This is a genomic window from Adlercreutzia wanghongyangiae (assembly GCF_035989245.1).
Taxonomy (GTDB): Bacteria; Actinomycetota; Coriobacteriia; order Coriobacteriales; family Eggerthellaceae; genus Adlercreutzia; species Adlercreutzia wanghongyangiae.
In genome coordinates this window covers 1-57,091 of record NZ_JAYMFF010000020.1, presented here as the reverse complement: position 1 = coordinate 57,091, position 57,091 = coordinate 1, and the positions used below count along the sequence as shown (strand labels likewise).

Below are 57,091 nucleotides of genomic sequence, written 5' to 3'. Positions count from 1 at the left end.
GGGCGAGGATCCGGCGTGCGTCGCCTCCTGCCTTGGCCGCTGCATCAAGTTCGGCGACATCGACGAGCTGCGGGCCCAGTACGGCGACAACGCCGATATCAAGCCGCTGGCCTCGTCGTCCGAGACCGGGCCTTGCATGGTGATCAACCGGCACCGTTTGAACCCCGATGATGTCGAAGGCACCATCGTGAGCCCCGTCGAGGAACTGTAACTAGACGATTATCCCGCTTATCGGCCCCGCTCTCCGTTCCCTCCCAGGAAAGCGGGGCCTTGTGTATGGAGGAGACCTTATGTTCGATCAGGAATACGAGATGAGAGAGGCGGCGCGGACCTATCTGTACCTGCTGTTCCAGCGTCTTTTCCGGCGCGAGCCCGATCAGAGGCTCATCGCCGTGCTGTGCGGGCCGGTGACCGAAGACTCCCTGGCGCTGTGCCTGGGCGGCGACTCCGAGGCGCTGCGCGATTTCCAGCCGGTGCTGGAGAGTCTGCGCGCACGCATGGAGAGCGAGCCCGACGAGGTGGTTGACGCTCTGCGCGACGAGTACACCCGCCTGCTGCTAGGCCCCCATGCGCTGCCGGCCCCGCCGTGGGAGTCGGTGTATGTCATGAAGGACCGGACGCTGTTCCAGGCGTGCACCCTCGAGGTCAGGAAAGTGTATGCCAGCTACGGGCTGCTCTCGTCGGGGCATCCTCATGTGGCAGACGATCATCTGGCGCTCGAGCTCGACTTCATGCATATGCTCTGCGAGCGCATGACGGAGGCTGGCCAGAAGGGCAATCGGGAGGGGTTTGCTGCTTACTGCGACGAGCAGCGTCGATTCCTGGACGGCCACCTTCTGCGCTGGACGGGCTCCTTCGCACGAGACATCGGCAAGGTGGGAGGCGCTCTGCTCTATCCCCAGGCTGCGCAGGTGCTGGGCGCCTTCCTTCAAAGCGATCGCGCCCTTCTCGACGATGAGTCCTTCGCTGCCGAGCAGGTGTCGGCGTGACGGCTGAAGGGCCCCGTGCCGCAGAGGGCGTGTGGCTGATCACCGGTGCGGCAAAGGGCATAGGGAGGGCCCTGACCGAGGAGGCGCTTGCTCGCGGTGCGAGGGTCGCCGCTATCACCCGGCGAGATGGGGACCTCGATTTGTCCGAACGATATAGGGGCCGTTTCCTTCACCTGAAGCATGATGTGGCTGCGGCTGACGAGCGCGCCTGCGACAGGATGGCGACGACGGTGGCCGAGCATTTCGGTCGCATAGACGTGCTGGTGAACAACGCCGGGCACGGCAGGATAACCAATTTCGAGGAAACGAGCGAGGCGGGCATACGCGAGCTGTTCGAGTTGAACTTCTTCGGCCTCATGCGAGTGACACGGGCGGTCTTGCCCTTCATGAGACATCAGCGCGAGGGGCACATCGTCAACATCGCTTCGGCTGCAGGGTACGGCGCGGGGCCGGCCATCTACCACTCCTCGAAATTCGCCGTGACGGGATTCTCCACATGTCTCGCCTTCGAGCTCGAGCCCTTCGGCATTTCGGTCACCAATGTCGCCCCGGGGCTGTTCCGCACGAACTTCTACGACGCCGGCGCCCTGTGCATCGAGCCGGATACTCCCATTGCCGACTACGATGCTTTCCGCTGGCAAGAGGACTTCATGCGCGAGAGCGGCACCGGTCAGCCGGGAGATCCGCAGCAGCTGGCCCGGCTGGTCTGCGATGTGGTCGAATCGGACGCGCCGCCCCTGCATCTTCCCGTGGGTTTAGATGCCGTCGAAACCGTTGAAGCGCAGATCGCCAAGATGCAGGCCGATGTGGACGCATGGCGGTATCGCACGACGCGTACCGACTTCCGGGATTAAGCCGCCGGGGGCACGTTCGCCTTCAACTTGGCCTGGGCCTTGGGGCTCAGGCCGCGCTTGCGGTAGCCGTAGCGGCCCGCAAGCGCGATCATGAACGTGGCGGCCTTATCGCCCTTCCCTCCAAACATAGGCCGTTGCGCGGCCCGTGCCGATCTTCTCGATCTTTTCGGCCTTGAGCAGCGCTGCCAACGTGCGTTCGATCGTTGTCTCACTGATATCGGGGAGGGCCTGGGCGATTTCGGATTTGCGCACCTTCCCAAGGTGGTCGCGCAGGTACGCCTCGATACGGTCCGGCTTCGACGCCTTGGCCCGAGACGCCAGTGCTAGCCGGCTCTCGAAGTCGCGGTAGGACGCAAGGATGACGCCCAGCATGTAGCGCACAAAGGGGCCCGGATCGTTTGCGTTCTCGCCCCAGCCTTCCGAGCTCTTTGCGAGAGCATCGTAGTAAGCGTCCTTCGTTCGCTCGATTTCCTTTTCGATCGAAATGTACTTGCCGACGTAATAGCCTGCTTTGTACATGAGCAGCAGCGTGAGCAGCCGGCTCATGCGGCCGTTGCCGTCGTTGAAGGGGTGCACGCACGTAAAATCGAAAACGAAGAGAAGGGATGCCAGAAGCGCATCCATGGTTTCGGTTTCAATGGCGCAGGCGAAAGCGTTGCAAAGCTCCTCGACTGTCTGAGGCGTGGAGACGGCAGGAGTGGGCCTGAACCGAACGTACTCCGTGCCGTCTTCCGTTATGCCGCGAATCTCGTTGTCTCCGATTTTGAAGTGTCCTCCGAGAGAGGAGGGGGTGTGCCGGTAGAGGTCGCGATGCAGTTGGAGCAGGATGCCCGGTGTCACCTCAATGGAATCGTAGCCTTCGTGGATAAGCTCGAGAACATCGCGGTAGCCGGCGATTTCCTCTTCGTCGCGCGATTTCGGATGGGTCTCAGCTGCCACGATTTCCCGCATGCGCTTGCCGCTTGTGCGTATGCCCTCGATACGGTTGGACGACTCGGTCGATTGCACCTTTGCGACGGCGGCAAGCGCGTCGACTACATCGGCCTTAACGGACAGGTTCAGCTCTTGGCGTCCTTTGGACTCGTGGACGGCCGCGAGAAGGTTCATAGTCTCGTTGGTGAGAAGCCCGTCGGGGATCGTGCGGTAGCTGAATGATCGCATAGTGCTCCGTATCTGCCTCATAGATTGGTTATCTGCATCAAAGTATACCAAAATGATGCAGATATTTTAGTCGCGAGCCAAAAGCACCTCTCGGCACCCCTGCTCTTCGCGACCTTATGCCGCGGCGGCTTCGGTCACCTCTCGGCTTACGCCTTCGCCTCCAACTTGGCCTGGGCCTTGGGGCTCAGACCGCGCTTGCGGTAGCCGTAGCGGCCCGACAGCGCGATCATGAACGTGGCGGCCACCAGGCACGTGAGGGCGTCGCCCACGGTCACCGACAGCCAGATGCCGTCGATGCCGAAGATCATCGGCAGTACGATGACGGCCGCCACCTGGAATACTAGCGTGCGCAGGAACGAGATGAGCGCCGAGACGAGGCCGTTATTCAGCGCTGTGAAGAACGCCGAAGCGTAAATGGCGAATCCCATGAACAGGAAGCACAGCGCGTACAGGCGGTAGGCCTTGGTGGTCAGCTCCAGCAGGTCGGCGTCGTAGCTGACGAAGATAGCCGACAGGGGGCCGGCCAGTTCCTGTCCCAAAAGGAACATCACCACGCTGGCAATGGCGATCATCCCCAGGCTCTTCCACAAAAGCGAGCGCATCTCGGTGTGGTTGCCCGCGCCGTACTGGAAGCTCAGCAGCGGCGACGAACCGATGGAGTAGCCCATGAACACCGCTGCGAACACCATGGCCGTGTACATGATGACGCCGTAGGCCGCCACGCCGTCCTCGCCGATGAAGCGCAGCAGCTGCCAGTTGTACAGGATGCCCACCAGGCTCATGGCGATGTTGGTGACCATCTCCGATGAGCCGTTCGCGCAGGCCTTCCCGATGACGGGCCACCGCAGGTGCGGCCGCACGAAGTACAGGGGCGTGGAACGCTTGCGCGCGAAGTACACGAGCGGGATGCCGCCGCCGATGAGCTCGCCGATATTGGTGGCGAGCGCCGCACCCGGCAGCCCCCAGCCGAACAGGCCCACGAACAGGAAGTCCAGCAGGATGTTCGTCACGCCCGCCACCACGATGACCATGAAGCCGTACTTCGGCCTGCCCGCGGTGACGAAGAAGCTCTGGAAAGCGTACTGCAAAATGAAGAACGGCATGGAGATCATCATCATACGGCCGTAGAGCGTGGCGTCCTTCGCCATCTGTCCGGTGGCGCCAAGCACGGCCGCGGTGGGTTCCATGAAGAACCAGCCGCCGATGGCCAACACGCTGCCCAGTACGAAGGCGAAGATAACGAGCAACGAGAAGTGGCGCCGGGCGCGGGCCTCGTTACCCTCGCCGAGGGTCTTGGCCACCAGCGCGCTGCCGCCGGTGCCGATCATCATGCCGAAGGAGGCGAGCATCATCACGGGCGGCAGGATGAGGTTCACGGCAGCGAGTGCTGTTTTGCCGGCGTAGTTCGACACGAAGAAGCCGTCCACGATGGTGTAGCACGACGTGAAGATCATCATGGCGATGGTGGGCAGGGTAAAGCGCAGAAGAGCGCTCGTGGAGAAATGCTTGGACATATCGACTGGCATGGGAAAACCTTTCGGGTGGTGCTGGGGGTGCTGGGGGGGGGTTGGGCGATGCGGCTGTGCGGGCGCGTCGGGGTTGGCTGACGCGGGTCGCACCCTCTGCGGCCTGAGCAGCCGGGTGCTCTGAGCGCGGGCGATGCGCCCGGTTCCGTGCGGCGCCCTCGGTTCCTTTCGGGCCGGCGGGTACGCGGGGTGCGGGCGATGCGGCCTTATGCCGCGCGGTGCCGCTAACGGAAGGTGAGGGCCGACAGGCGCGCGTCCAGGGCGTCGATGTAGCGCGCCATGGCCTCGGTGAGCTGGCGCTGCTCCTCGTCGGTGAAGATGTCCACGGCCTGCACCTCGGCGTCCAGCACGGCGCGGATGTGCCCCTCGTATTCGTCGCGCCCGCGATCGGTGAGGTAGGCGCGCATGGTGCGGGGGCTGTCGCCGCGCAGGGCGATGAGGCCCTTGGCCTGCAGGCGCTTCACCGAGGAGTGCACCGTCTGCTTCGAGGAGAACCCGCGCTCGCAGAGCTGCTTCTGGGTGAGACCGTCCTCGTCGACGAGTGCGTACAGGATGTCGAAGGCGCAGTCGGCGAGCCCCATGCGCCAGGCGGTCTGGCGGTACAGCTCGTCGGTGCGCCGGTAGAAGTCGTCGATGGCCCGGATGGTTTCCAGGGTGCAGTTGCGTTTGGCGGTGCCGTTGGCGACGGCGGGTGCGGTGGCGCCCGCGGGTGCGTCGCTGCAATGGGTGACTGCGGAGGCGCGGACAACATCCGGGGCAGTGCGGATGACGTTTGGTGCGGTGCTCATAGGTTTCCTCGAATAAATGGTCTGATTTCGGACTAACGAGTACGCTAGTATAGTCCGAAATCAGACTAAGGCAAGAGATTCACAAGGTTTCCAGGGCCTCGTCTCTGTCTAGAGCTTTGTGGTGTTGGTGGATGGCGGTCTTTTGTGCAGGATTTTGCGTTTAGAAGAGTCGCGAGAGCCGATGCTTGCCGTTGAGACTCTTCATAACGAAATATTCTGCACAAAATGGGAAAGCAAACTCTACTAAACGGAAAATCCTGCACATTTGGCGTCAAATTGGGAGCTGCGCGCAAAAATATGTTGTGCGCAGCTCAACGAGGCTGAGCAATCCAGCAAATTGAAAAGGGAGGGGCTAGAACTCGCGCTTCTCGTAGAGCTTGGTGGCGATGAGGGCGCTTGCCCCGTAGACGAGGGCGACGACGGCCACCAGGGCAGCGGCGAGGAAGAGGTAGTTATTACCGGTGTCGAGCCACAGCATAAGATTGGAGAAGAAGCCGCCGGAGGTGAAGCTGATGTTGGCATCGAAGAAGCCGATGCCCGCGGCGAGGGCGATCACCACAATGACGGGCACGAAACGGGTGGCGCGCGTCATGCCGAAGCGGAAGACGAGCGGCAGCGCGATGGCCATGCCAAGGGTGATGACGCCTACGGCCCCCACGACGCTTCCGACAAGAGCAGCCGGCGGGTTCTCGGCCGGCGTCAGCCCTTCGGGCAGTATGCCGCTCGGCACAAAGGAGATGATGCCCAGTAGCAGAAACGACAGCGCCAAGGCGAAGACGATGGTGCCGATGGCGATGAGGCCCAAACTCGCGTAGCGGCCGAACACCACTTGGCGGCGAGTGAGGGGCAACGTGAGTCGGAAGCGCTCCCAGCTGTTCTGCTCGTCCGTGGCGGCCAGCGAGAACAGCAGCATGAACGGCGGCATGGCGGCAATGGCCGCCGCCATGCCGATGAGCGTGCCCATGGCGTACCCCATGAACAGGGCGATGACCACGCAAATGGCCATCAGTTGCAAAAGCGCGTTGCGCAGGGTGCAGAAGTCGGCGACGATCATGGTCTTCATCGGGATTCCCCTTTCAGGGTGAGGGTCATGTAGTCTTCAATGGTGGCCGCGTCCACGGGGATATCGGGGAAGGCGCGGGCGAAGGCGAAGCGGTCGGGCACGAGCAGGTTGCAGCCGAAGCCGTGGCGCTCGATACGAACAGCGTCGGCGCTCAGGAAGTCCGAGGCCAGCACCGCTTCCAATTCGGCGGCGCGGCAGCGCGCCACGCCGGCCTCGTCGGTGATGGCGTCCTTCGGCAGCGAGAACACCACGCGGCCCGCATCCAGGCATACTACCTCGTCGGCGATTTTCTCCAGATCGGAGGTGATATGGGTGGACATGAAAATGCCGCGGTCGCCCTCGGCCATGAAGTCGCGCAGAAGATCGAGCACGTCCTCGCGGGCGAGCGGGTCCAGCCCCGCCGTGGCCTCGTCCAAGATCAGCAGTTCGGGGTGGTGGGCCAAGGCGAAGGCCAGCGTGAGCTTCATGCCCATGCCGCGCGACAGCTCGGACACCTTCTTCCTGGGGGCGAGCTCGAAGCGCTCGGTCAGCGCGGCGAAACGGGCACTGTCCCAGCTGGCGTAGGCGGCGCGCCCGATGGAGCCCACCGACTTCACCGTGCAGGTGCCGGGGAAGGCGCAGGTGTCCAGCACCACGCCGATGCGCGCCTTCAATGCGTCCAGCGCGGACGCGCCCGGGCGAACTTCCTCGCCGAACAGGCGCACCGTGCCCGTATCGGCGCCGATGAGGCCGAGAGCCGCCTTCAGGGTGGTGGTCTTGCCGGCACCGTTCGAGCCGATGAACCCGACGACGCTGCCTGGCTCCACGGCCAGGCTCACGTCGGCGAGCGTGAACCCGTCGTAGCGCTTGCCCAGGTTGTCTATTTCTATCAAGTTGGTCATATTCGTTCCTCACTTGCTCTCTTGCCGGGCCTCCCGTAGGAGCGGGCTTCAGCCCGCCCGTTCGCCCCGGCGTCGTCCCGCTCGCCCGGCGTCGTCCCGTAGGGGCGGGCTTCAGCCCGCCCGCTCGGCTCCCGATTCGCGAACAGGTCAAAACCCGTTCCGCGAAAGCTCGCGTACCGGCTATTTCTCTTCCAGCAGCACATCCAGCATGGCGTGCAGGTCGGCGGCCCCAATGCTGGCGCCGGCCGCCTCGGCCACGGCGCGGGCGAGATGCCCCTCCACCTGGCGCAGGCGCTCCTCGCGCAGAAGCTCCAGGTTGCCGCCGGCCACGAACGACCCCTTGCCCTGCACCGTGTCGATAAACCCGGCCTCCTCCAGCTCGGCGTAGGCGCGCTTGGTGGTGATGACGCTGATGCGCAGGTCGTTCGCCAGGGCGCGGATGGAGGGAAGGGGATCGCCCTCGGCCAGCTCGCCGGCCATGATGGCCGCCTTCACCTGCCGCGCGATCTGCTCGTAGATGGGCTCGCTGCTTCCGTTTGCGATGATGATGTCCAAGGTGCCTCTTTCTTAAGGGCGCGTTTCCCCGCCTGCTGCCCCGGACGGTTGCCCGAGACGGCTGGCGCGGCGCGCGCTCTGGTCAGCCTTCGCGGCTCGGGCGTCCCCGCTTCGCGAAAGCTCGAATAGTGTATATACCCTACATGCACAGTATATACACACCTATACACACGCGTCAAGGGCGAAATGCGGTGCGTGGGATTAATGGGCGGAAGGGTTCCTTACCGTAGTGTTCGGCGCGCTATTCCGCGATGATGACGCCGAGGTGTCGGGCCAGGGCGGCGGCCTGGTAGAGATTCATTTTCGTACCGTAGATCTCGGCCATGGTGTCGGACAGCGCCACGCCCTCCAGCTGGCATGTGCTGAAATCGATACCGAGCAGCGGCGTGCGGAAGAAGCTGGTGCCGATGAAGCGGTCGTCGTCCAGGATGATGTAGTGCAGGTCCATCTCGGCCATATCGGCACCGGAGAAATCGCAGCGGCGCGCCTCGAAGGCCCACCAACGGCAGCGGTTGAAGGCGCCGTAGGCCAGCGTGCAGTCTTCCAGCGACACCGACTCCATCGAGGCCTCCATGAACGAGGCGCCCGTCAGCTTGCAGTTCTTGAAGGTGCAGCGGGTGAAGCCCGCGCCGTCGAAGTAGGTGTTGGCGAAGTCGCAGCTCTCGAACACCGTGTCGGTGAACAGGGCACCGGAGAAATCGCAGCATGACAGGAAGCAGTTGGTAAAGCGTGCGCCCGTTGCCTCAAGTTCCGTGAAGTTCTCGTCGGCGATGCACAGGTCGTGGGCGTCGATGGCCTCCAGGGTGCGCTCGGCGGCTTCCAGCAGATCGTCGGCCTCCAGGGCGCGCAGTTCCTCGGGAATGGCGGGCAGCGCCAGGGCGCGCACGCCGGCGGCCCGGTCGTAGGCGGTCTGCGCGGTATCGGGGATGCTGGCCATGGCGGCTCCTTTCGCGGTGGTGACGGGGCGCGCATGCGGTCGTGCGGAGGCATGTTAGGAGGTACAATACCAGAAAGCTGTGGATGGGAGGTGCGTGATGGACGAGAGGGAACCGACGAAGCCGCGCGATACGGCCGCGGAGCCGAAGGAGCGTTCTGCGAAGCGGCTGTGGGATGGGCTGCTCATCGAGCATCCGGCGATAAGCGTGATCGGCGTGCTGCTGCTGACGGCGCTCACCTGCGGAGCCGCCGTTCTGTCGTAGGGGTGCTTAGATTGCGGGGGCTTGGTGTTGTTGCGCGTGTCGCGGTTTGCCCACTGGGGGAACTTGTGGCACAATACCGAGGCACGCGGCTTGTCCGCGGGCATAACGGTCGCGTGGCGCAGCGGGAGCGCAGGTGCCTTACAAGCACAAGGTCGGGGGTTCAAATCCCTCCGCGACCACCATGATCATAATAAGAAAAACCCCAGTTCAAAAGGGGTTTTTCTTTTTGATAAGCCGCTATATTCCGCTGTATTTCTGACAGACGAATTGCCAGTGAAGCGCGTCTGCGCGAAATGTCAAATTATTTCTATGGCAGATTTTGGCAGAGCGTTTCTCGGCCGCATGCCACCACCTTCCCATAAGCCATAGTCTTCAACTCCGCCCCCCCTTTTCCGGAAATCGTGCCTTTTCCGGCTGTTGGTCCGGCGGCGCCGCGCGGGACGAGGGGACGCGAAGGCGGTTGGCGGGCGGTATTCCGGGGGCGTCCGGGTAGGCGCACGGGCGGATGGCGGGCGGTATCTTCGCGAAAGTTCTACGAAAGCGCGCCGAACTTTTCGCGGTGGTTCCCGAGACGGTTTGACGGTTGTGATCGGCAACAATAGTCGCGTTTCCAAGGAAAGGGAGATGCGATGAAGATCAACAGGCGGATGCTCGTCTCGGCGCTCTGCGGCGTGTGCTGCGCCGCGTGCGTCGGGCTTTATCTCGTGGACGTGAGAAACGAGGCCGATCAGGCGCGAGCCGAGGCTCTGGCGCGCTATGGGGGCGATCAGATCGAGGTGTGCGTTGCCAATCGCGATATAGCGGCGGGCGAGGTGGTGGAAAACGGGGCGGTGTCCACCAAGATGTGGGTGGCCGACCTGCTGCCCGACGGCGCTGTGACCGATCCTGCGCAGGTGGTGGGGCAGCGTCTGGGATCGGCGGTCTATCGAGGCGAGGTGATGAGCGACCGGCGCTTGGAGGCGGCCGAATCGGAGCTGAGCGTACCCGAGGGCATGGCGGCTGTCAGCGTGCCGGCGCGGGCCGTGCAGGCGGTGGGCGGCTCGGTGGAGGCCGGCATGGTTGTGGATGTGTACGCTACCGGTCCGGTGTCGACGGTGAAGCTGGTGGCCGGCGCGCTGGTGCTCGCGTCCAGTGCGAGCGCCGAGGGCGCGACTGCATCCAATGCGGCCTGGGTTACGTTGGCCGTCGAACCCGAGCGCGTGCAAGAGGTGGTGGCAGCGGCCCAGAACCTCGAGTTGTACTTCGCACTGCCCTCGGCGGCAGGCGGCGCCGAGGATGCGGCTGACGCCTCGCTGCCTGCCGATGCGGCTGAGCAGGACGCTGCGGGGGATACGGAGACTGCAGCGCAAGCGACGCCTGCGGCCGTCGATGCCGGTGCCGGCGCGGCGGCGAACGAGGGGGCGGTGCTATGAGCAAGCGTCGGGAAATCGCCCTGTGCATCGGGGCTGGTCCTGCGGCCGACGAGCTTGTCTCCCGATGGGGCGAGGAGGGCCGCCAGATTGCATCGCGGGTGCATGTGATGCCCTCGGATGAACGGGCGCGGGCGGCCCTGGCGGCCTTGGACGAAGTGCGGGAGGTGTGGGTGGCGGCGGGCGAGGGGCTGGGTGCCATTAACCTGGCGGCCGCCGTGAAGGCCGACCATCCGGGCAGGAAGGTATACCTCGTCGACTGCGAGGAGACGGGCTCGGTGCGCTCTCGCATGCACGCGGCGGCGCTCGATGGCACACGGTCGCTGAGCGAGCTTACGGCGGTGGTGCGGGCGCAGATGGCGCGCGGCGACGCGGCAGCGCCGGGCGCTGATTCCGCGGACGGGCTGCCCTCGGGCGCGGAGGAGCCGCCGTCGGTGCCTCCGCTGTCGGCAACGCAGGAGACGGTGCCGGAGGCTGCGGCGCAGGCGCTTCTTGCGGAGAGGAGCACGGAGGCGTCGACGGGGCTCGCCCGTGCTGGCTTCCTGCTCACAGTTGTGAGCGGTAGCGGAGGAGCGGGCAAGAGCACTGTTTCCACGCTGGCGGCCCATCTAGCTGCGCGGCGCGGGCTGCGCACGGCCCTGCTCGATGCCGATCTGCAATTCGGTGATTTGCGCGATTTGGCAGGATCGTGTCTCCGTGTGCCCCTCGAGGAAGTGGCGGCCGATGGGAGCGCCTTGGCGGCGGCGGACGATGCTCCGCTGACGCTCATCGAGGCGCCGCGACGTTTGGAGACGGCCGAGGTGCTGGGAGCTGCGCTGCCCGCGGTGGTGGACGAGCTGCTGGCACGGTTCGACTTCGTGGCAGTGAATACGGGGGCGGGATGGGACGAGCAACGGCTGGCGCTGCTGGAACGCAGCGTGTCCACGCTCTTCCTGGTCGATCAGCGGACGTCGTCGGTGCGCGCGTGCCGCCACGCGCTCGATCTGTGCCTGCGCTGCGGGGTGGCCACCAGTTCGTTTCTGCTCGCCGTCAATCGCTGCACGCGCCACGCCCCCTTCACTTCCATCGACGTGTCCAGCGCCTTGCACGGTGCCCATGTGGTGGAACTGGCCGACGGGGGCCGCGAAGTGGAGGAGCTGCTGGGCGCCGGCATGGTGGAGGCGCTGGTGGAGTCGCGCAACCCGCTCTGCACGAGCATCGATCGCTTGCTGGACGAGATTTTGCCCGGTGCGGGCGGTATGGCGTCGTGTGGCGGGGAGCCCCTTTCGCCGGGACGCCGCGGACTGCGGGGAACGCCCCGGCGTGAGAGCGGCCGTCGCCGCGGCCGACGCGAAGAGAAGGAGCGCCGGAGATCGCGTAAAGAGGCGCGGGCTGCCAGCGGTGTGCTGAGTTAGGGAGGGGGTGCATCATGACGCTTCTAGATCGCGTGCAGGCGGTGGAACGGGCGCGAGGAGAAGACGGAGGCACAGCGGAGCCTGGTGGGCTGGAGGCCTTGCGGGCGGCAGTCGGGGCCATTGTGCCGCTGGATCGGGTGGCGCTCATCATGGACAAGAACCCCGAGCGGGCGCGCAACGAGATTCGGGCCGCCTGCCGTTTCCTCGGTACCCAAGATCCCTGGCGCGCCCTGGATCCGGCCCTGTTCAAAGAACAGGTGGAGGGTCTGCTCGCCACGGTATTCGGGTGGGGGCCCTTAGACGGGCTCGTTCGCGACGAGACGGTCACCGAGATCATGGTGAACGGCACGCACAGCGTGTTCGTCGAGCGTGAGGGGCGGTTGCAGCCTGCAGACGTGCGCTTCGAGAGCGACGAGCAGGTGCGCGCCCTCATCGACCGTATTCTCGGACCCCTGGGGCGGCGTATCGACGAGTCGTCGCCTTTGGTCAGCGCGCGCCTGCCCCAGGGTCATCGCGTGCACGCGGTCATTCCGCCGCTGGCCATCGACGGGCCGCACCTGACCATCCGCTCGTTCGCACGTCGGGTGATGACATTGGCGGAACTGCGCCGTCGCAACTCATTCGACGAGACGGTGGAGCAGTTTCTCGTATGGGCGGTGCGGGCGCGCAAATCGGTGGCGGTGTCGGGCGGCACCGGCAGCGGGAAGACCACGTTGCTGAATGCCTTGTCGTGCCATGTGTCCCACAGCGAGCGGGTGATCACCATCGAGGACGCGGCCGAGTTGAAGTTCGACGAGCATCCCCATGTGGTGCGACTCGAGGCGCGCAGCCGGAACGCCGAGGGGCTTGGCGAGGTGACGATCCGCGAACTGGTGGTGAACGCCCTGCGCATGCGCCCCGACCGCATCATCGTGGGGGAGTGCCGCTCGGACGAGGCCATCGACATGTTACAGGCCATGAACACGGGCCACGACGGATCGCTGACCACGTTGCACGCGAATTCGCCCCGCGAGGCGGTAGACCGTTTGGTGACTATGGTGCGTTATGCGGTGGATCTGCCCGTGGATGCCATAGAGGCGCAGATCGGCAACGCCTTCGACCTGGTAGTGCAGACGGCGCGCTGCCCCAATGGCGAGCGGTGCGTGTCGGAAATCGCGGCCATGGCCTTCGATTACGACCGTCGCCGCTGCGCGCTCACCCCGCTGTACCGACGCGAGTTGCGAGGCGGCGCCGGTCGATGGCTTGAGTACCCGGGATGGATAGACGACCTGCATGCCGCGGGCATTGCCGAGAAGAAGGAGGTGAGATCGTGGGTGCGATCGTTGGATATACGGTTGTCGGCCTAGCGAGTGCGGCTGCTGCCGGGGTGCTGGCTGGCAGTGCTCTCGCTGATCGGCGGGAGCGGCGGCTTCGCATGCGGGCGTGTCTGGATGCGGAGGAGGCTTCGGGGTCGTGGGTGCGCTGGCGACTGAGCCGAGGTGTGGCGCCGTTGCGTCCGGCAGCCTGCGCCCTGCTGCGCCTTTCCGCCGTGAAACGCTATGCGGAGAATCTGCGTATGGCGGCACTGCGCTGGCAGCCCGACGCCTCGCGCGAGAGCGTGCTCTCGTGCGCTTTGGCCGCCGTCCTCGGCGTGGCGGTTGCGGGTTGGGCGGTGTCGGCATCGCCGGTGTTCGGCTGCGCTGCGGCAGCCTGCCTGCTGGTGGGTCTGGCCGGCTACGGCAATGCCGAGGCCCAGCGGCGGGCGCAGACGATGCGTGACGAGATCCCCGATGCGCTCCGTTCGCTCGGCGTGTGCTTCCGGGCGGGTCTGTCGCTGGTGCAGACGCTGCGTCAGACGGGAAGCGAGATGAAGGGGCCGATCGGCGAGGTGTTCCTCGCGTCGGCGCGTGTTCTGGAAACCGGCGGCACGGCGACGGAGGCCCTGGCGCTGTTCAGGCGTCGCTCCTCCGTGCCCGAGCTCGCCTTCGTGGCCGTGGCGCTGGACGTGCAGCATGCGAGCGGCGGCAGCTTGGCCTCGGTGCTGGATGCGGCCCGCGAGTCGGTGGAGGGGGAGATCGAGCTGGCCCAAACGCTGAAAGTGCAAACGGCCCAAGCTCAGCTTTCGGCGCGCATCGTCACGCTGATGCCCTTCGTGCTGATCGCGTTGTTCTCGCTGATGAGCCCCGGTTTTCTGACGCCGTTCCTTGCCAGCTTCACCGGGGTGGCCCTGTTGGCGGCGGCTTTGGCCATGCAGGCGGCGGGCGTGCTGCTCGTCCATCGCATGCTCGATGTGGGAGTGGGGTGATCTGCGGTGGAACCGATCGTGCAGCCGCTGCTGTTCGGGGGCGCCCTGCTGGGTGCGGCGGGCATCGGATGGGCTGCGGCGCGGTGGTGGCAGGGGCTGCGGCAGCGAGCGCGCTATCGCGATGTCCTGCGCTCTTCCGATGCCGATGCGGCGTGGCTTCTCTCCCACCGCTTGTCGATGCGGGACGACTCGTCTCTGGACGGCAGGATCATCGCCTATGCTCTGCTGGTGGACCAGCGGGCGACCAGCCCCCGCTTCCGTTTTCTGGCGCCCCGGTCGCTGCGGCACGTGCTTCCGGAAGACCGGATTGCCCGCGCGGGACTCGACGGGCAGCTGGGCGCGGCGGGGTGGGGCGAGGCGCGGGTGCGCCTGACGTTTGCCGTAGCCTTGGCTGGTGGAGCTGTGGGCCTGATCGCATCGCCGGAGCTCGGCTTGTGTCTGGGAATTCTGGGGACGGTGGCAGGGTGGCGCGCGCTTCCCTGGGCGGTGGGCCGGCGCTGCCGCCGGCGGGCCGAGGCGATGGAACGCGATTTGTCCGAGTTGCTGGACGTGGTGGCCCTGGGTATGCGCAGCGGGCTATCGTTCGACCGCAGCTTGCACCTGTACACCGAGCATTTCCAGACGCTGCTGGCCTCGTCGTTTCGGGCGGCCCATCGGCAGTGGTCCTGCGGTCTGGCATCGCGCGATCAGGCCCTACGACAGGTGGCGACGTCCTACGACTCGCCGCTGCTGGCGCGCGTGGTGGAAAACGTCGTGCGCTCGCTGCGCTTCGGGTCGACGTTGGCCGACAACCTGGAAGATGCGGCTCGCGAGGCGCGCAGCGCCTATCGGGCGCGAAAGCAGGAGCAGGTAGCGAAGGCGCCGGTGAAGATGATGGTCCCCACTGGCGTGCTCATTTTGCCCGCCATGCTGATATTGGTGCTCGGTCCGGTGCTGTTGGAATTGGCCGGAGGTTTCTGATGGAACGTTGCAAGGGAAAGGAGAAAGGTTATGGGAACGCTGAACAAGGTGCGGGAGGTGCTGTGCCGGGCGCGCGGCGCTGGCTTGGCGGCTTTGCAGGCGCTGTGGGCGCGCATGCGGGTGAAAGCGAGCTGCGCGCGAGGACAGGGCACTACCGAGTACGCCATTTTGGTCGGGGTGCTCGTGGTTATCGCCATTATCGCCATCACGCTGTTTCGTCCCAAGTTGCAGGAGTTGTGGGACGCTATCGCCAATGGCATCAACGGGCTCTAGGGGATGAACGCGGCCAGGGTACTGTGGAGTACGCGCTGGTCACAGCTGCTTTCATCTGCGTGGTGGTGGCCGGTGCGGCCTTGTGGCGCGCTTTGTCGTCGGGTCTGTTCGTCGATCATGCCCTTATGGCGGCCTCCCATCATATCCAAGGGGCCGTGGGGTGGGTGGCCGATCTGTTCAGCTACTAGGAGGTGTGTTTCATGGGGTGGGTGCGCCGCATCCGGGGCGACGCCGGGCAAACGACGGTGGAGGCGGCATTTGCGTTGCCGGTGCTGTTCCTGCTAGTGCTGCTGCTGGTGCAGCCGGGCATCATCCTGTACGACCGCATGGTGATGCAGGCAGCTGCGGCCGAGGGCTGTCGGCTTCTGGCCACAGGCGATGGCGGCGAGGAGGCCTGCGTTGCCTTCGTCGAACGGCGATTGGGCGCGGTGCCCCAGCAGGACAACTTCCACGTGCACAGCACCGGCTGCACGTGGGAGGTTCGATGTGAGGGAGGGGCGGCGGCCGATCGGTCCCAGGTGACGGTGCGCACCGAGGTGCGGCCATTGCCTCTGTTGGATGTGGGGGCGACGCTGCTAGGCTTGGTGAATGAACGCGGCAATATCGAGGTGGAGGTGCAGGTTTCCGCGCCGACGCGGGCGATGTGGGCCCAGGAGTCGCTGGGCGGCGTGCGTCCGGGTGAGAAAGTGGGTGAATGGTGTGAGGGGGATTGAGCGCATGATGCGCGACGAGGACGGCTTCACCACCGCCGGCATGGCCGTGGCGCTGCTGGTGTCGCTGTCGTTGCTGTTCTCGGCAGCTCAGGTGTACCGCATCAACGCCTTGGCTGCCGATGTGCAGGACGTAGCCGATGCCGCTGCCTTGGCCGCCGAAAGCCAAGTGGGGGAGTTCATGGTGGCAGTGCGCGCAACCGATGGCGCGGTGCTTTCGATGACGTTGCTCGGTATTGCCTCCTACGGCTTGGGGGTGGTGGGCCTGTGCGTACCGCCGACGTCCGAGCTGGGGGCGCAATTGATCTCGGCAGGTCAGAAGGTGCTGCAGGCGCGGGACGACTTCGCCGAGAGCGCAGCGGCAACACTCGATCGCCTTCAGCAGGCCCTGCCGTTTCTGGCGGCGGCGAATGCGGCTGCGGTTGCCCAGGCCAATGGCGAGGATCGGGCGGGGGCCATGGCGGCCATGGCGGTGCTGCTGCCCGGGCAGGGAGAGCCTATTGCGGTGGGGGCGAGCTCCGCCGAGACCGAGTTGGCCGAGGCGGTGGAAAGCGAGCAGGACGAGCTGGCGGAAGCCGCTGCCAAGGCTGAAGAGGCCGCCCAGGCAGCGGACGAGGCCAAGGAGCGCGGTTTTCGCCGAGATTGCGGCGATCAGCCCTCGTATTGCATGTACGAGCGGGCGGCCCATTTGACCTCCCTGGCCGGCGCCGACAACCCGTTGTACGCCTCGGCGGACACCTGGACGTTCTCCGTTGCCCTGAATCGGGCGCGCGCCTACTATGCCCAGCGCCTGCTGCGCGAGCGGCCCGAGAGCGACTCGGTTGAGGAGAAGGCGCGCTCGGCTTTGCGGCGCAACTTCTACCGCTATGCCGTGCGCGAATTGCGCGAAGCCTGCGCCGTTCCGCCCGATGCGTCGGAGGCGGTGACGTTTCCCGTGCTGCCGCGCAATATCGACCAGATGCGGGGAACGTCCCTGTACACCGATCCCGCCTATCCGGTGGACGCGGAGGGCGATGTGCCGGTGATGCACGCGTGGGAGGGGTGTCCGGGGCTGGGCCTGACGGACTCCTACGCCTCGGTTCAAACGTTGGAGGCGGGCGGTTTCGCGGAGTGTCCCTCGTGCCACTTCACCCCGTCTTCCTTGGGCAATGTGGCTGCGGCGTCGACGTCCATCGAAAACGGGTTCGAGTACCACTACGCCGCTGTGGCCCAGGCAGCCCAGGACTACCGCCGTGCCGTGCAGGAGGCCGAGCCCTTGAACCGGCTGGTCAAGGGGAAGGCCCAGGGGCTGCTCGACAAAATGGCCGCTGCTTTGGAGGAGGTGGGGAGCTTCCGCATTCAGGCGCGGCCGCCGGGCAGCGACGGCTGCATCGCCTTGGTGGTTGCCACGGGGGCTCCTGCGGACGATCCCTTCGAGAGCGCGTTCGTGCAGAGCTCGCGCGCACTGGGTACGCGAGCTGCCATCGGGGCGGCGACGTTGGTGGCCGACGAGACGGAGGGGGCATCGGTTATCGGCGATGTGCTGGACGGCCTGAATGCCGACGGCTCGGCGGCCGTGGGGGCGGCGCGCATGGTGCTCGATTGCTGGTCGGGGCTGCTGCAGGCCTACGCCACGGGCCAGGAGGCGCTGGTCGGTGCCGTTGAGGAGGCCCTGGGCACGCTTCCCCTGGCAGGAGCCGCCGGTTTGGGGCCCTGGGCCGCCGATGCTCTCAGGTCGACGCTGGGTGCGGCGGGGCTGCAGCCGGCCGAGACCGCTCCGCTGAAGCCCGTCTTGGCGGGTTCGGCCGACGTGGCTGCGGCCGACGGAGGCTCGTGGTCGGTGCGCTATCTCACGCTGCGGGAGGACGCCCTTGCCGCAACTTTAACGACGACCGAGCCGTTTGCCGCCTTGGCCAATCGCATCGAGCGGGAGGCTTTCGACCAATTGGCGGGAATGGAGGTGCAGATCGCCGTGATCGAGCTGCCCGGCGGCTTGTCGGTGCCCCTAACGCTGACGCTTCCGCCGCCTATCGAGGAGGCCGCGCGGGGCTTGGTGGAACGGGCTTGCGATGCGGTGCGGTCGGCATCCGGCTGGTTTGGGGGTGAGAGGCCGTGGGAGTAGGAGCGTTCGGGTGGCGCGATCGGCGACGGGGCGAGGCGGGGCAGGCCACCGTTGAGCTGGCGGTAGCGGTGCCGGTGATCATCATCGTGGCCGTTATCGCCGTGAACGCCCTGACGTTTTTCGGTACGTGCGCCTCGTTCGACCGGGTGGCGCGCCAGACCATCTGCGCGCTGGGCGCCGCGCCGAATGCTGGCGAGGATGCTGCGGCAGTAGCGGAGGCCGTGGAGGCGGCGCTTGCCGATGCCATGGCCGGGACGTCGGCGACGGTGGACGTGCGGGTGGAAGGGGGCGATTTGGGCCTTATGCGCTACACGGCGCGCCTGGAGTACGCCCCCACGCTGTTCGGGCTCGGCTTGCGCAGCCAGGTGCTCGGCGTGTCCCTTCCCCCGTTGGTGCATGAGGTGGAGCTGGTGGTGGATGCCTACAAACCGGGCATATTGTTCTGAGAGGAGTATCCATGGAGGTGGCAAGGAGGCGTTCGCTCCGTGCTCTGGCCCTGATCGGGATCGCCCTGGCTGTTTTGGCGGCGTGGCGGCCGGTGGAGTCCGCCTTGGCAGGGCGGGAATATGCCGCTGCCTCGTTTTCGGGCGTATCGGTTGCGGAATCGGCTTGGGAACAGGTGTGCCGGAGCTCCGAGGGCCAAGAAGCGGCCGTCCCGCTGCCTGTCCCCGGCGAGGGAACGGTGCTCGCGGAGGCTCCGCCCTGGTTCTCGGACGAGGTGTTTTCCCTGGAAGGTTTCGAGGACGTGCGAGCCAACGAAAACTGGACGGTGATGGGGTTTTCCTTCGCTGGATCGGTGGATGAGGCGTTGGCATGGGGCCGGTGCCAGCTGGAGGCGGGCGGCTGGACGGTGGTGGAGAGCGGAGTGGCGGGAGCGTTTACGGCGGTAAAGGAAGGAGGGCGGCTATCGTGGCTCTTGCTCAGCGGTACGGGTGTCGGCGAGCGGACGTGCGTCGTCGTGCAGGCGCCTATTGCGTGATCGACGGGGGCGGCGCGCCGTTCGGCGGCACGTGGCTTGTGGCGGCGAGCGCTCTTATGAGGCTGCGCGGCTTGGCGCAGCGGGCGCCCGATCGCACCGTCATGGTGTTTCCGCATTGTCGCGACGTGCACACCCTCACCATGCGGCATCCGCTCGATATCGCCTTCGTATCCGAAGAGGGCCGCGTGGTGGCGGTGTATCGGCTGGTGCTGCCGGGCGTGCGGCTGCGCCATCGTCGGGCCGCCGCCGTTATCGAGCGCTTCGCGCAGCCGGGGGCATGGTTTGAAAAGGGCGACAGCATCGAGCTGCCGTCTCGGCGTGGCGGAAAACGCGGTACCCGGGAAAGGGGGCCGCGACGAGGAAAGAGGAGGATTCCATGGAGCTGAAATGCTGCCCTACGTGTAAGGCCCTGGTGTTTGCCGACATGGACGTGTGCTACGAGTGTATGTACCGGTTCGGCAGCGATCCCGAGCGAGAGGCTGCCGCGACGGCCGATTGCGTATCGGATGCACGCTTTGACGGTCGAGAAGGGGCGGGCGTGCAGGGCGATGCGGCTCGCTCCGCGCGCGCTGTGTCCCTCGGAGGGTGGGATGTGCGTTTGGAGGCGCCGTCTGCGCTGCCGGCGGGTACGGTGCTGCATATAACAATCGAGCCAGCCTCGCGGGAGACTGGCTCGGGAGATGGGTTGCCGGGCGAGAGCGCGGTTTAGCTGACGTATTCGCTGAAAAGACGCTGCCCCTCGGCGGAGAGCTGGTCTTGGATGGCCAGGTAGGCATCGAGGATGAGGTTGCCTTCCTCAGTGAGGGTGGAGCCGTGGGCCCCGTCGCGCAGGAGCAGCTGCACGCCCAGGGAACTTTCCGTGTCCTTGATGATGCGCCATGCCTTGCTGTAGGCCATGCGCATCGTCTTCGCCGACGCGTTCAGAGAGCCATGGTCGCGCACGCCGAGGCACAGCTTGGCGACGCCCGGGCCGAAAGCCGAGGTGCTTTCGGATGCTGGATTGGTGATGGTGAGGCGCACTCCTGCTGCAAGTGTTTCAAGCTGACCCATGCGATCTCCGATTCTTCGAGGCGGTTTAGCGGGCGAGAAAGGCCCGGGCCGCGGCTTCGATGGCCTCTACGTTGCCGTCGATGGTGTCGGTAAATCGTACCTCCATGGCATCGAGGTTGGCAAGCCCCGCCGGGATGTCGTGCTTGTCGGTTTCCTCGGCGATGCGCTCATTCAGCTGGCAGCCGGTGAGCTGGGCGGTTTCATCGGGCAACGCCGCGGCCGGTGCCAGGGCGTGCAGGGCCCGGTACACGTTGTCGCCGAATTTCGCCCAATGAGCCGTGGAGGCAATGAGGACGGGGTTTTCGCCCCGTAGGTTCTGGGCGGCGGCGTAGGCGACGGCGGTATGGGGGTCGATCAGGTAATCGTACTCGTCGAGCACGGCCTTGATGGTAGCCAGGCAAGTGGCGTTGTCGATGGAATCGGCGCTGAAGTTCTCGCGCACCTTCGCGAAGGTGGCAGCGTCCACGCGGAAGCAGCGCTTTTCGGCCAGGTCGGTCATCCACTGGCGAATGGCGTCGCCGTCGCGGCCCGTCAGTTCGAAAAGCTGGCGCTCCAGGTTCGAGGACACGAGGATGTCCATGGACGGAGAGGCCGTGAGAACAAAGGGGCGGTCGGAGATGTCGTAGGTGCCGGAGTTGATGAAGTCGGTCAACACGCGGTTGTCGTTGCTGGCGCACAACAGCATGCCGATGGGCACGCCGATTTGCTTGGCGTACCAGGCAGCCAGGATGTTGCCGAAGTTGCCTGTGGGCACGCAGACGTCGATCTCGGCGCCTGCGGCGATCTTGCCTGCGGCGACCAGCTCTGCATAGCTGGAGATGTAGTACACCACCTGCGGTAGCAGGCGACCCCAGTTGATGGAGTTGGCGCTCGACAGCGCGATGGCGTGCTCGTCGAGCAGCGCGTTCGCGAAATCCGCATCGGAGAAGGTGCGCTTCACGCCGGTTTGGCAGTCGTCGAAGTTGCCGCGCACGGCCCATACCTGCACGTTGTCGCCGGTGGTGGTGACCATCTGCTTGCGCTGGATGTCGCTTACGCCGCCGTCGGGGAACAGCACGCCGATGGAAACGCCGTCCACTCCCTTGAAGCCCTCCAGGGCCGCCTTGCCGGTGTCGCCCGAGGTGGCCACGAGGATCATGAACTCATGGCCGAGCTTGCCCTGATCGCGCAGCTGCTGGGCGCTTGCGGAGAAGAAGTGGGGCAGGCACTGCAGGGCCATGTCCTTGAAAGCGCTCGTGGGCCCGTGCCACAGCTCCAGAATATGGGTGCTCTCGTCCAGCGACGTAATGGGGCAGACGGCCTCGTCGTCGAAGTTGTCACCGTAGGCACGGGCCATCAGCTCATCGATGACCCCGTCGGGAAGATCGACGTTGAAGGCCTTGTAGATGGCGGCCGCGCGCTGGGCGTAGGGCAGCTCGGCTAAGGCGACGATCTCCTCGATGGTCATCGAGGGCAGCTCTTGGGGAACGTACAGGCCGCCGCCTGCGGCCAGGCCGTCCACCACGGCCTCGGTAAAGGGAACGGGAGCGTCGATGGCTCCGCGCGTGTCAAGGTAGAGGTTCTGGCCGAACGCTGCGGCCCGATCGGTGCGCTGCGACATGGGTCTCCTTCTCTGGAAATACGATCTTTGCCCAGAATACCACGGAGGTCGTCGCGAAACCGCAATCGTTGAGGCGAGCGATGGGCAAGGGGGAGGAAAGAGGCCGTGGCGGCAAACCCGTACGCGCTCCGGTGACTGTGGGGCGCCAATGACTTTGCTCGAGGAAGTACGGCGGGGCGAAATGGCGCGGCGGCCATGCTGTTCGTGAAAAAGTATGAAAAAGCTAACTTTATGGGGTTTACACAAGCTAACTTTGCTCTACAATACATTGTTGCATGCAGCTAACATTGATGGGAGTCACTATGAGTCAAGCGATGGTTGTGGAAGGCGTTCTGGGCCAGCCGAGTGCGGGCGCAGTAGCGTGCCAGCCGATGCCGCTCACGTTTCTGCGCAGCGGAGATGCGGCTCAAGTTATGCGGGTGCGCGGAAAGGGCGAGGTGCACCACCATCTCGAGAATCTGGGATTCGTCGAGGGTGCGTCACTGACCGTTGTTTCCGAGCAGGCGGGTAACTTCATCGTGCAGATCAAGGGCGCCAGCGTGGCCCTCGACCGCTCCATTGCCTCGAAGGTAATCGTCGCGTAAAGGGAGCTACAAGTTGCCCGGCGTTGGGATGCCGGGCGTTAACTCATGGCAATTTCCATCGCCGTTTCAGAGGAACAAGGAAAGGAATGAGCATGGCCGAGGAGAAAACCCTGCGCGATGTTCCCGTGGGCGAGAGCGCCACGGTGCGTCGTCTGACGGGTGAAGGTGCGGTGAAGCGCCGTATCATGGATATGGGCATCACCAAGGGCACCGACGTTTTCGTGCGCAAGGTGGCGCCGCTGGGCGATCCCATTGAGGTAACGGTACGCGGTTTCGAACTGTCGCTGCGCAAGGATGAGGCGCAGCACGTGTTGGTTTCCTAGAGACATCGGAGCGGCACATATCGACGGTGTCTCTCCCGCAGCGCGTAAGCGCATTTTTTCAACTCTCTAGTTAACTTAAACTAACTTTATCGTCCGCGAACAAGCGTGCGGCATCCCGGGGAGGGGCTGCATCGTGCGATTTGTTACGAAGAAGGAAAGGCTGATCATGGCAATCAACATAGCCCTTGCCGGAAACCCCAATTGCGGCAAGACCACCATGTTCAACGATCTGACCGGCGCGAACCAGTATGTGGGAAACTGGCCCGGCGTGACTGTTGAGAAGAAGGAGGGGCGTTGGCGCGCCGATAAGGAAGTCGTCGTCACCGACCTGCCCGGCGTGTATTCCCTTTCGCCCTACACCCCCGAGGAGATCGTCACGCGCGACTACCTCATGAGCGGTAAGCCCGATGTGGTGGTGAACCTGGTGGACGCCACCAACCTCGAGCGCAATCTGTACCTCACCACCCAGATCATCGACCTGGGCATCCCGGTAGTTCTCGCCCTGAACATGATGGACCTCGTGGAGAAGAACGGCGACACCATCGATGTGGCCGGCCTCTCCCAGCGCTTGGGCTGCCCCATCGTGGAGACGTCGGCCCTCAAGGGTCGGGGCACCGACGAGGTCATTGAGGCCGCCAAGAAGGTCGCTGAAAAGGCCGCCGCCCCCGCGACCACCCTGCGCTTCTCCCACGACGTGGAGGAGGGCCTCGCCCGCATCATCGACATCGCCGGCGACCGTATCGCCGGCCGCCATGCTCGCTGGTACGCCATCAAGCTCTTCGAGGGCGAGCAGCTTACGGTGGATAAGCTGAACCTGTCGGCGGCTGAGCTCTCCCAAATCGCCGCCATCCGCGACGCCGTGGAGAGCACCGAGGACGACGATGCCGAGTCCATCGTCACCAACGAGCGCTACGACAGCATCACCGCCGTGTGCGATGCCTGCGTGAAGAAGTCGCCGAAGGCCGAGACTACCACCCAGAAGATCGACCGTGTGGTCACCAACCGCATCCTCGGCATTCCGATCTTCATCGTCGTCATGTTTCTCGTGTACTACATCTCGGTGTCCACCGTTGGCACGCTCGTGACCGATTGGGCCAACGACGGCCTGTTCGGCGACGGCTGGCTGTACACCAACACCGAAGCCTACGACGCTGCCGTGGAGGAGTTCGAGGGCACGCTGGAAACCGAGGAGGGCGTGGCCGCCTTCGAGGCTGGCGAGCTGGAGGAGCCCGATCCGGCCGACTACGGCGTCTACGTGCCCGGCGTGCCCGTGGTGGTGGGCGGCTGGCTGGAATCCGTCGGCGCCGCGCCCTGGGTGCAGTCGCTCGTCCTGGACGGCATTATCGCCGGCGTGGGCGCCGTCATCGGCTTCATCCCGCAGCTGATCGTGTTGTTCATCTTGCTCGGCTTCCTGGAAGGTTGCGGATACATGGCCCGCGTTGCCTTCATCATGGACCGCGTGTTCCGCCGCTTCGGGCTGTCTGGCAAGTCCTTCATCCCGATGCTCATCGCCTCCGGCTGCGGCGTGCCCGCGGTCATGGCCACCAAGACCATTGAGAACGAGAACGATCGCCGTATGACCATCATGACCACCACGATGATTCCCTGCGGCGCCAAGCTGCCCATCATCGCGCTCGTGTTCGGCGCTCTGGCCGGTGGCGACTACGAGGCCACCTGGTGGGTCGCGCCGGTGTTCTACTTCCTGGGCCTGTTCGCCATCATCCTGTCCTGCATCATCCTGAAGAAGTTCCGCGCCTTCGCCGGCGAGGTGGCCCCCTTCATCATGGAGCTGCCCCAGTACCACCTGCCCACGGTGAAGAACGTGCTCTTGTCCATGTGGGAGCGTGTGCGCAGCTACGTGGTGAAGGCCGGTACCATCATCTTCCTGTCCTCCATGGCCATCTGGTTCCTGCTGAACTTCGGCTTCTACGAGGGCGCCTTCGGCCTGCTCGATCCCGAGATGGACGACTACATCCAGTACAGCCTCATGGCCGGTCTGGGCAACTTGCTCGCTTGGATCTTCGTGCCGCTCGGCTTCGGCAATTGGGAGTCTACCGTCACCTCCATTACCGGCCTCGTGGCCAAGGAGAACGTCGTGGCCACCGTGGGCGTCATCACGAGCCTCGGCGAAGTGGGCGAGACCGACCCCGGCCTGTGGGCGTCCTTCGCCGCCATGCTCGGCGGCAGCAACGCCGCGATTATGGCCTTCTGCGCCTTCAACCTGCTGTGCGCCCCCTGCTTCGCCGCCATCGGCACCATCCGCCGTCAGATGATGTCCGCGAAGTGGACCTGGGCTGCCATCGGCTACATGACCGCCTTTGCCTGGTGCGTGGGCCTGATGATCTACCAGTTCGGCGGCCTCATCACCGGCGAGGTGACCTTTGGTCCCTTCACGGCTCTGGCCATCGTGGTGGCCGCGGGTGCGCTCTTCCTACTGTTCCGCCCCGCTGCCAAGCCGAAGGCCCCGGCCGCGCTGGAGCCGGCGGCCAAGAACGCCTAGGAGGCGCGTCATGCAAGATATTGCCCTGAATGCTCCTACTGTCGTCATCCTGCTGGTCATCGCAGCTTTGGCGGTGCTCGCCGTTCGCCGTATGACGCGTCGCGGCCTGTGCGACTGCGGGGACCACTGCGGGGACGAGGGCGGTTGCGCCGGTTGCCCTCATTGCGGTAGCGCCACGGGAACCGCAGGTCAGGCGGCTTCTGGTGAGATGCCCCCGTGCTGCCAAGCTGTTCAGCGCATGGCCGAGACGGCTGCGCACGCGGCGCAGGCGAAGGAGGCCTCCAACCGTTAGGCAACCGTTTGGCGAAGACAATGTGAACGAGGCTCGGAACTTTCGGTTCCGAGCCTCGTCATTTATCAGGGTCCGTGATACCATGATCGGAACTGTTTATAAGGAGATCGCTGTGGTGAAAACATCCATGTCCCACGAGGACTACCTCGAGGCCATCGTCATGCTGGGAGGCACGACGGAGGCACCCGTGCGTTCCGTGGACGTTGCCAATAAGCTGGGTGTTTCCAAGGCGTCGGTGAACAAGGCCATCTCGGCTTTGAAGGAGCAGCAGCTGGTGGTGCAGCCCCATTACGGCGACATCACCCTGACGGCCGAGGGCTACGCCTACGGCAGCTCGGTGCTCGGCCGCCATCGCATGCTGTTCGACTTTCTCACCAAGGCGGTGGGCATCGCCCCCGAGGTGGCGGAGGAGGAAGCCTGCCAAATGGAGCACGCCATCAGCGATGATTCCTTCGAGAAATGGGAGGCGTTCGTCAAGAGCCTACACTTGCGATGAGGCATCCCGCCTTTGCCCCCGTCCCCAGCTGACTACCTGAACCAGAAACGAACCCCGGCAGCGAAAGGAAGTTCCACCCCGTGCCACGACAGGCGAATATCGTATCCTTCGACGCAGCGCGCCGCGCCGCGACGGGTACGCGTGCGCCTCGCCGTTCGGGGTCGGGCGCGGGGCGCGTGCTCATCGGGGGCGACCAGTCGGCCATTGCCGACGAGCTGCCCATGTTCTCGGTGCGCCGCCCGCAGCCGCCCGCTTCTGCCGCATCGCGTCGCCCGGCGGCGCCGGCACGCAAGCCCAGCTGGTACGACGGCGGCTCCGCGTCGCGCTGGGACGACGAGGCCGTGTTCGCGCGCCACGCCGCTCCCCGCATCTCGCGTTTCGCCGACGAAGAGGATGCGGCCGCCAACGACGAGGAGCTGGAGCGCGCCTTGGAGCGCCGCGGCGGCTCGCCGTGGTCGCGCATGCGCTCCCGCAGCGCTGAGAAGCGCCGCGAGCGCACCAAGGAGCGTGCCGACCGCGCCTACTTCCGCCAATACGAGGCCGGCAAGGGCGCCGATGCCCCCGCGGGCGGTCCGCGCGCTGCGGTGTACAAAGGCGAGATGGGCTCAACCCACAAGCGCTCGTCGCGCATGCAGCAGCAAGCCGCAGCGGGTGTGGTCCAGGGCGGCAAGAAGGTGCGCGGTTCCGGCGAGAAAACGCCGCTTCTGGCCCGCGGAGTCTTCATGGGGTTCGCCGCCACGATGCTGTGCGTGGCTTTCGGCGTGGCGTTCCTGTACGGGCCGGCCCAGCAGCTGTATGTGGACATCCGCGAGCGCGATCGCCTGACTGCCGAGTACGAGGCCGTGGTGGAACGCAACAACGCCATCGGCGCCGAGGTGAGCGCCCTGCAAACCGAAGCCGGCATTGAAGATGTGGCGCGCACGCAGTTCGGATGGGTACGCGAGGGCGAGCACGCCGTCAGCGTGAGCGGCCTTACGGCGAAGAAGGAATCGTCGTTCCGCGGTAACATCCTGTCCGAGGATATCGAGCTTCCCGACACCTGGTATTCCGGGGTGCTGGACCCCTTCTTCGGCGTTTCCTAAGCATGCATCGTGCCGCGTCGAGGCTTCCCGCGGAAGCCGTCGGACGCGCAGATTCCCGGCATAAGGGCGAAAGGAGCGGCTATGACGCTGGTCGACGGACGGTACGCGGCATTGGATATTGGCACGGTGACCTGCCGATTGCTGGTGGCCGATGTGGAAGGCGGCCGCGTGTGCGAGGTGGCCAAGGAATACGCGATTACCGACTTGGGTGTGGGGGTGGATGCCTCGGGGCGCCTGTCGGAAGAGGCCATGGAGCGCGTGCTTTCCACAGTGGACCGCTGCCGGGCGACCCTGGAACGCTGCGACACGGCCGCCCATCCCGTGCGGAGGCTGATCGCCATGGCCACGTCTGCGGCTCGCGATGCTGCCAATGCCGATGAGTTCGCGCGTCGTTTGGCCGACCGCGGAGTGACGCTGACGGTGATACCCGGCTGGCGCGAGGCGGCGCTCAGCTTCATGGGGGCCGCAGCCGATTTTCCCGACGAGAACCTGCTGGTGGTGGATATCGGCGGCGGTTCTACCGAGATTGTGGCCGGGCGCGCCGGCTTGCCGCCGGTGGCCTCGCATTCCTTCAACGTGGGCTGCCGCCGCGTGACCGAGCGCTTCTGCCATGCCGACCCGCCCACGGCTCTTGAGCTGAGCGAAGCCCGCCAGTGGATTCATGCCGAGATGGCTCCCTTCTTCTGTGATTTGCGCGAGCGCGGTTTTGCCGTCGATCGGCTGGTGGCCGTGGCCGGCACTGCCACCAGTGTGGTGGCCGTGCGCGAGGCCATGGAGGTGTACGACTCCGCGCGGGTGCACAAGGCCCACGTGAGCGCTGACGAGCTGAGGGCCATCGAGGTGCGTCTGGCCACCGAGACGCTGGAGCAGCGCCGCGGCACCGTGGGGCTCGACCCGAAGCGCGCCGGCGTTATCGTGGCGGGGCTCGTCATTCTGGAAGAGGTGCTGGCCTTAGCGGGCGTGGACGGCTACACGGTCAGCGAATCCGATATTCTGCATGGCATGATTTTGGAAGCTGCCGGCCGTGATGCGTGAGCTGGGACTTCTGCGAAGCGCAAAGGTAAACTGGTAGGGGCGGTGGGACTCCCGCGCCCGCCTTCGGCGAACGCTCATAGCCCTGCGTCGCTGCGCTCCTCGGGCGAAAACGCTCGTCCGCGTTTTCACCTCACGGTTCGAGTCCCACCTTGCGAACTGACGTGCTGCGTGAGCTGGGACTTCTGCGAAACGCAAAGGTAAACTGGTAGGGGCGGTGGGACTCGAACCCACAATCCGAAGAGGCGGATTTTAAGTCCGCTGCGTATGCCAATTCCGCCACGCCCCCACAGGCAGCAGGAGCATCATAGCAGAAGTTGGGTTCAGCGGGCCATAACGCAGCGGACATTCTGGTTGTCTGCCACGCAAGTCTGCAGGGTGATGGATTCGCCCGTCGGCGACAGACGGCTCTCGTAGGCGAAGTAGTTCGAGGCGTTCGGCAGCACCAGCGCGTCGAACACGAAGTAGCTGCGCGAGGCGCCTGTGGCATCCCATACGACGATCTCATCGCCCAGCTGCAAGTTCATGACGCTGCTGAAAACGCCGGGATTATGGCCGATGAAGTACGTGTTCTGGCCGTCGTTCACGTCGCCTTCGCCAATCCAGGTGCTGGCCACGCGCGACTTGGGCGCCGTCATGTCGGCGGGGTTGCCCTGCACAAAGGGGATGTACTCGCCGTGGAAGTAGATGGTGTTGGTACGCGGCGTGGGCGCGGCGGGCGTGGTCTCGTTCACCGTGGAGCTCTGCCCGATCTGGGAGGCGGCCTCGGCCGCGGCAGCTTCCGCTTCCAGCTGGGCCTGGCGCGCCCGCTCGGCTTCGGCCTCGGCGGCGGCGCCGTACTGCTGCCCCTTGCTGTTCATGGCCTGCAGGCGCAGCTGCTCAGCTACGCTGTCGCTGCGGCGGGCGTGTTCCAGCGCCTGCTCGTCCAGCACTTCCTGGCCGCGGGAATCGATGCGGCCCTGCAGGAAGCCGAGGGCCTCGCACACGCCCTGCGTGACGGGTCCGGCGCTGGATGGCCTGGCGTCTGTGGTCGTCTCGTCGGCCCATGCGGAAAGAGGCGCCATCCCCAGCGCGAAAACGCCCACGAGGGCGCATAAACCTGCTTGAACGGCATGCTGGATGCCGCGTTTCACCATGCTGCGGGCGCTCACTGTCACAGTGCCCTTTCTCCGCTTGCGACCTGCCGCGTTGCCATGGCGCCGCGGCAAAGTCCGTTGTCTCTCAATCTTCTATACTTTATCGACTTATTGTCAAAAAATCCAGACCCCATTGCGGGAAAATCGGGTGATCCCGAAGCGCCGTCGCAGCGCGGTGCGACTCGCGGTGAGCGGGCTGACATGGCTGTTGCTCTGCCTTTTTAACTTCCTGTTAATCAAAAGGTTAGGCAAATATTATCAGCTTCTCGGGAAAGGCCGCGCTATCATTGACGGCAAATAATGACTGTGCGGGGAGTGGGGGGTCATGAGGATGCGCGACATGAGCCTGAGGGCCATTTCGGTACTCGTGTTGACGGTCGTGTTCGTGATCGCCACAGCATCCTTCACATTGTTCGATATTCACATTCAGACGAAGAATATGGAAGACTCGCTGGTAGAGGAAGCGCGCACTTTTGCCCGCGAGATGGACGCTGTCTGGCAGTTCATGGACAATTCCCAGTACACGATCAACAATACCACGAGTGGTGTCTACGAATTTAAGGGGCTGCATTGCGCCATTGTGGGGAAGAGCGTGGGCGCTATCTTCTCGGCGGGCAACAACTACCTTATTCGCTACACGAATTTCTCGCCGCGCCGGGCTCAGGACAAACCCGATGCTTTCGAGGCGGAGGCCCTTACTCTTTTCAACGAGGCGGATGACGTGCGTGAGTACTATCGCATTGTGGAGAGCGATGCTGGGGTTGGATTGCGGGCCGAGACCTCGGCCGATGACGGTGCAACGCAGTTTCGGTATGCGCGAGCGCTTCAGGTTACGGAAAGCTGCCTGGAATGCCACGGAGGCCCCGTCGGCGAGATAGATGTTACGGGTTTTCCCAAAGAGGGTTGGACGACCGGCTCCGTCGGAGGCGCTATCAGCGTTGTCATTCCGTTGGAGCAACAACAGCAAGCGTTGCGCGACAACGTTATTCGCGATGTGGCGTTCTTTCTGCTTCTGGCCACGTTCATCGGCGTGGTGGTTTTCGCCCTTATGACCGTCTTTGTGCTGCGGCCCCTGGAGGCCATGAAGCGCGCCTTCGGAGAGGTGGGCGAAGGGCGGCTGCGCCAATCGATGGACGATGCCGGCACGGCCCGCGAGATATCCAGCCTCATCGATCGCTTCAATACCATGGCTGCCGAGTTGCGCGTTACCTATGAGGGCCTGGAGGACCAGGTAGCCGAGCGCACGCGCGACTTGCGACGCGCCAACGAGGCGTTGGCGGCCCAGCGCGACAGTCTGGAGGCCTTAAGCGAGAAGCTGGCGAAGGAATCGCAGGTGAAAAGCGACTTGCTCTCCATGGTTAATCACGAGTTACGCACGCCGCTCACCTCCATTATCACGCTATCGCAGATCGCGCTGGAATCAAGCGGGGGCAACACAGAGGAACGGGGCAGCTGGGAAGAGGTGCGCAAATCCAGCTCGGTGCTGCTCGGCATGATCAACAACATGCTGGACATCGCGCGCTCGGACGCGGGGGGCATGGCGGTGAACATCGAGCTGATGGATTTGGGCGACATCGTCGCTTCGGCCCAGGGAACTATTGGGCCTCTGGCGGTGGGCGCGCGGGTCGGTTTGAAGACGGCTGTGGCGCCCGACGTGCCGCTCGTGAACGGCGACTACGAGAAGATGCTGCGCATTCTGGAGAATCTGGGTACCAACGCCGTGAAGTTCACGCCGGCAGGCGGGACGGTGACCATCGCCGCGTTACGCGAGGCGAGCACGGGGGACGTGCTGGTGCAAGTGCTCGATACCGGCATCGGTATCGCGCCGGAGAACCAGGAGCGCATCTTCGAGCGGTTCTTCCAAGTGGACAGCTCCGCGACGCGCATCTACAGTGGCAGCGGGCTGGGGCTTGCGCTCGTGCGTGAGTACGCCGTGGCCCAGGGCTATGCGGTGACGGTGGAAAGCGTGCCGGGGGAGGGAAGCACGTTTACCGTGCGTATTCCCGCTACGGCCGTGGTAGAGTTGAGCGAGGACGAGTAGGCGTGGGGGGGCGCCGGGGCGGCGCGGCCGGCGCGACGGCGCCTCGGGGCCGCGGAACACGAGAGACGAGGAGGCGGCTGTGTACAAGGTGATGCTCATCGATGACGAGAAGAGCCTGCATATGGCCATCGAGAAACTGCTCACGAAGAACGGCTACGAGTACTGCGGGGCTACCGACGCCGAGTCGGGGCTGGAGATGCTCGCCGCAGAGAAGCCGGATCTATTGCTTTTGGACGTCATGCTGCCGGGTATGAACGGGTTCGATTTATGCACGCGCATCCGCGCCGAGGGCCGGCGCATCCCCATCATCTTCCTGTCGGCGAAAAACGACATCGTGGACAAGTCCATCGGCTTTCGGGCCGGGGGCGATGATTATGTGACCAAGCCCTTCGACGCCACCGAGCTTATCCTGCGCGTCGAAGCCCATATCCGCCGCCACAAGGATACCATCGAGTTTGCCCGTTGCACGGCCCGCGACGGGTCGGTGACCATTGGCGACTTGGAGGTGCGCTTCGACGAGTACCAGGTGCTCGTGGGCGGGCGACCGGCGAACCTGACCACGAAGGAGTTCGAGATCGTGGCCTTTCTGGCGACGCACCCAGGCAAGGTGTTCACCCGCAGCCAGATTCAGGAGTACATCTGGGGCGAGGGCGAGGTGGACGCGCATTCGAACTCCATCACCGTGTTCGTGCGCAAAATTCGCGAGAAGATAGAGGAGAACCCCAGCGAGCCCAAGTACCTGCTGACGGTGCAGCGCGTCGGCTACAAAATGGCCGACACCTTGGGATAGGCGCTTTCCGTGGTGGTCGCGCGGATCGTGTCGAGCGCCAAATCCTAAAATGAAACATCGCCAAATCCTAAAATAGAATAGCGCCAAATCCTAAAATGAAACATCGCCAAATCCTAAAACACCCTGTATAATGGTGGTGAATAGAAAGGACGACAATGAACGGCGATGGCTATACCTACCTCCCTCGATTGGCCGACTGTCTGTTGCAGGAGAAGTTGGCCGGCGTTTCGGCCGTTCTCGTTCGCGGGCCGAAGTGGACGGGGAAGACGTCCTCCTGCGAGCAGCTGGCAAAAAGCGCGCTGCTGCTTCGCGATCCGGACGTCTATGTGCGCGCCATGGACGCCCTGGCCGTGCAGCCCTCGTTGCTCCTGCGGGGAGACCGCCCCCGCCTCATCGACGAATGGCAGCTGGCGCCGGCTCTGTGGGACGCCGTGATCAGCGAGGCGGACAAAGCCAAGGGGGCGGCTTCCCAGTTTCTGCTTACTGGCTCGGCGACGCCAGTGGACACGGCGCAGCTGCGGCATACGGGCACGGGAAGAATCGCGCGGATCACCATGGAGACCATGACCCTGGAGGAGTCGAACGAGAGCAGCAAAGAAGTATCGCTCGCCGCTCTTTTTACGGGGGCGAAGGCGGAGGGCGCAAGCTCGCTATCCGTGGAGGACTACGCGCGGCTCATCTGCCGCGGAGGATGGCCCGCCGTGGTGACGGGGCGGTCGTCGGGTGAGTTGGCGCGAGACTACGTCGACGCTCTCTGCGAATCGGATATGGCTGAAGCAGCGGACGCGGAACTTGATCCTGTTCGGGCCCAGGCGCTCATCAGGTCGCTGGCGCGAAACTCGGCCCAGGAGGCCAACAATGCCACGCTGTTGGAGGATGTGCGCAACGCGGGCGTGGGTATGAGCGATCCGACGTTGCGCACGTACCTCAACGCACTGCGCCGTTTGTTCGTGCTGGAAGAGGTGAAGGCCTGGGCGCCCACCTTGCGATCCCGGACGCCTTTGCGCTCTACCGCGGTGCGTCATCTATGTGATCCCTCCATTGCGGCGGCGGCTCTTGAGACGAGCCCCGACGGGTTGTTGAGCGATCTGGCTACCATGGGCTTCCTCTTCGAGTCGCTCTGCGTACGCGACTTGCGCGTGTATGCTCGGCTTTTGGGAGGGGATGTGTACCATTACCGCGACAAGGGCGGCTTGGAGGCCGATGCGATCATCCGGCTGCGCGATGGCCGTTGGGCGGCTATCGAGGTGAAACTCGGCGGCGAAGCGCGCATCGAAGAGGGGTCCACTCATTTGAAGGCGTTGGAAGAGAAAGTCGACAGCAAGAAGAGCGGGTCCCCGTCGTTTTTGATGGTTCTGACGGGGACGAGCTATGCCTACACGCGTCCCGATGGAGTTCATGTCGTGCCCCTAGGTTGCCTGTGTCATTAGGGCCCTTGCTGCAAGTTTTGCAGCAAAAACGCCCGAAATCGATGCAAGTTTTGCTGTTCACCCTCTTCATCACCTCTGTCGATTGACCGCTTAATCTCTGGTTAAGATCAACTTAACGCAAAGCTTAGACGCGGCGTATCGCTATTAATTTGGGGCTTGGGCACAATGGGATCATCGAAAAGTCCGAAGAGGAGAGACTTTTCACGCTCGGATAGCGTGGCGTCGCACCCCTCCCCGCCGCCGCGCGGCCGAGCCCGTGAGGGAGAGAGAGGAGAAATCCATGACCCAAGCGAAAACAGAGGCACGCTTCACGCGCAGAAGCTTCATCAAGGGGGCTGCCGCACTGACGGCCACCGGCGCGCTTGCCGGCTGTGCCCCGGTAGCCGATAATCTTGCCGAGACTGGCGACGCGGCTTCGCTCCAGGAATCACCCGATGAGATTTTCTCGGGCGTGTGCCGCGGCGATTGTTTCGGTGGCTGCTTTCTGAACCTTCATGTTCGTGACGGCAAGCTAGTGCGAACATCTATGAGGGAGTTTCCCGATGCAAGCTACAATCGGATTTGCTCAAAAGGCCTGTCGCATCCCGAGCGTGTCTATAGCTCAAAGCGTCTCCAGTATCCCATGAAGCGTATTGGCGAGAGAGGCGAAGGGAAATTTGAACGAATTAGCTGGGATGAGGCCATAGAAACCATTGCCACTACTTGGAGAGGCTTTGCCGAAGAGTACGGCGCAGAATCGATGGCGGTATTTTATGGGGGAGGCTGCGCTGGATCGATTGGCGGCGGAATGTGGGGTAGTGCCCTGTCGCGTTTTATCGCCGCTACGGGGTGCTCTACGGTGATGCAAGCCGTTGATATGGCCATGGGCTATGGAATGGGTCGAGCGCTTGGCAGTGGTTCGAGTTTTGCGTATCAAAACGAGCCCACTGACTGGAAGAATTCGAAGACGATTATTTGCTGGGGCTCAAATCCGTTTATGTCTATGCCACAGGTCGGACACTTTATTTTGGAAGCAAAGGAAGCAGGCACCAAATACATTGTCATAGATCCCGTTTTCAATTTCAACGCCGCAAAGGCCGATCAGTACATCTATGTCAACCCAGCCACGGACGGCGCTTTGGCTTTGGGGATAACGGGCCGCATTATTGCGGAGCAGTCGTACGATGACAACTTCCTCAAGCACCATAGTGAAGCGGCATTTCTAATCAAGGAGGACGGATCTCAGCTTCGTCTGAGCGATTTGGGCGTTGATCCTGAGCAGAATGGCGTTGACCCCGATACCGGAGAGCCGGTCATTGTCGATCCCTTCGTGGTTTGGGATGAAAGTACCAGCTCTGCGGTCGCGCTCGAAGATGCTGTTGATCCCGCGATCGAAGGTGTGGAAAGCGTAAAAGGGATTCCCGTCAAAACGCAATTCGACCAGCTTAAGGAATTGACGGCTTCCTACACTTTGGAGCGAACGGAGGAATTGACTGGCGTGCCGGTGGATACAATCAAGGAGCTGGCCCGTATCTATGCTGAGGAAGGACCTGTCAACACCCTTTGGGCTGTGGGGCCCGACCACTACAATAATGGTGCCTACAATTACTGGTGCATGACATTGCCCGCGCTTATGACCGGACAAATCGGAAAGCCGGGTGCGGCGGTTGGCGCTATGTCGTCTATGGAGCTTGGCAATATCGTCAATGCCACTCAAGGGGCGTTCCCCGTCGACGATGATGGCACGGTTCTTTACGGATCGGGGACGATTGTCAATCTCAACAATATAGGCTCCATTTTGGACTCGGGGGTTATCACGGGGACGGAAGTTCCGCTCAAGGGATGTTACATTTGCTTTACAAACCCGGTGTCCGTGAATACCAATCGGGCGTATACAATCGACTGGATTAAGAAGCTCGAGTTTGTAGTAGTGGCAGATATCACGATGACGGAAACGGCAAAATACGCCGATATTTTGCTGCCGGTTTGCCACTGGTTCGAATGCACGGAGTTGTTTGGAACATATATTACGCATCCGTACGCCATCCTTCAAAAGCCTGTGCTTGAGCGAATGTACGAGTCGAAATCTGACTTCGAAATTTACAAAATGATCCTCGAACAGCTTAATCTAGGGAAGTTTTTGGACATGACGGAAGAAGAATACATGTCCATGCTGCTTGACAACGATACATGCAGAGAACGGGGCGTTACCGTCGAAGCACTGAGCGAGAATGGAGCGGTTCGAGTTTTCGGCCAGTCGGAGCACATCGCAATGGAAGGCGCGGTTTTCGCTACGTCGACGGGGCGAGCTTCTTTCTATCAGGAAGCTGTTGCGCTGGGCTATGATATCGGGCAGGAAGTCGACGAGACTAAAGAGAAGGTGCCGTATTGGGAGCCTGCCAAGGAAGCCGATATCAACAGTGCCATTCGTGAAAAATACCCCTTTGTTGTTATCACGGAGAACATGCGCACGCGAACTCATTCGGAATGGTGGGATGTTGAGAGCTTGAAGGAATATGAGCCCGGTCCCTTTGTAAGGGTTAGCGTCGATGATGCGAAAGAGCTCGATGTTGCAGAGGGGGATATGGTCAGGCTTTACAACGACCGTGGGGCTCTGGTTCTTCCTGTTGTTATTAACCCTGGACTGCCAAAAGGTATTGTTACAGGTCCGCGTGCATATCAAATCGAAGAGCATATCGACGGCGGATGGAATGATATCACTTCGCATGAGTTTAACCAAGCATGTGAAAACATGGTTTTCTACGACGTAGCTGTTGCGATTGAGAAGATCAATGAGGAGGCATGATGACGAATTACGGTATGGCGATTGATCTTAAGCGTTGCTTCGGGTGCCAGACTTGTGCTGCTGCCTGCAAGACTGCAAATAATTTGCCGAAAGATATTGCCTACAACGTCGTTTACACAAAGAACAATGGTGACTATTCAAATTTCGGCACGGCGGTTGTGCGAGGTGCGCGGGCAAACGACAACGCTGGAGGAGCTTTTCCGGACTGTGTGTTGAGCTATCTTCCTGTTCAATGCCAGCATTGTGCTAACCCTGCATGTGTGGAGGTATGTCCCACGGGCGCTTCGGCGAAAGATCCCGATACGGGAATTGTTTCAATTGATGATGAGCTGTGTATCGGATGCGAGTCTTGCATCCAGGCTTGCCCCTATGAGGGGGTGCGTACTCCTATAAGCGATGACGTGGACTACTATCTCGATGTGGTATTGGGCGAGCATGATGCTCCGGCGCATGAAGTTGGTTCGGTTGAGAAGTGCACCTTCTGCAAGAATCTGATCGATCGAGGTGAAAAGCCTGCTTGCATGGTTTTATGCCCGGGGCGCGCTCGTTATTGGGGTGATTTGGACGATCCGGAGTCTGAGGTCTCCAAGGCCATTGCTGGGCGGGAATCGTTCTTTCTTCGCGAGGAGGCGGGCACGAGTCCGAGTGTCTTCTATCTGAAATAGCGCAACTGCTTAGCAGTTGTGACAACGCGAAGAAGCGTTGCGACCGAGACTCGTCATCGGTCGCAACGCTATTCTCATGGATGAAAGGACCTAAAATGGTGAATCGCGAGGCCGCAATACGTCGTTACATAGGGCTAGCTGATTGCTGCGAGCTGTTGTCGGAGACGTTCAAATACCCCACAGAGCGGCTGATATCATCGTTGCTGGATGGGTCCTACCTCGAAGATTGTATTCACAGTGTTGAAGATGCCGGCGCGGAACCCTCTCAGCTCGATTCTGCTATCGAAAACATCCAAGCTCTCTCTTCCAGCTCACCGAACTCCTTGTTGGATTCGGCACGAAAGGGATACTCCCTCCTTTATCTTGCTCCAGGATCAAAAGTGCCTGTATTTCCCTATGAAAGCCCCTTTCGCTTTGTAGCAGACCAAAGAGAGGGAGTTCCGTCGCTGTTTAGATCGCAAATAACGCTTGACGTCGAGCGTCAAATGGCGGAGGCTGGCGTTCTCCCGTGCGATCGGAACAAGGAGCCGTCGGACAGCATTTGGCGCGAGTTTTCGTTTCTATCTTTCCTCATGGGCAGTGCCGCCACTGCGTTATGTGCCGAGGACGTTGCATCGGCAGGCCAATGGATTGAACGCGCACGTGCATTTTGGTTCAGTCACGCTCGACGCTGGTTCCCCGACTTCATGATCAGAACGGCTGAATGCGCTCGGAGCGAAGTATTTCTTCCGTGGGCGGAATGCTACGAGTGCTTCGCCGATGCGGGTTCCAAGATTGTTTCTCTGCTGCAAGGGGAGTTGGAGGAGACGGGTTCTTTCTAGATTCCCGTTATACCATTTGCCTCGCCTAGCGCCATCAATCTTACATTCGTGTCGGTGGGCTGATCGGGCGCACGCGGTGGGGTGCGGCGTGCTATTATGATTCGATGCTGAAACGACCGACCGACGGCAAGAAAGCGCTATGAAGAATATCTCAGACATCCTCGCTGGCGTCGACGAGACGCCCACCACCTTTGAGTCCTATTTGAAAAGCTATGCCGATCCGGTTGGAGAGCTGATCAACAGCTACATTCCCCACGGCACCCATGACGACATGGACCGTTACCTGTACGCGCCCCTGTACCGCTACAGCGAGAACGCGGGCAAGCGTCACCGTCCGCTCATCTGCTACGCGGCGTGCCTGGCGGTGGGCGGCAACCCCGATTGCGCCACCACCTCGGCGGCGGCCATCGAGCACTTCCATTCCGCGGCGCTCATCCACGACGACATCGCCGACGAGGCCGAGCTGCGCCGCGGCGAGCCCTGCCTGCACCTCACCGAGGGACTGGGACTGGCCATCAACATGGGCGATTTGGCGCTCTCCATGGTGAACGGCCCGGTGGTGAACGACCCGCTGCTGGACGATGCCACGAAGGTGCGCGTCATCAGCGAGCTCATCGCCATGACCTGCCGCACGGTGGAGGGCCAGGCGCTCGATTTGGGTTGGGCCCGCGACGGCCGCTACGACATCACGCCTGAGGACTACCTCACCATGGCCATCCACAAGACGGCCCACTACTCCGGCGCGGTGCCGCTGGCCGTGGGCGCCATCGTGGCCGGCGCGTCCGACGAGAAGGTGGAGGCCCTACGCAGCTACGGGCTGGATACCGGCCTGGCCTTCCAGATCCAGGACGATCTTCTGAACCTGGTGGGTACCGACGAGGCCAAGAAGAAGGACTTCCGCAGCGATATCACCGAGGGCAAGCGCACGTTGGTGGTGGTGCACGCCCTCCAGAACGCCTCCCCTCAGGCCCGCGCGCGGCTCATCGAGATCCTCTCCGCGAAGGAGCGCGATCCGGAGGTGCTGGCCGAGGCCGTGGCCATCATGGAGGAGGCGGGGTCGATCGACTACGCCCGCTCCTACGCAGAAGAGCTCAGCCAGAACGCGAAAGCGCGCTTGGTGGAGGCTGTCGAGCCTTCTCCGTACCGCGATCTGCTCGTGTCCATGGCCGACTGGTTCGTGAACAGGTTGAAGTAATATGGAGCCTATCAAGCGCAACGATTCCGGCGCCGCCGTCGAGGACGTGCAGCAGCGCCTCGCCCGCATCGGACACTTGCCCGAGGACGCCGTCAGCGGCACCTTTGACGACGCGACGGCTACAGCCCTGGCGGCCTTCTGCGCCAGCGCTTCGCTTCCTGAGGCCGACGAGGTGACCGAGAAGGTATGGTCGGCGCTCGTGGACGCGTCGTTCAACCTGGGCGACCGCACGCTGTACCTGCGCATGCCCTACTTCCACGGCCACGACGTGCTGGAACTCCAGCACGCCCTGGGGGCCCTGGGGTTCTTCTACGGCGACGACGATGCCATCTTCGGTGCGCACACCGAAGATGCCCTGCGCCGATTCCAGCTGAACATGGGCCTGCCCTCCGATGGCATTGCCGGTGCCTACACCTATGCCGCCCTGCGCAACCTGGCCCATTCCTGGGTGGGGAAGGAGGCGGCTCACGGCAAGGTGCACCATCTGGGCTTCGCCCGTGCCGCCGACGTGCTGGAGCGCAACGCCGTGTGCCTGTTCGGTACCGACGAGTTCTCCCGTTCGGTGGCCTCGCGTATGTCGAACGTGGCTGTGGCCACCAACCCGGCTTCCAAGATCATCAGCGCCGACAGCCTGTCGGTGCCCCCCGATGCTTCCATGATGCTGGTGCACGTGCTGCTTTCCGCCGAAGACGCCGAGGTGGGCGTGCCGCTGGTGTCCTACGAGGACGAGGACACGCTGGCTTTGCGTCTCACGTCGGCGGTGGACGTGGCCCGCGGCGCCTCTTGGCCGCGCGTGTCGGTGCTGCTGCCCGGTACCGTGTGGTACGAGGCGGGCCCGGAGCGTTCTGCCCAGCACTATGCCATCACCCTGCTGGACGCCCTCTGCTCGGCGCTTCAGGCATAATCACTCGAACAGATCCAGCAGCTCTTGGCGGGAGTGCACGCCCAGCTTCTGGTAGATGTGCTTCACGTGCGTGGCCACGGTGTTCTTGGAAAGCACCAGCTCTTCGCGAATATAGGGTTGGCTGCGTCCGCGGGCCAGGTAGCCGAGGATCTCTCGCTCACGTCCCGACAGGCCGTGGGCTTCGGCTAGGACATTGCAGGCGGCTTCCAACGTGGTCTCCCGGCTGCCCTCCGCGCCGGTTCCGGTGGCGAGGTTGCCGGCAATGACGTGTACGGCGCCGTCGGAGTGCTCGCCGGCCAGGTCGGACGAGATTCCGCGACAGCTGCCGCTTGCGCGTCGATCGCGTTCCGCGGGGTACAGAAGCCACGTCAGGGCGAAGAACGCGGTCAGACCGAGGGCGATGGAGAAGAGCCCCGTGGTCGATGCCGAGGCCAGCGGGCTCGCCGCGCTTCCCGCGAGGTTTCCCAAAAGCACGCCCAGCTGCAGGGAGCCCTGGGTAATGCCGACTCCTGCAGCCGCGTTCACCAGCCCGCGCCGCGCGGCATCGGTTACGAACAGCACCGTGGCAATGGTCAGTATGGTATCGGCCAGGCTCACGAGGGTTTCCGAGAGGAACACGGCCCACAGGTCGGCCCAGGGCAAGAGGGCTGCCGAACCGACTATGAGCGGGGCAATCAGGCGGAACAGGGAGTCGAATCGAGGGCGACTCGCGAAGAGCACGAAGCAGGCCATGAGGACGATGCCGCCGAGGGAGCCGATGATCGTGGGCGCATCGAGACCGAGTACGATGAAGGGCTTGTCGGCGCCCTGCTGCAGGGCGCCGCAGCATCCCACGGTGAAGTAGGAGAGAAGAACGAGGGCCGAGATGCGCGCGATGGGCGCGGGCAACAGCGTGCGGCCGACTTCACTGCTGCGAGTCCGGGCGTTCTCGACCGAGGCGTGGGGCGCGTCGCCGTCCTCCGGCTCGTCGCCTTCCCATGCAACGACGGGGTCTCGGTAGGTCAGCCATAGCAGCAGCCCTGACAGCAGCGGAAGCGTGGCGGTGGCAGCCACGCCGGCGAATCCTGGCAGGTAAGGGAGCACGAGCGCTCCGGCGAACATGACGAGGGATGCTGACGGTATGGCCACTTCCGCGCTCTCGGCATCCAGGCGAGCGAGTGCCTGACCCCAGAGCACATAGAGCGCGCCCGTGCCGAATCCGGTCAGCAGGCCGCTTGCGAAAAGTGCGAGAGCGGGGGTGTCACCCGAGGCGGGCAGGGCCGACAGCACCGTGCCTGCGGCCGCCGCAATGGAGGCGGCCAGGGCAAGCCGCCGACGGGGTGCGGCGGGCCGTCTTCCCAGCAGCAGTCCTGTGGCAAACATGGTGATGACCACGACGGTGGCCGAGATGACCCACGACTCGTCGGCGTTGATGCCGATGCCCACGCGCTCAGGATACACGGCGAAGGTCTCGTAGGATCCGTAGATCCACGCCCAGATGAATCCGATGCCCAGATAGCGCAGCTTCAGCGCGCCTTCCAAGCGCGAAAGAGCGCCCGGGGCCGCGCTCGGTGCCGATGAATGTGTCATGTCCCTCCCTCGTGCGATTCCCTCGCTCCATGATAGGCCTGCACGCGGCCTTTCACCCTCACCTATTGTAGGTGAAAACGGCGAAAACCCAGCTTTCAGGCGATGTTTGCCGCCGCATCCGCTGCCATGATGGCCGTACCTTGAAATCTCAAGGGAGGGTTTCCGTCCCTGCTGCGGGGCCACGTGCTGGCTCTGGATGCGCTGCGGGTCGCGGTTTCGGGCGCGCTGCCCGTCGTCGTTGCGACGCGCCGTTGCGGCTTGGGGGCGGGAAGGAAAAAGGAGGAATACCATGACTGAAACTTCGTTCTCCCGCCGTTCGTTTCTGACCGGTGCGGCCGCGCTGGGGTCGCTCGCCGCCGTGGGCGCGGTGGCTGGCTGCTCGCCCAAGGCGCCCGGTGGCGCGGCGGCTGCTGGAGCGGCCGGCGAGGGCGAGCTCGCCTCCACGGCGGGCAAGCCGGCGTGGCTTGCGGATGCCCCGGCCGTCTCCGATGCCGATTGCGCGGAGACCGTCGATGTGGACGTGCTGGTGATCGGTGCGGGCACATCCGGCTACTTCGCCGCCTGCGCCGCCGCCGAGAACGGTGCCAAGACCCTGCTCATCGAGAAGTCGGGCAACGGCAATTCCGTACGCTCCTCGGCGCTGGGAGCCGTGAACAGCCGCCTGCAGCAGGCCGAGGGCGAGAAAGCCGCCATCGATCCTATGGAAATCGTGAACGACATGGACCGCTACGCCAACGGCCAGGTGTCCATGGGCCTGCTACGGAAGTGGGCGTTCAATTCCGGCGAGGCCATCGACTGGTACACCGATCTGCTCGAGAAGAACGGCATGGAGGTGCAGCTTGAGTGGAACATGCCCGAGGGCACCTTCTACAAGGACTTCCCCACGGGCCACGGCACCAACGGCGAGTATCCCTCCCGAGAGGGCGACGTGGCGGCCATCATGGACGCCTACATCGCGTCGTTCCCGGGCTGCGAGGTGCGCTTCAACACGCCCATGGTGGACCTGATTGCCGAGGACGGCCGCGTGGTGGGCGCCTACGCCGAGGGCCCCGACGGCATGATCCGCATCAACGCCTCCAAGGGCGTGGTGGTGGCCACGGGCGGCTACGCCTTCAACCAGGAGATGTTCGCCGACCGTCACGCCACCCGCTATGCCTGCAACGGCACCATGGACGCCTTCCCCAGCTGCACGGGCGACGGTATTTTGGCGATGCTGCGCTTGGGTGCCTATATGGACGAGAACCCCTCGTCGGTGTCGTTCAATCGCTGCCTGCTGACGGCCGACCAGGAGGTGGGCACCCCCTACGAGATCGGCGGCGAGGAGTACGGCTACCACTTCTACGCGTCCCAGCCCTTCCTGCGCGTGGATGCCCACGGCCGCCGTTTCCACAACGAGAGCGCGCCCTACGATTTCGTGCAGAGCGCCATCTCCCGCAAACCGGCCGGCGAGCGCTTCTGGCATCAGGTGTGGGACGGCAACTGGAAGAACGACGTGCCGCGCTTCCACACCGTGGGCTGCTCCACCATCTACCAGCAGCCCGAGGGCGGATCCGACCATGACTCGTTCCCCGGCCAGCTGGACGAGTGGATCGAGCCGGAGATGGAGCAGTTCGTGGCCGACGGCCGTATTGTGAAGGCCGACACATTGGATGCCCTAGCCGATGCTCTGGGTTTTTCGGGTGACGACAAGGCCGCCTTCTTGGAGACCTGCGAGCGCCAGAACGAGAACTTCGACAACCAGCTCGACCCTGACTTCGGCAAGGAGCCCTTCCGCCTGTCCGAGCTGCGCACCCCTCCGTTCTACGCATCGGTGAAGTCGTGCGGGTTCACCCTGTGCACCACCGACGGCGTGGTGGTGAACGACGATTTGCAGCCTCTGCGCGAGGATGGTTCGGTCATCGAGGGCGTGTACGCCGTGGGCAACGACGGCGGCTGTTTCTACAACGGTACCTACCCGAACCTGGCCGCGGGGCTGAATGCCGGCAAGTGCGTTACCTTCGGCCGCATGGTGGGCCAGATGCTCGCCGGGAAGTAAAACCGAGACAACTCCCATTTCCCTGAAGCCGCCGGCGCTCGTTCCTCCCTGCGAGCGCCGGCGGTGTTTTGTGGCGTCCCAACGCGAAGCGGGAGCGAGAGCGGGCGGAGGGGTAAGACAATTGGTATGAAGCAGGGGCGAGAAACGGCGAGAAATGACGGTTGTGATGCAGCCGAAAGGCGTCAGGAGCCATCCGGGGACGGTTGTGATGCATAAAGTGCATCACAACCGTCATTTCTCGCCAAGGCAACGCTGGTTTTGCATCACAACCGATATTTGTAGCCGTTTTCGCGTGGAAATTCCCGCAGCTGGCCGTGGGGAAACCGATTGGAAATTGACGCGGTGCTACAATTATGCGGTTTTCAGTAAGGTTTGCGTTGCGTAAAGGAGCTTCCCTTGACTCGTCCCATGACCATGGCGGAGAAGATTCTCGCCGCCCATGCGGGGCTCGACGAGGTGGTGCCCGGCCAGCTGATCGAATGCGATCTGGACCTGGTGCTCGCCAACGACGTCACGGCCCCCATTGCCATCAAGACCGTCCGCGAGATCACTGATACGGTGTTCGATGCCGACCGCGTGATTCTCGTGCCCGACCACTACGTGCCCAACAAGGACATCAAAAGCGCCGAGCAGGCCAAGATCGTGCGCGATTTCGTGCGCGAGCAGGGCATCTCCCACTACTACGAGGTGGGCTGCATGGGCGTTGAGCACGCGTTGCTGCCCGAGCAGGGCGTGGTGGGTGCGGGCGACCTCATCATCGGCGCCGACAGCCACACCTGCACCTATGGCGCGCTCGGCGCGTTCTCCACGGGCGTGGGTTCCACCGATGCCGGCGTGGGCATGGCCACGGGCAAGGCCTGGTTCAAGGTGCCCGAGACCATCAAGTTCGTCATCAATGGCGAGCTGGCCCCGGGCGTGACGGGCAAGGACGTTATCCTGCACATCATCGGCATGATCGGCGTGGACGGCGCCCTGTACAAGGCCATGGAGTTCACGGGCGGCGCCATTGCGACCATGCCTATGGACGAGCGCCTGTCCATTTCGAACATGGCCATCGAGGCCGGCGGCAAGGCGGGCCTCATCCCGGTGGACGATGTGACCCGCGCCTATATGGACGGCCGCGTCGAGCGCCCCTACACCGCCTACTACTCCGACGACGACGCCCAGTTCGCCCAGGTCATCGAGATCGATGCCGCTGACATCGTGCCGACGGTGGCCTTCCCGCACCTGCCGAGCAACACGCGCCCGGTGGCCGAGGCCCGCGATGTGAGAATCGACCAGGCGGTCATCGGCAGCTGCACCAACGGCCGCTTGGACGACATGCGTCAGGCCGCCGCGGTGCTCAAGGGCCGCACGGTGCACCCGGATGTGCGCTGCATCGTGATTCCCGCCACCCAGCAGGTGTACCAGCAGTGCATCGCCGAGGGGCTCATGGACATCTTCATCAACGCCCACTGCGCGGTTTCCACCCCCACCTGCGGGCCGTGTCTGGGCGGCTACATGGGCATCCTCGCCGCTGGCGAGCGCGCCATCGCCACCACGAACCGCAACTTCGTCGGCCGCATGGGCGACCCCACGAGCGAGGTGTACCTGTCCTCGCCGGCTGTGGCCGCCGCCTCGGCCGTGCTCGGCCATATTGGCCTTCCGGAAGACTTGGAACCTGTCGCGAACGCGGCGGAGTAGGGAGGAACGCCATGCAATTCAAGGGAACCGTTCACCGCTACGGGCGCGACATCGACACCGACGTTATCATCCCGGCCCGCTACCTGAACACCTCCGACCCGGCGGAGCTGGCGCGCCACTGCCTGGAGGACTTGGACACGGAATTCGTGAACAACGTGCAGGCCGGCGACATCATCGTGGCCGACGAGAACTTCGGCTGCGGAAGCTCGCGGGAGCACGCGCCCATCGCCATCAAGGCGGCTGGGGTTGATGTGGTCATCGCCAAGTCCTTTGCGCGCATCTTCTACCGCAACGCCATCAACACCGGCCTGGCCATCATGGAATGCCCCGAGGCCGTGGACGCCATCAGCAACGGCGACATTGTGTCAGTGGACGCCGACACCGGCATCATCACCGACGAGACCACGGGCGAGACCTTCACGGCTCAGCCCTTCCCACCGTTTCTGATGGAGATCATCAACGCCGGCGGCCTGGTGCCGCGCTGGCAGAAGAAGCTGGGGGAATAGCGCGCGAACGAGGAAGAAGGAAGCTATATGACGACGACCTACAAAATCTGCTTGCTGGCCGGTGACGGCATCGGACCGGAGATTATCGCCGAGGGCGTGAAGGTACTGAACGCGGTGGGCGCGAAGTACGACACGGCCTTCGAGTACACCGATGCGCTCATCGGCGGCGCGGCCATCGACGCGACGGGCAATCCGCTTCCGCAAGCTACGCTGGACGCGGCCCGCGCGTCGGACGCGGTGCTGCTGGCCGCGGTGGGCGGCCCGAAGTGGGACACCACCGATCCGTCCGCCCCGCGCCCGGAGCAGGGCCTGCTGGGCATTCGCAAGGAGCTCGGGCTGTACACGAATCTGCGTCCTGTGCAGATCTTCAATGCTCTGGCCGATGCGAGCACCCTGCGCCCCGAGATTGTGGACGGCGTGGACATGATGATCGTGCGCGAGCTGACGGGCGGTCTGTACTTCGGCCGCCGCGAGCGCTTCTACGACGAGCCGGAAGCCGGCGTGAACGGCGCTCCGGGCCAGCGCGCTTACGATACGCTCGAGTACTCCGAGTACGAGATTGAGCGCATTGCCCGCCAGGCTTTTGAAATTGCCCGCAAGCGTCGCAACAAGGTGACGAGCGTGGACAAGGCCAACGTGCTGGAGACGAGCCGTCTGTGGCGTGAGATCGTGCACCGCGTGCACGACGCCGATTATGCTGATGTGGAACTCGAGGACCTGCTCGTGGACAACACCGCCATGCAGCTCATCAACCGCCCTGCCGACTTTGACGTGGTGGTGACAGAGAACATGTTCGGCGACATCCTCTCCGACGAGGCCGCCCAGATCACGGGCTCTCTCGGCATGCTGGCGAGCGCCAGCTTGGGCGACGGCGTGGCCCTGTACGAGCCGAGCCACGGCAGCGCGCCCGACATCGCGGGCCGTGGCATCGCCAACCCGCTCGCCCAGATCCTGTCGGTGGAGATGATGCTGCGCTACAGCTTCGACATGGGCGAGGCGGCCGACGACATCCGTCGTGCCGTGACCGAGGTGCTGGATGCCGGCTGGCGCACCGGCGACATCAAGGGCGCCGACACCCCGGCCGACCAGGTGGTCGGCACCGCGCGCATGGGCGACCTGGTGGTGGAGCACCTCTAAGAGACCATGCGACCCAACCCGTAGGGGGTGACTTCAGCCGCCCCTCTCAAGCGGGTGGGTCTTTCCTATGGGAAGGACGGACTGAAGTCGCCCCTGCGGACGGGCTTCGGCAGACGGTATAGGCCCTGCGAAGGACGCAGATGATGGTCTCGCAGACGATGCGGGTCCTGTAGGAGGGGCGGCTTCGGTCGCTCCTCTTCATTTCGGGGGCATCCGACGGATGCTGCTGGTATTTTGCGCCCCTTTCGCCCGGGCGGTATGGCGGGGTGGGCGTGCCGCCTTGCATTGGAGTGCACTCCGCGCTAAGGTGATTCGGTTCCGCCGCGGCGAGCCAAAGGGAGGGAGACGCCAAGGCCATGAAGAAACGATTCGGCGATTTGAGGTGCATCTTCGCGCCGGCGACCGTTGGGGCGTTGCTGCTGTATGCACTGTACCGGCTGTTAGCCTATGCCAGTTATGTGACAAATTTCGGTTTATGCCCCGATCCTCTGGGCTATGTGTCGAACGCGCCCTTTATGATCGGGGCCGCTTTGGGCAATCTCATTTCGTGCGGCTTGGTGTTCGTGCTGTATGCGAGCGGGCGCCTGCGAAGCTGCTCTCTGGGGTTTCGCGGTCCGTTGGTGTTGGTGGCAATTATCTATTTGGCAGCGGCGTTCGTGCCCCGCGATTTTTTTGGCGAGGTCGTGGCTCCATCGTTTCTCGGCGTGTTGTGGGGGCTTGCGGTAACTGTTATTGGCTTTTCAGCATTGGAATTGCTGGTTGGTACGGAATCGCCCATTGCCCTTATCGTGCAGCTGGCCCTGTCGGCCTTTCTGTTTGCCGTCGGCTCGTTCGTTTTGGGGCTGTTGCCCGATGCGGCTGGTGCCACCCTGTGCGCGCTGCTGGCGCTCGTGCTGATGCCTTTCATGGCCTGGGGCCGGACTGCGGGGGAGATACCGCCGGGGCCCGCAACCACCGATGCTTTGACGACCCTGCGCGCAACGCTGCGTGAATGCTCCACGCCCATTCTTGCCGTAGCCGTGTTCGAGCTGGTGACGGGCCTGGTGAACATGTACGCCTACACGAGCCACTCGTCATTTACCATATCCACCCAGGCGCCTCTGGAGGGATCGCTTATCTGCGCTGTGCTCCTGACGGCATTCGTGGTGTGCGCCACGCGCATCCCGCATAGTCGCTTCATGTATTTGGCTGTGTTTCCGGGCGCAATAGCCGTCTTTCTGGCGTTGCCATATTTCGGCGACACGTGGGGGCGCTCGCTCAGCACGGTCATTTACACGGCGTATACGTTTACGGCCATGCTTTCCACATTCTGCGTGGTGCGGGCGTGTCGGCGGTCGGGGGATTGCGTCTATGGCGTGGCGGCGGTGTTGTCGGCCAGCATGCGCATCTGCCTGATGATCGGCCTGGCGTTGGGCTGGTGCTTCGGCAGCATGATCGAGGGCAGCACGTTCGTGCACTTGTCCATTGCGTGTTCGGCATGCGTGTACGTGCTGGGCGTGGTGGTGCTTCTGTGGGGGTATCGCAGTTCTCGCGAGAAGCGCGTGGTGGAAGTGGTTGAGGTGGTGGTGGAACATGTTCCGGAAACGTTCGAGGAGTCACAGGCTGGACGTGTGAGCGAGCTCGTGGATGCCTACGGTCTGTCGCCGCGTGAGCGCGATGTGCTGGTGGGGTTGGCGCAGGGGAACACGGCGGCCAGCATTGCCGAGGGCCTGCACATCTCTACATCCACAGCACAGGGCTATATTAAGAGCCTGTACGCTAAGTTGGGTGTGAATAAGAAACAGCAGGTCATAGACTTGTTTCAAAAATAACCAATTTTTGGGGGAGCGCCGAAACCCTGTCTTTCATAGACTTCGCATTGCATTGATTGCCGCGCCGCCCGCAGGGGCACTTGCTTAACTCAAGGGGAGGAGCAAGCGGGGCGCTGCAATCGCAAGCGAATCCTGAGAAAGGGAGGGAATTCGTATGACGATTTCACGTCGAGACTTTTTGAAAATTGGCGGTGCCTCGTGCATCGTCGCGGGTGCTGGCGCGGCGCTGGCTGGCTGTAGCCCCGCGGGCGGTTCCAGCGATGTTCCGCTGGCCGACACGGGCGACACTGCGCTGGTGGGCTACGCTCCCGTGAACTTCACCGAGGAGGCCGACATTCTCATCATCGGTTCCGGCTACGCAGGTCTGGCCGCTGCCATGGCTCCGGCATTGGCGGGCAAGAAGATCATCATCGCCGAGAAGCAGCAGCAGATCGGCGGCGACTCGGCCACCTCGTGCTGCTTTATGTTCGCGGCGGGCACCGAGCTGCAGCAGGCTGCCGGCAACCCGCTGACCGTGGACGAGTATTGGGAGACCATCAAGGAGAATCAGACCGCCGGCTGGGAGCAGTACGACTGGTTCCCCGAGTGGGTGAAGGGCAAGACCTATGCCAACACCCATTTCGTGGATTCCGCCATTAACGATTTCGGCGCGAAGTTCCAGGAGCCCTGCACTGAGGCCGAGCTGCCCCGTCTGTTCGGCTCGGTTATTCTGCCGGGCGACGGCATTGGCTCGGGCGGTCCGAACATCCTGCAGCCCATTGCCTCTAAGCTTAAGGAGTTGGGCGTCGATACCAAGTGCGACCTGCGGGCGACGGCGCTGATCAAGGATCCCGAGGGCACTGTTATCGGCTGCCGCTTCGAGGACACCACGTCTGGCAAGATCACCGATATCAAGGCTGCGGCCACGGTGCTTGCCACGGGCGGCTTCGCCGACAACGGCGAAATGGTGCAGGAACACCTGCCCGAGTGGGCCAACTACGGCCAGATGGTGCACGGCTGCATGGGCGAGGGCCACAAGCTGGCCGCCGCTGCTGGCGCGCAGATGGTGGGTATGGACTCCTCCTTCACCTACTGCAACCTGATGGGCGATATTCCGAACTGCACCACCTGGGGCTACTGGACGCCCGTGGTGCTGGTGCTGCCCAACGGCAAGCGCTTCATCGAGGAGGCTCAGTCCCACGACGCCGCTCAGGCGGCTATCGACGCGGGCTATCGCCAGTGGTGGTCCATCTTCGATCAGCGCGCCTTCGAGGCTCGCGCCATTGCGCATTCCGTGGAAGGCAACATCAAGAGCCACGAGGATGTGTATGTGAAGGCCGATACTATCGAGGAACTGGCCGCTGGCATGGACGTGCCCGTCGATACGCTCGTGGCCACCTTTGCCCGCTACGACGAGCTGGTGGCTTCCGGTGAGGACGCCGACTTCGGTAAGAAGGCGTGGCTTGAGTCGCTGCAGCCTCCCTATCACGCGCTGAAGCTGAACGTCAGCCGCTACAAGACCTCCGGCGGTGTGATGGTTGGCCCGAACAACCAGGTGCTGGACACGGCCGACGCCGAGATTCCGGGTCTGTATGCTGCTGGTGCGGTGACGCTGCAGTCGTTCGCCAGCGTGTCCACCTGCATGGCCACCGGCTATTACGTCGGCGAGACGCTGGCCGCCCTGTAGGCTCCCTCCCCCTCGCGGCGCTCGAGCATCTCAGCTGCACGGCCGTCCCGTTTGCGCGGGGCGGCCGTTTTCTGTTGCCAATTATTCTGACTTGCAGTTAAATGGGGCAGTACGAAGAGCGAGCGAAAGGAACTGCGCATGACGACGATGAAACTGGCTGTGCCCACTATGGGATCGGCGGGTCTTTCCGCCCAGCGTGCGGGGCATTTCGGCCATTGCGACTGCTTCACTATCGTAACCATCCAGGATGGCGCGGTGGCCGAGGAAACCGCTGTGGTGGAGAACCCGCCGCACGAGTCCGGCGGTTGCCTGCGCCCGGTGGGGCTGTTGGCCGGTGCCGGCGTGGACGCCATTGTGGCCGCGGGTATGGGAGGCCGCCCGCTTATGGGCTTCAACCAGGCGGGCATCACCGTGTACTTCGACAATGTGCACCCGGTGGTGGGCGATGCCGCAGCCGCCGTGGCCGCTGGCGAGGCTTCCATCATGGATCCCTCCCAGGCCTGCCAGCATCACTAGGCCTTTCGCCTGTTTACGGAAAGGGCGCGCATCGGGTTCGGTGCGCGCCCTTTGTTGTTCGAGGAGCTTTCCATGTGCAGGATTTTGCGATAGGAAGAGTCGCTTTTTCGATAAAAGTCTCCCAAACGAAAAATCATGCACAAAACGAGCCTTCAGGGGACAGTCAGGCTCTACCTATCGCAAAATCCTGCACATGAAGACACGTTTGCCGCGCAGGCTGCTTCGGGAATTATGCGGAAAGCGAACTTGCGCTACAATACCCGATGCTTCATGAAGCTTTTAGGAGGCTCGAGAGCGGATCGATCTGCCCTCGCGGCCACGAGGGTGCATGCTGCGCCCTGCCGACAACAAAGGACACCATCATGGCTATTAATGCTCCCGAGGGAACCCGCGATCTTCTGCCCGATGAGGCGCTGTTCTGGAATCAGTTCAAGCAAACGGCGGCCGAGGTGTTTGGTGCCTACGGCTATCTGCTTATCGAGACGCCCATTATGGAGCAGACCGAATTGTTCGTCCGCGGCATCGGCGAGGCCACCGATGTGGTATCCAAGGAGATGTTCACGGCCATTTCCGGCGAGAACCTGCGTCGCTGGGTGGAAGAGGGAAAAGCTCCGAAGGCGAAGAGCCGCCTGAGCTTGCGTCCCGAGGGCACGGCCGGCGTGGTGCGCGCCGTGGTGCAGCACGATCTGGTGCCCCAGGGGGCAGCGCCCGCGAAGCTGATGTATGCCGGCCCGATGTTTCGTGCCGAGCGCCCGCAGAAGGGACGCCAGCGCCAGTTCAACCAGGTGGGTGTGGAATGCCTGGGTGCCGAGGAGCCGACGATCGACGCCGAGGCCATCATCATGCTCATGCGCTTCTACGAGAAGGTGGGCATCCCGCGCGACTCCATGCGGCTTCTGTTGAATTCCATGGGCTGCGAGAAGTGCCGTCCGGCCTATCGCGAGAAGGTGCGTGCCTACATGGACGAGCACGCCGACGGGCTGTGCGAGACCTGCCTTACGCGCGCCGAGGTGAACCCGCTGCGTGCCTTCGACTGCAAGAACCCCCAGTGCGCGGCTGTGATGGCCGAGGCTCCGAAGATCACCGACCATTTGTGCGACGAATGCCTGGGGCATTATGGCGCGGTGAAGGCGCTGCTTGATGGCGCGGGGGTGGCCTACGAGGAAGACTACAAGCTCGTGCGTGGGTTGGACTACTACACGCGCACGGTGTTCGAGGTACAGGTGGACAACGGCATGGGAAGCCAGAACGCCATCGGCGGCGGCGGGCGCTACGACAAGTTGGCCGAGGAGGTGGGCGGTCGTCCTACGCCGGGTTTGGGCTTCGCTCTCGGTTTCGAGCGTTGCGTGCTGGCGCTGGAGGCTGCAGGTGTTGGGTTTCCGCGCGCCCAGAAGTGCGACCTGTTCGTGGCTTGCGTGGACGACTCGGTGCGCGCTCGGGCCTTCGCCCTGGTGCAGGAGTGTCGCGACGCTGGCTTCACCACCGAGATGGACCACCAGAAGCGCAGCCTGAAGAGCCAGTTCAAGCTGGCTGACAAGCTGGGCGCGGCCTGGGTGGCCGTGCTCGGCCCCGATGAGCTGGCAGCCGGCGAGGTGACCTTGCGCGACATGGGCACCCACACCGAGGCCAAGGTGCGCCTGGAAGAGGTCGTCGGCGAGATGGGCCGCGCGATTCTGTAGCATTGCGAGAAAAGGGGCGGGGCGCTGGTGGCAGCGCCCCGCTTTTTGTGGTTGCGGCTCGCAGAGGGTGGTGCGGGCCAGATACTTAAGCTGTCGGATCGTAAGGCCCTGGTGCGTCGGGCGGCAGGTCGACAACGATTTCGCCGGTGGCGATGTTGCCCGCAAGGTCGGTGGCGGTTACGGCATAGGTGCCGCTGGGCACCGAGAACCGGTAGAGGGCCGCATCGGGGTGTCCGTCGACCTCATCCACGGCTTCTGCGCGCCAAATGGATCCGTCGGAATCGGTCAGCTGCACGTCGGCCATGCCCGATTCGTCGGCAAAGCTCAACAGCGAGAATCCTTGCTCGGATCTCATTTCCAACAATTCCGGAGCGGCGGTGTCGCCGGTCGGCGCCTGCTGGTCTGCCTCGGCCTCGATGCTTTCGGCGGCGGGAACCGGAGCCTCTTCGATGATTTGGGGCTCGTGGGCTGCCGCATGGGCTGCGGCGGCAAAACCGACGCAGCCCAGGACGCCGACAACTGAGATAGCGGCCACGGCGCGAACGGTCCGGTCGAGCGGGCGTCGCCGTTGCGGCAGGGGCTTTGGCGCCGCCCCGTCGGCCAAAGGGCTCTCCACGGTTTGACGTAGCAGCTCGGGGAAGGCGGCCAGAGGCAGCATGCCCAGCTTGGCGCGCAGTTTGTCCAGAGCGCGATTGACGATGCGCTTCACGGTGCTGGTCGATATCTCCAGGTTCTCGGCGATATCATCGATGCGCATATCCTGGTAGAAGCGCATGAGCACCACTTCGCGCTCGCGATCGTCGAGTTCTTCTCTGAGGGCGCGTGCCAGCCGTCGGTGCTCGTCGCGTGTGTTGGTGACGATAGCGGGGTCAGCTACATGCTCGTGTTCGCCTTCACGCTTTTCGGGCCGCTCGGCGGCTTCGAGGCTCTCGGTTGCCATGACCGTTTCGCGCGGCCGATTCGTGCGCTCGTAGTAGCGCAGGCACACGTTGCGCGTAACGGCGTTCAGGTAGCCCACGAAGCTGCGCGGCCGAATTTTGGCGATGTTCTTCCAGGCGATCAGATACACCTCTTGCAGCAGGTCGGACGCCGCGTCGGCGTTGGTCTTGGCCGAAAGGGTGAAGAACTGCGCTTGGGCCGTCAAGCGGTAGGCTTCCTCGAAAGCGTTTCGATCGCCTGTTTGCGCCTGCTCTATCAGATGGGCTAGATGCTCATAGGAGTTTGCGTTCCGTGCCATGCCCGCGCCTACAACCCGAATTCCTCGAAGAGGGCCGCTCGACGTTCTGTGTTGGATGCGATGGCGGCCAAATCGTCAAAGCGCTGAGCCGACACAAGATGTGTGATCAGGGCGCTGTAGCGCTCTTCGGCTTCCTGGGCACCTTCGGCTCTGCCCTCAGCCCGGCCTTCGGCCCTACCTTCGGCTCTGCCCTCGGCGAGGCCCTCGGCGAGGCCCTGCTCCAGCCCTTTGGCGTGTCCCTCGGCCAATCCCTTTTTAAGGGCCTGGCGTTCCAGAATGCGGGCACGGCGTGCGTCGTTTTCCTCGATGGTGCTCACGCAGTAGAACACTTTATCCACCCACTTCCGATCGCTGTTGGCCTCGGCGACGATTTTATCGATGCGCCGTACGAGCGGATCGCTGCCGAGGCTGCCATTTTGCGTGTAGTGTAGCAGATCGCGCAAGGTTCCCTGGGGCAAAGCGCTCCAAGCGTGCGCATTCAGGGCCAGCCAATGGGCTTTGCAATCAATTGAGAGCTCAGGCGCTTCCAGACAGCGACGCTCCAGGGTGTAAAGCGGGAGATTTTGATCGAAAGGATCGTAGGCACACAGGAACACAATGAAGCTCTCGGGCAGCTCGTCGTAGTCTCTGCCGGGGGCGAGCGTGGCTCCGTCGAGAGAGGATTGGTAGTAGCGGAAACGGTGGGCCAGAAGGGGCTCGGCGGCGGCTTGCATCTCGATATCGTAAACGCGGTGCCCCTCGCGGACGTACACGTCCATGCGCACTCCGCGACTCTCGATGGCCGGCTCCAGCACTTGCTCGGCATTCAGGTATTCGATGTGCGCGGCGTCGATGCCGAGTACGCATCGGATGAACTGGCGACACACCTCCTCGTCCAGCATCACGCGCTCGAACATCCATCGATTCGTGAAAGAGATGCGGGGGTGGCTCATGGGCGTCCTTCCGGCGTGGCGGCTCTGGTGGGAATAGCGTATCAGGTGGCAACCGCAGTTCTGTCTCGGGAAGCACCGCCAGTTTGCCGTCGCCCTTTCGTGAGAAGTTCGCCAAAAAGTCGCCCGCTTGTCGCGACGGTGCCGGGGTGGGGCCGCGTTGTTGCCGCCAAGGAGCCGCGCCGCGTTCGCAGCGGCGCGGTTTCGCTTGGATTGGAGGATGCGGAGGGTTGGCGTTAGGGTGAATTGTGACGAAGGTGTGGAGAGAACGGAATGATGACGGAAAGGGTGAACCGTTTCCCCGGGTTGGCGGATGTTTGATTTTGAATATCTATCTTTACGCTCGGCAACTGGGGAAAGTTGCGACAATGTATAAGGAGGAAACGCCATGGAGAGAGAAGGGAAGTCGCCTACGGTGATCTTGCCACCATGCCCCACAACATCCGTCTCCCGCAGCGCGCCCCCTCGAGGGCGCGCCTCTTTTATCGGGCGTTTCTTGCGTACGGCTCTGGCGGTGCTGCTGGCGGCGGGGTTGTTGCCCTTGGTACCGAATTCGCCTGCGGTAGAAGAGGCGCAGGGTCTTGTGGGAACGACGAACTATAAAGATTTTTTTCTGCCAGGCGGGGCACCTGCGCGACATCTGACGGGGTCGACGTTTTGCGTCGCGTCCACGGAGCGCAGCTCTGATTATTCATTTAAAACGTCTGATGGACAAATGAGAAGTGATGGCTATTTCATTTCGCAGAAGCCGGTGTCTTTGAAGCACGACTGGACTTTAGTGTTCTCTGGGACGGTTCCAAATCCTGTCGTGATTTCGCCTGTGATATTCATGAACGTTGCTTTAAGTGTGGGCTTTGCATCCGACGCTGCGGCTAGCGACCTGAATGACTCAAGGTTGTGCATCAAGAAAACCAAGAATGCCTCTAGCTCTAATGCGGTGCTGCAATCTTTTACCTCCGGGAAGACAATGAGTGATGTAATTGCGGGTCAGACGACGGTCTCGTGGCCGTCTTCCTCTGCAACGATCACGGCATCGTACAGCAGTAGCCAGGACACACTGACGATGAGCATTGCGGGTGTTGGCAGCAAACAACTTACGGCCGTTAGCAAGTCTTTGGGTGGTGCGGTTCGGACAAGCGCCTACCTGTATTTCGGTGGTCAGATTGTATGGAACAATGCGAACAAGACGACGGTTGCCCCGCCTTCGACCAGTTTATCGACAAGCGCCACATTCCAGTCCATGACCCTTCCTCACTTCGATCCCGTCATCAAGGACATCAAGATCTACCGTGCGGACGGCACCCTCATCGGGCCCAACGACTACGTGGCCCCCAACACCCCGGTGCGGATCGAGGCGGTGCTGCAGAACACGAACGCCAGCGCCGGCAGCGAGGAGTTCCCGCTGCACCTGAAGCTGCTGGGCGCGACGCATTCAAAGTATCCCACAGTTGGGCTGACGACCTCTGACGCCGTCAACTCGTCGGCGGGCCGTGCCGTCACCCTGACGGGCCGCACCGAGAACAAGGTCACGTTCAACGCCACCATCACCGGCCCCGCCGGCACGGCGGCTTCCATCGGGCTGCAGCTGGTGGACGACTCCTTCGGGGGCACCTACGAGGCGGGGGCGAAGCTCCTGAACGAGCACCCGCTCGTGCCCGGCGACGGCGCCGGCCCGGGCACGCCCGGCTCGGACTGGCACTACACGCGGCTTCCCGCCGCCAACGAGAACGGCTGGAACAGGTCGCCGGTCACCGTCACCTTCTACCCCGGGGACTTCGACCGGATGGAGCTGACGCCCTCGGAGGGCGCGGGCGCCACCCTGACCGCCGCCGACCCGGCGTGGACGCGGTCGGAGGACACGGCGGGGCTGTCGCTGTCGGCCCAGGCGAGGAAGGACTCCACGGGCGTGCTCTCCACCCAGCGGGCCGGCACGGTCAAGCTCGACCAGACGGCCCCGCGGCTGTCGCTCGACCCGGCCCTCGGCGCGCTCACGGCCGACGACTCGGCCGACGTGGCCTCGGGCGTCTGGCGGCTGCACCGCACGGGCTCCTCGGGAGCCGTGGCGGCGGACGCCCGCGCGTCGGCGTTCCACGTGTTCCCCCTGACGGACGGCGACGGCAAGGCCGTCCAGACGCTCAAGGAGAAGGCCCCCAACGGCTGGTACGTCGCCGAGGACGCGGCGGGCAACCTGTCGGCGCCGCTGAAGGTGTCGTCCACCGAGCCGCCCAGCGTGGAGCGGCCCGATCCCGGCGACCCGGACGGCCCCGAGCCGGCCGGCCCGCCCTACGATCCCGGCACCGACCCCGTGCCGCCCCCGACCTTCACCGAGGACGACGGGGGCCTGCGCCACGCCCTCATCGAGGAGTCCGTCTCGGAGATGATCGACCCGGCGTCGCCGCCCTTCGGGGGCCTGCTGGAGAAGGCCGAGGCCTCGGCCATGATGGACTACCGCTACGCGGCCACCTCCGCGG

General features: G+C 63.7%; 54 protein-coding genes and 2 tRNA genes (1 of these 56 cut by a window edge). 42 read left to right on the top strand and 14 right to left on the bottom strand.

Going from position 1 to position 57,091, the window contains the following annotated elements; genetic code table 11:
* From VIN30_RS09930 to VIN30_RS09920, 3 genes are all read left to right on the top strand, one after another.
* Positions 1–211 carry the 3' end of a DMSO/selenate family reductase complex B subunit gene (locus VIN30_RS09930; RefSeq protein ID WP_326425368.1) on the top strand. Its footprint begins 410 nt before the window's first position, so 211 of the gene's 621 nt are visible here — the last part of the coding sequence; its start codon lies off the left edge, out of view; its stop codon occupies positions 209–211.
* Positions 212–290: 79 nt separating this feature from the next.
* Complete coding sequence (locus VIN30_RS09925; RefSeq protein ID WP_338211256.1) at positions 291–989, top strand: TorD/DmsD family molecular chaperone; 699 nt, start codon at positions 291–293, stop codon at positions 987–989.
* On the top strand, positions 986–1,843 hold the full coding sequence (locus tag VIN30_RS09920; RefSeq protein ID WP_326425364.1) for an SDR family NAD(P)-dependent oxidoreductase: 858 nt from the start codon (positions 986–988) through the stop codon (positions 1,841–1,843). Before VIN30_RS09925 ends, VIN30_RS09920 begins: the two co-directional genes overlap by 4 nt.
* Positions 1,844–1,948: 105 nt before the next feature.
* Here VIN30_RS09920 and VIN30_RS09915 read toward each other — a convergent pair whose 3' ends face one another.
* The 7 genes from VIN30_RS09915 to VIN30_RS09885 form a co-directional block, all read right to left on the bottom strand.
* Positions 1,949–3,004 carry a Fic family protein gene (locus tag VIN30_RS09915; RefSeq protein WP_326425362.1) on the bottom strand — a complete coding sequence of 352 codons (1,056 nt, stop codon included), beginning with the start codon at positions 3,002–3,004 and terminating at the stop codon, positions 1,949–1,951.
* Positions 3,005–3,150: 146 nt separating this feature from the next.
* Entirely contained in the window at positions 3,151–4,530 is a 1,380-nt protein-coding gene (locus tag VIN30_RS09910; protein WP_326425360.1) for an MATE family efflux transporter, read from the bottom strand.
* 224 nt (positions 4,531–4,754) lie between these two features.
* The gene (locus VIN30_RS09905; protein ID WP_326425358.1) at positions 4,755–5,318 is read right to left on the bottom strand and encodes a MarR family winged helix-turn-helix transcriptional regulator; all 564 of its coding nucleotides are present in this window, start codon (positions 5,316–5,318) and stop codon (positions 4,755–4,757) included.
* Between the two features lie 352 nt (positions 5,319–5,670).
* On the bottom strand, positions 5,671–6,381 hold the full coding sequence (locus VIN30_RS09900; RefSeq protein WP_326425357.1) for an ABC-2 transporter permease: 711 nt from the start codon (positions 6,379–6,381) through the stop codon (positions 5,671–5,673).
* Complete coding sequence (locus tag VIN30_RS09895) at positions 6,378–7,262, bottom strand: ABC transporter ATP-binding protein (RefSeq protein WP_326425355.1); 885 nt, start codon at positions 7,260–7,262, stop codon at positions 6,378–6,380. Before VIN30_RS09895 ends, VIN30_RS09900 begins: the two co-directional genes overlap by 4 nt.
* Before the next feature lie 180 nt (positions 7,263–7,442).
* Positions 7,443–7,817, bottom strand: coding sequence for a GntR family transcriptional regulator (locus VIN30_RS09890; RefSeq protein WP_338211251.1), 375 nt, complete (start codon positions 7,815–7,817; stop codon positions 7,443–7,445).
* 241 nt (positions 7,818–8,058) lie between these two features.
* A complete protein-coding gene (locus tag VIN30_RS09885; protein ID WP_338211249.1) occupies positions 8,059–8,754 on the bottom strand; it encodes a pentapeptide repeat-containing protein in 696 nt (231 codons plus the stop codon).
* Positions 8,755–8,851: 97 nt separating this feature from the next.
* Between VIN30_RS09885 and VIN30_RS09880 the strand changes: the two genes are divergently transcribed.
* The 15 genes from VIN30_RS09880 (at position 8,852) to VIN30_RS09810 (ending at position 19,835) form a co-directional block, all read left to right on the top strand.
* A complete protein-coding gene (locus tag VIN30_RS09880; protein WP_326425350.1) occupies positions 8,852–9,016 on the top strand; it encodes a hypothetical protein in 165 nt (54 codons plus the stop codon).
* A 107-nt stretch (positions 9,017–9,123) separates the two neighbouring features.
* Positions 9,124–9,198: transfer RNA gene (locus VIN30_RS09875), tRNA-Val, on the top strand.
* Positions 9,199–9,645: 447 nt separating this feature from the next.
* Positions 9,646–10,428, top strand: coding sequence for a Flp pilus assembly protein CpaB (gene cpaB, locus VIN30_RS09870; protein WP_338211246.1), 783 nt, complete (start codon positions 9,646–9,648; stop codon positions 10,426–10,428).
* The gene (locus tag VIN30_RS09865; RefSeq protein WP_338211244.1) at positions 10,425–11,819 is read left to right on the top strand and encodes a CpaE/TadZ family protein; all 1,395 of its coding nucleotides are present in this window, start codon (positions 10,425–10,427) and stop codon (positions 11,817–11,819) included. Before cpaB ends, VIN30_RS09865 begins: the two co-directional genes overlap by 4 nt.
* 14 nt (positions 11,820–11,833) lie before the next feature.
* On the top strand, positions 11,834–13,165 hold the full coding sequence (locus VIN30_RS09860) for a TadA family conjugal transfer-associated ATPase (RefSeq protein ID WP_338211242.1): 1,332 nt from the start codon (positions 11,834–11,836) through the stop codon (positions 13,163–13,165).
* Positions 13,129–14,103 (top strand): type II secretion system F family protein, encoded by a 975-nt coding sequence (locus tag VIN30_RS09855; RefSeq protein WP_326425344.1) that lies wholly within the window; start codon positions 13,129–13,131, stop codon positions 14,101–14,103. The genes VIN30_RS09860 and VIN30_RS09855 overlap by 37 nt, the downstream gene beginning before the upstream one ends.
* 6 nt (positions 14,104–14,109) lie before the next feature.
* The gene (locus VIN30_RS09850; RefSeq protein ID WP_338211240.1) at positions 14,110–15,063 is read left to right on the top strand and encodes a type II secretion system F family protein; all 954 of its coding nucleotides are present in this window, start codon (positions 14,110–14,112) and stop codon (positions 15,061–15,063) included.
* Between the two features lie 30 nt (positions 15,064–15,093).
* The gene (locus VIN30_RS09845; protein ID WP_326425340.1) at positions 15,094–15,336 is read left to right on the top strand and encodes a hypothetical protein; all 243 of its coding nucleotides are present in this window, start codon (positions 15,094–15,096) and stop codon (positions 15,334–15,336) included.
* A 23-nt stretch (positions 15,337–15,359) separates the two neighbouring features.
* Positions 15,360–15,524, top strand: a complete 165-nt coding sequence (locus VIN30_RS09840; RefSeq protein WP_326425339.1) for a hypothetical protein — start codon at positions 15,360–15,362, stop codon at positions 15,522–15,524.
* 12 nt (positions 15,525–15,536) lie between these two features.
* Entirely contained in the window at positions 15,537–16,049 is a 513-nt protein-coding gene (locus VIN30_RS09835; protein ID WP_338211236.1) for a TadE/TadG family type IV pilus assembly protein, read from the top strand.
* Positions 16,036–18,147, top strand: coding sequence for a molybdenum cofactor biosynthesis enzyme (locus tag VIN30_RS09830; RefSeq protein WP_338211234.1), 2,112 nt, complete (start codon positions 16,036–16,038; stop codon positions 18,145–18,147). Before VIN30_RS09835 ends, VIN30_RS09830 begins: the two co-directional genes overlap by 14 nt.
* Positions 18,138–18,593, top strand: a complete 456-nt coding sequence (locus VIN30_RS09825; RefSeq protein WP_338211232.1) for a hypothetical protein — start codon at positions 18,138–18,140, stop codon at positions 18,591–18,593. Before VIN30_RS09830 ends, VIN30_RS09825 begins: the two co-directional genes overlap by 10 nt.
* 17 nt (positions 18,594–18,610) lie before the next feature.
* The gene (locus VIN30_RS09820) at positions 18,611–19,126 is read left to right on the top strand and encodes a hypothetical protein (RefSeq protein WP_338211229.1); all 516 of its coding nucleotides are present in this window, start codon (positions 18,611–18,613) and stop codon (positions 19,124–19,126) included.
* A complete protein-coding gene (locus tag VIN30_RS09815) occupies positions 19,123–19,512 on the top strand; it encodes a DUF192 domain-containing protein (protein WP_338211227.1) in 390 nt (129 codons plus the stop codon). Before VIN30_RS09820 ends, VIN30_RS09815 begins: the two co-directional genes overlap by 4 nt.
* Positions 19,503–19,835, top strand: coding sequence for a hypothetical protein (locus tag VIN30_RS09810; RefSeq protein ID WP_338211225.1), 333 nt, complete (start codon positions 19,503–19,505; stop codon positions 19,833–19,835). The genes VIN30_RS09815 and VIN30_RS09810 overlap by 10 nt, the downstream gene beginning before the upstream one ends.
* Here the strand turns inward: VIN30_RS09810 and VIN30_RS09805 are convergent.
* Positions 19,832–20,176: a winged helix-turn-helix domain-containing protein gene (locus VIN30_RS09805; RefSeq protein WP_326425327.1), complete on the bottom strand. Its 345-nt coding sequence runs from the start codon at positions 20,174–20,176 to the stop codon at positions 19,832–19,834. The genes VIN30_RS09810 and VIN30_RS09805 overlap by 4 nt on opposite strands.
* Positions 20,177–20,201: 25 nt before the next feature.
* Entirely contained in the window at positions 20,202–21,776 is a 1,575-nt protein-coding gene (gene thrC, locus VIN30_RS09800) for a threonine synthase (RefSeq protein ID WP_338211223.1), read from the bottom strand.
* Positions 21,777–22,078: 302 nt separating this feature from the next.
* Between thrC and VIN30_RS09795 the strand changes: the two genes are divergently transcribed.
* The 7 genes from VIN30_RS09795 (at position 22,079) to VIN30_RS09765 (ending at position 28,088) form a co-directional block, all read left to right on the top strand.
* Positions 22,079–22,360 carry a FeoA family protein gene (locus VIN30_RS09795; protein ID WP_326425324.1) on the top strand — a complete coding sequence of 94 codons (282 nt, stop codon included), beginning with the start codon at positions 22,079–22,081 and terminating at the stop codon, positions 22,358–22,360.
* A 92-nt stretch (positions 22,361–22,452) separates the two neighbouring features.
* The gene (locus VIN30_RS09790; protein ID WP_420915328.1) at positions 22,453–22,683 is read left to right on the top strand and encodes a FeoA family protein; all 231 of its coding nucleotides are present in this window, start codon (positions 22,453–22,455) and stop codon (positions 22,681–22,683) included.
* A 166-nt stretch (positions 22,684–22,849) separates the two neighbouring features.
* Positions 22,850–25,183, top strand: coding sequence for a ferrous iron transporter B (gene feoB, locus VIN30_RS09785; protein ID WP_338211218.1), 2,334 nt, complete (start codon positions 22,850–22,852; stop codon positions 25,181–25,183).
* A gap of 10 nt (positions 25,184–25,193) precedes the next feature.
* On the top strand, positions 25,194–25,475 hold the full coding sequence (locus VIN30_RS09780) for a hypothetical protein (RefSeq protein ID WP_326425318.1): 282 nt from the start codon (positions 25,194–25,196) through the stop codon (positions 25,473–25,475).
* A 112-nt stretch (positions 25,476–25,587) separates the two neighbouring features.
* The gene (locus VIN30_RS09775; RefSeq protein WP_326425316.1) at positions 25,588–25,971 is read left to right on the top strand and encodes a metal-dependent transcriptional regulator; all 384 of its coding nucleotides are present in this window, start codon (positions 25,588–25,590) and stop codon (positions 25,969–25,971) included.
* Positions 25,972–26,051: 80 nt separating this feature from the next.
* Entirely contained in the window at positions 26,052–27,053 is a 1,002-nt protein-coding gene (locus VIN30_RS09770; RefSeq protein WP_338211216.1) for an FtsB family cell division protein, read from the top strand.
* Between the two features lie 81 nt (positions 27,054–27,134).
* Positions 27,135–28,088, top strand: coding sequence for a Ppx/GppA phosphatase family protein (locus VIN30_RS09765; protein WP_338211214.1), 954 nt, complete (start codon positions 27,135–27,137; stop codon positions 28,086–28,088).
* A 203-nt stretch (positions 28,089–28,291) separates the two neighbouring features.
* Here the strand turns inward: VIN30_RS09765 and VIN30_RS09760 are convergent.
* Positions 28,292–28,374, bottom strand: a tRNA-Leu gene (locus VIN30_RS09760).
* Positions 28,375–28,408: 34 nt separating this feature from the next.
* Entirely contained in the window at positions 28,409–29,242 is an 834-nt protein-coding gene (locus VIN30_RS09755) for a sortase domain-containing protein (RefSeq protein ID WP_338211212.1), read from the bottom strand.
* A gap of 319 nt (positions 29,243–29,561) precedes the next feature.
* On the opposite strand from VIN30_RS09755, the gene VIN30_RS09750 reads away from it, so the two are divergent.
* The 8 genes from VIN30_RS09750 (at position 29,562) to VIN30_RS09715 (ending at position 39,852) form a co-directional block, all read left to right on the top strand.
* A complete protein-coding gene (locus VIN30_RS09750) occupies positions 29,562–31,262 on the top strand; it encodes an ATP-binding protein (RefSeq protein ID WP_338211210.1) in 1,701 nt (566 codons plus the stop codon).
* A gap of 79 nt (positions 31,263–31,341) precedes the next feature.
* Positions 31,342–32,052 (top strand): response regulator transcription factor, encoded by a 711-nt coding sequence (locus tag VIN30_RS09745; RefSeq protein WP_326425308.1) that lies wholly within the window; start codon positions 31,342–31,344, stop codon positions 32,050–32,052.
* A 155-nt stretch (positions 32,053–32,207) separates the two neighbouring features.
* On the top strand, positions 32,208–33,482 hold the full coding sequence (locus VIN30_RS09740; protein WP_338211207.1) for an ATP-binding protein: 1,275 nt from the start codon (positions 32,208–32,210) through the stop codon (positions 33,480–33,482).
* Positions 33,483–33,762: 280 nt separating this feature from the next.
* Positions 33,763–36,267, top strand: coding sequence for a molybdopterin-dependent oxidoreductase (locus VIN30_RS09735; protein WP_338211205.1), 2,505 nt, complete (start codon positions 33,763–33,765; stop codon positions 36,265–36,267).
* Positions 36,267–36,932 carry a 4Fe-4S dicluster domain-containing protein gene (locus VIN30_RS09730; protein WP_338211204.1) on the top strand — a complete coding sequence of 222 codons (666 nt, stop codon included), beginning with the start codon at positions 36,267–36,269 and terminating at the stop codon, positions 36,930–36,932. The genes VIN30_RS09735 and VIN30_RS09730 overlap by 1 nt, the downstream gene beginning before the upstream one ends.
* Before the next feature lie 95 nt (positions 36,933–37,027).
* Positions 37,028–37,753: a molecular chaperone TorD family protein gene (locus VIN30_RS09725; RefSeq protein ID WP_338211202.1), complete on the top strand. Its 726-nt coding sequence runs from the start codon at positions 37,028–37,030 to the stop codon at positions 37,751–37,753.
* Positions 37,754–37,892: 139 nt separating this feature from the next.
* Entirely contained in the window at positions 37,893–38,948 is a 1,056-nt protein-coding gene (locus tag VIN30_RS09720; protein WP_338211200.1) for a polyprenyl synthetase family protein, read from the top strand.
* A gap of 1 nt (position 38,949) precedes the next feature.
* The gene (locus VIN30_RS09715; RefSeq protein ID WP_338211198.1) at positions 38,950–39,852 is read left to right on the top strand and encodes a peptidoglycan-binding protein; all 903 of its coding nucleotides are present in this window, start codon (positions 38,950–38,952) and stop codon (positions 39,850–39,852) included.
* On the opposite strand, the gene VIN30_RS09710 is transcribed toward VIN30_RS09715, so the two are convergent.
* Positions 39,853–41,421: a helix-turn-helix transcriptional regulator gene (locus tag VIN30_RS09710; RefSeq protein WP_338211196.1), complete on the bottom strand. Its 1,569-nt coding sequence runs from the start codon at positions 41,419–41,421 to the stop codon at positions 39,853–39,855.
* 289 nt (positions 41,422–41,710) lie between these two features.
* On the opposite strand from VIN30_RS09710, the gene VIN30_RS09705 reads away from it, so the two are divergent.
* The 8 genes from VIN30_RS09705 to hisS all read left to right on the top strand — a co-directional run bounded on the left by VIN30_RS09705 (position 41,711) and on the right by hisS (position 52,454).
* Entirely contained in the window at positions 41,711–43,456 is a 1,746-nt protein-coding gene (locus VIN30_RS09705; RefSeq protein WP_326425294.1) for an FAD-dependent oxidoreductase, read from the top strand.
* A 396-nt stretch (positions 43,457–43,852) separates the two neighbouring features.
* Complete coding sequence (gene leuC, locus VIN30_RS09700; protein ID WP_338211194.1) at positions 43,853–45,139, top strand: 3-isopropylmalate dehydratase large subunit; 1,287 nt, start codon at positions 43,853–43,855, stop codon at positions 45,137–45,139.
* Positions 45,140–45,150: 11 nt separating this feature from the next.
* Complete coding sequence (gene leuD, locus VIN30_RS09695) at positions 45,151–45,645, top strand: 3-isopropylmalate dehydratase small subunit (RefSeq protein WP_338211193.1); 495 nt, start codon at positions 45,151–45,153, stop codon at positions 45,643–45,645.
* A 27-nt stretch (positions 45,646–45,672) separates the two neighbouring features.
* The gene (gene leuB / locus VIN30_RS09690; protein WP_338211191.1) at positions 45,673–46,782 is read left to right on the top strand and encodes a 3-isopropylmalate dehydrogenase; all 1,110 of its coding nucleotides are present in this window, start codon (positions 45,673–45,675) and stop codon (positions 46,780–46,782) included.
* A gap of 356 nt (positions 46,783–47,138) precedes the next feature.
* The gene (locus VIN30_RS09685) at positions 47,139–48,593 is read left to right on the top strand and encodes a helix-turn-helix transcriptional regulator (RefSeq protein WP_338211189.1); all 1,455 of its coding nucleotides are present in this window, start codon (positions 47,139–47,141) and stop codon (positions 48,591–48,593) included.
* 154 nt (positions 48,594–48,747) lie between these two features.
* Entirely contained in the window at positions 48,748–50,259 is a 1,512-nt protein-coding gene (locus tag VIN30_RS09680) for an FAD-dependent oxidoreductase (RefSeq protein ID WP_338211187.1), read from the top strand.
* A gap of 138 nt (positions 50,260–50,397) precedes the next feature.
* Positions 50,398–50,775 carry a NifB/NifX family molybdenum-iron cluster-binding protein gene (locus VIN30_RS09675; protein ID WP_338211186.1) on the top strand — a complete coding sequence of 126 codons (378 nt, stop codon included), beginning with the start codon at positions 50,398–50,400 and terminating at the stop codon, positions 50,773–50,775.
* Between the two features lie 362 nt (positions 50,776–51,137).
* On the top strand, positions 51,138–52,454 hold the full coding sequence (gene hisS / locus VIN30_RS09670) for a histidine--tRNA ligase (protein ID WP_338211184.1): 1,317 nt from the start codon (positions 51,138–51,140) through the stop codon (positions 52,452–52,454).
* 85 nt (positions 52,455–52,539) lie between these two features.
* Here hisS and VIN30_RS09665 read toward each other — a convergent pair whose 3' ends face one another.
* Both VIN30_RS09665 and VIN30_RS09660 read right to left on the bottom strand, forming a co-directional pair.
* Entirely contained in the window at positions 52,540–53,691 is a 1,152-nt protein-coding gene (locus VIN30_RS09665; RefSeq protein ID WP_338211182.1) for a sigma-70 family RNA polymerase sigma factor, read from the bottom strand.
* 8 nt (positions 53,692–53,699) lie between these two features.
* The gene (locus VIN30_RS09660) at positions 53,700–54,623 is read right to left on the bottom strand and encodes an Rpn family recombination-promoting nuclease/putative transposase (RefSeq protein ID WP_338211180.1); all 924 of its coding nucleotides are present in this window, start codon (positions 54,621–54,623) and stop codon (positions 53,700–53,702) included.
* Positions 54,624–55,860: 1,237 nt separating this feature from the next.
* Between VIN30_RS09660 and VIN30_RS09655 the strand changes: the two genes are divergently transcribed.
* A partial coding sequence (locus tag VIN30_RS09655) for a hypothetical protein (RefSeq protein WP_338211178.1) occupies positions 55,861–57,091 on the top strand: 1,231 nt, incomplete at its 3' end.

What these genes read in the sequence shown, in the direction of transcription:
- VIN30_RS09925 (WP_338211256.1), top strand. Translation starts at nt 291, where the DNA reads ATGTTCGATCAGGAATACGAGATGAGAGAGGCGGCGCGGACCTATCTG.
- VIN30_RS09915 (WP_326425362.1), bottom strand. Translation starts at nt 3,004, where the DNA reads ATGCGATCATTCAGCTACCGCACGATCCCCGACGGGCTTCTCACCAAC.
- VIN30_RS09910 (WP_326425360.1), bottom strand. Translation starts at nt 4,530, where the DNA reads ATGCCAGTCGATATGTCCAAGCATTTCTCCACGAGCGCTCTTCTGCGC.
- VIN30_RS09905 (WP_326425358.1), bottom strand. Translation starts at nt 5,318, where the DNA reads ATGAGCACCGCACCAAACGTCATCCGCACTGCCCCGGATGTTGTCCGC.
- VIN30_RS09900 (WP_326425357.1), bottom strand. Translation starts at nt 6,381, where the DNA reads ATGAAGACCATGATCGTCGCCGACTTCTGCACCCTGCGCAACGCGCTT.
- VIN30_RS09895 (WP_326425355.1), bottom strand. Translation starts at nt 7,262, where the DNA reads ATGACCAACTTGATAGAAATAGACAACCTGGGCAAGCGCTACGACGGG.
- VIN30_RS09885 (WP_338211249.1), bottom strand. Translation starts at nt 8,754, where the DNA reads ATGGCCAGCATCCCCGATACCGCGCAGACCGCCTACGACCGGGCCGCC.
- VIN30_RS09880 (WP_326425350.1), top strand. Translation starts at nt 8,852, where the DNA reads ATGGACGAGAGGGAACCGACGAAGCCGCGCGATACGGCCGCGGAGCCG.
- cpaB (WP_338211246.1), top strand. Translation starts at nt 9,646, where the DNA reads ATGAAGATCAACAGGCGGATGCTCGTCTCGGCGCTCTGCGGCGTGTGC.
- VIN30_RS09865 (WP_338211244.1), top strand. Translation starts at nt 10,425, where the DNA reads ATGAGCAAGCGTCGGGAAATCGCCCTGTGCATCGGGGCTGGTCCTGCG.
- VIN30_RS09860 (WP_338211242.1), top strand. Translation starts at nt 11,834, where the DNA reads ATGACGCTTCTAGATCGCGTGCAGGCGGTGGAACGGGCGCGAGGAGAA.
- VIN30_RS09845 (WP_326425340.1), top strand. Translation starts at nt 15,094, where the DNA reads ATGGGAACGCTGAACAAGGTGCGGGAGGTGCTGTGCCGGGCGCGCGGC.
- VIN30_RS09835 (WP_338211236.1), top strand. Translation starts at nt 15,537, where the DNA reads ATGGGGTGGGTGCGCCGCATCCGGGGCGACGCCGGGCAAACGACGGTG.
- VIN30_RS09810 (WP_338211225.1), top strand. Translation starts at nt 19,503, where the DNA reads ATGGAGCTGAAATGCTGCCCTACGTGTAAGGCCCTGGTGTTTGCCGAC.
- VIN30_RS09805 (WP_326425327.1), bottom strand. Translation starts at nt 20,176, where the DNA reads ATGGGTCAGCTTGAAACACTTGCAGCAGGAGTGCGCCTCACCATCACC.
- thrC (WP_338211223.1), bottom strand. Translation starts at nt 21,776, where the DNA reads ATGTCGCAGCGCACCGATCGGGCCGCAGCGTTCGGCCAGAACCTCTAC.
- VIN30_RS09795 (WP_326425324.1), top strand. Translation starts at nt 22,079, where the DNA reads ATGAGTCAAGCGATGGTTGTGGAAGGCGTTCTGGGCCAGCCGAGTGCG.
- VIN30_RS09790 (WP_420915328.1), top strand. Translation starts at nt 22,453, where the DNA reads ATGGCCGAGGAGAAAACCCTGCGCGATGTTCCCGTGGGCGAGAGCGCC.
- feoB (WP_338211218.1), top strand. Translation starts at nt 22,850, where the DNA reads ATGGCAATCAACATAGCCCTTGCCGGAAACCCCAATTGCGGCAAGACC.
- VIN30_RS09780 (WP_326425318.1), top strand. Translation starts at nt 25,194, where the DNA reads ATGCAAGATATTGCCCTGAATGCTCCTACTGTCGTCATCCTGCTGGTC.
- VIN30_RS09765 (WP_338211214.1), top strand. Translation starts at nt 27,135, where the DNA reads ATGACGCTGGTCGACGGACGGTACGCGGCATTGGATATTGGCACGGTG.
- VIN30_RS09750 (WP_338211210.1), top strand. Translation starts at nt 29,562, where the DNA reads ATGAGCCTGAGGGCCATTTCGGTACTCGTGTTGACGGTCGTGTTCGTG.
- VIN30_RS09740 (WP_338211207.1), top strand. Translation starts at nt 32,208, where the DNA reads ATGAACGGCGATGGCTATACCTACCTCCCTCGATTGGCCGACTGTCTG.
- VIN30_RS09735 (WP_338211205.1), top strand. Translation starts at nt 33,763, where the DNA reads ATGACCCAAGCGAAAACAGAGGCACGCTTCACGCGCAGAAGCTTCATC.
- VIN30_RS09730 (WP_338211204.1), top strand. Translation starts at nt 36,267, where the DNA reads ATGACGAATTACGGTATGGCGATTGATCTTAAGCGTTGCTTCGGGTGC.
- VIN30_RS09725 (WP_338211202.1), top strand. Translation starts at nt 37,028, where the DNA reads ATGGTGAATCGCGAGGCCGCAATACGTCGTTACATAGGGCTAGCTGAT.
- VIN30_RS09720 (WP_338211200.1), top strand. Translation starts at nt 37,893, where the DNA reads ATGAAGAATATCTCAGACATCCTCGCTGGCGTCGACGAGACGCCCACC.
- VIN30_RS09715 (WP_338211198.1), top strand. Translation starts at nt 38,950, where the DNA reads ATGGAGCCTATCAAGCGCAACGATTCCGGCGCCGCCGTCGAGGACGTG.
- VIN30_RS09710 (WP_338211196.1), bottom strand. Translation starts at nt 41,421, where the DNA reads ATGACACATTCATCGGCACCGAGCGCGGCCCCGGGCGCTCTTTCGCGC.
- VIN30_RS09705 (WP_326425294.1), top strand. Translation starts at nt 41,711, where the DNA reads ATGACTGAAACTTCGTTCTCCCGCCGTTCGTTTCTGACCGGTGCGGCC.
- leuD (WP_338211193.1), top strand. Translation starts at nt 45,151, where the DNA reads ATGCAATTCAAGGGAACCGTTCACCGCTACGGGCGCGACATCGACACC.
- leuB (WP_338211191.1), top strand. Translation starts at nt 45,673, where the DNA reads ATGACGACGACCTACAAAATCTGCTTGCTGGCCGGTGACGGCATCGGA.
- VIN30_RS09685 (WP_338211189.1), top strand. Translation starts at nt 47,139, where the DNA reads ATGAAGAAACGATTCGGCGATTTGAGGTGCATCTTCGCGCCGGCGACC.
- VIN30_RS09680 (WP_338211187.1), top strand. Translation starts at nt 48,748, where the DNA reads ATGACGATTTCACGTCGAGACTTTTTGAAAATTGGCGGTGCCTCGTGC.
- VIN30_RS09675 (WP_338211186.1), top strand. Translation starts at nt 50,398, where the DNA reads ATGACGACGATGAAACTGGCTGTGCCCACTATGGGATCGGCGGGTCTT.
- hisS (WP_338211184.1), top strand. Translation starts at nt 51,138, where the DNA reads ATGGCTATTAATGCTCCCGAGGGAACCCGCGATCTTCTGCCCGATGAG.
- VIN30_RS09665 (WP_338211182.1), bottom strand. Translation starts at nt 53,691, where the DNA reads ATGGCACGGAACGCAAACTCCTATGAGCATCTAGCCCATCTGATAGAG.
- VIN30_RS09660 (WP_338211180.1), bottom strand. Translation starts at nt 54,623, where the DNA reads ATGAGCCACCCCCGCATCTCTTTCACGAATCGATGGATGTTCGAGCGC.